Source organism: Agrobacterium sp. MS2 (assembly GCF_003261015.1).
GTDB lineage: Bacteria > Pseudomonadota > Alphaproteobacteria > Rhizobiales > Rhizobiaceae > Agrobacterium > Agrobacterium pusense.
The window spans coordinates 1-41,795 of the sequence record NZ_QLNF01000024.1; the positions used below are offsets into that span (position 1 = coordinate 1).

38 protein-coding genes, 1 tRNA gene and 1 pseudogene are annotated in these 41,795 nt (G+C 55.5%); 15 read left to right on the forward strand and 25 right to left on the reverse strand.

Annotated elements, in window-relative coordinates:
- Together DOU54_RS10635 and DOU54_RS10640 are read right to left on the reverse strand one after the other, a co-directional pair.
- Window positions 1–893, reverse strand: an 893-nt coding sequence (locus DOU54_RS10635; RefSeq protein ID WP_146617349.1) for a DUF6538 domain-containing protein, incomplete at its 3' end; no start/stop codon positions are given.
- A 509-nt stretch (window positions 894–1,402) separates the two neighbouring features.
- Window positions 1,403–3,490, reverse strand: coding sequence for an N-6 DNA methylase family protein (locus DOU54_RS10640; protein ID WP_146617350.1), 2,088 nt, complete (start codon window positions 3,488–3,490; stop codon window positions 1,403–1,405).
- Between the two features lie 153 nt (window positions 3,491–3,643).
- On the opposite strand from DOU54_RS10640, the gene DOU54_RS10645 reads away from it, so the two are divergent.
- Window positions 3,644–4,425 (forward strand): IS5 family transposase gene (locus DOU54_RS10645; protein ID WP_286079885.1). Its coding sequence is split into 2 segments (ribosomal slippage): window positions 3,644–3,974 and window positions 3,974–4,425, totalling 783 coding nucleotides; the frame shifts between segments, so codons are not numbered across the junction.
- Here the strand turns inward: DOU54_RS10645 and DOU54_RS10650 are convergent.
- The 3 genes from DOU54_RS10650 to DOU54_RS10660 all read right to left on the reverse strand — a co-directional run bounded on the left by DOU54_RS10650 (window position 4,402) and on the right by DOU54_RS10660 (window position 8,263).
- Window positions 4,402–5,085 (reverse strand): type I restriction enzyme HsdR N-terminal domain-containing protein, encoded by a 684-nt coding sequence (locus DOU54_RS10650; RefSeq protein WP_113731249.1) that lies wholly within the window; start codon window positions 5,083–5,085, stop codon window positions 4,402–4,404. The genes DOU54_RS10645 and DOU54_RS10650 overlap by 24 nt on opposite strands.
- Before the next feature lie 116 nt (window positions 5,086–5,201).
- Entirely contained in the window at window positions 5,202–6,443 is a 1,242-nt protein-coding gene (locus tag DOU54_RS10655; protein ID WP_113731250.1) for an McrC family protein, read from the reverse strand.
- Window positions 6,440–8,263, reverse strand: coding sequence for an McrB family protein (locus DOU54_RS10660; RefSeq protein WP_113731251.1), 1,824 nt, complete (start codon window positions 8,261–8,263; stop codon window positions 6,440–6,442). The genes DOU54_RS10655 and DOU54_RS10660 overlap by 4 nt, the downstream gene beginning before the upstream one ends.
- A 394-nt stretch (window positions 8,264–8,657) precedes the next feature.
- On the opposite strand from DOU54_RS10660, the gene DOU54_RS10670 reads away from it, so the two are divergent.
- Window positions 8,658–9,227 carry a tyrosine-type recombinase/integrase gene (locus DOU54_RS10670; RefSeq protein ID WP_113731253.1) on the forward strand — a complete coding sequence of 190 codons (570 nt, stop codon included), beginning with the start codon at window positions 8,658–8,660 and terminating at the stop codon, window positions 9,225–9,227.
- Window positions 9,228–9,275: 48 nt separating this feature from the next.
- On the opposite strand, the gene DOU54_RS10675 is transcribed toward DOU54_RS10670, so the two are convergent.
- Window positions 9,276–11,924, reverse strand: coding sequence for a hypothetical protein (locus DOU54_RS10675; RefSeq protein WP_146617351.1), 2,649 nt, complete (start codon window positions 11,922–11,924; stop codon window positions 9,276–9,278).
- Between the two features lie 98 nt (window positions 11,925–12,022).
- Between DOU54_RS10675 and DOU54_RS10680 the strand changes: the two genes are divergently transcribed.
- Window positions 12,023–13,375 (forward strand): hypothetical protein, encoded by a 1,353-nt coding sequence (locus tag DOU54_RS10680; RefSeq protein WP_113731255.1) that lies wholly within the window; start codon window positions 12,023–12,025, stop codon window positions 13,373–13,375.
- A 61-nt stretch (window positions 13,376–13,436) separates the two neighbouring features.
- Here the strand turns inward: DOU54_RS10680 and DOU54_RS10685 are convergent, their stop codons facing one another.
- Together DOU54_RS10685 and DOU54_RS10690 are read right to left on the reverse strand one after the other, a co-directional pair.
- A complete protein-coding gene (locus DOU54_RS10685) occupies window positions 13,437–14,456 on the reverse strand; it encodes an ABC transporter substrate-binding protein (RefSeq protein WP_113731256.1) in 1,020 nt (339 codons plus the stop codon).
- A gap of 71 nt (window positions 14,457–14,527) precedes the next feature.
- Window positions 14,528–14,803: a DUF6626 family protein gene (locus tag DOU54_RS10690; protein WP_113731257.1), complete on the reverse strand. Its 276-nt coding sequence runs from the start codon at window positions 14,801–14,803 to the stop codon at window positions 14,528–14,530.
- Between the two features lie 97 nt (window positions 14,804–14,900).
- Between DOU54_RS10690 and DOU54_RS10695 the strand changes: the two genes are divergently transcribed.
- Window positions 14,901–16,280, forward strand: coding sequence for a hypothetical protein (locus tag DOU54_RS10695; RefSeq protein WP_146617352.1), 1,380 nt, complete (start codon window positions 14,901–14,903; stop codon window positions 16,278–16,280).
- A 9-nt stretch (window positions 16,281–16,289) separates the two neighbouring features.
- Here the strand turns inward: DOU54_RS10695 and DOU54_RS10700 are convergent, their stop codons facing one another.
- Window positions 16,290–17,072, reverse strand: a complete 783-nt coding sequence (locus DOU54_RS10700) for a DUF2958 domain-containing protein (RefSeq protein ID WP_113731259.1) — start codon at window positions 17,070–17,072, stop codon at window positions 16,290–16,292.
- 194 nt (window positions 17,073–17,266) lie between these two features.
- Between DOU54_RS10700 and DOU54_RS10705 the strand changes: the two genes are divergently transcribed.
- Window positions 17,267–17,776, forward strand: coding sequence for a HEPN domain-containing protein (locus DOU54_RS10705; protein WP_113731260.1), 510 nt, complete (start codon window positions 17,267–17,269; stop codon window positions 17,774–17,776).
- A gap of 433 nt (window positions 17,777–18,209) precedes the next feature.
- On the opposite strand, the gene DOU54_RS10710 is transcribed toward DOU54_RS10705, so the two are convergent.
- From DOU54_RS10710 to DOU54_RS10735, 7 genes and pseudogenes are all read right to left on the reverse strand, one after another.
- The gene (locus DOU54_RS10710; RefSeq protein ID WP_113731261.1) at window positions 18,210–18,656 is read right to left on the reverse strand and encodes a DUF6641 family protein; all 447 of its coding nucleotides are present in this window, start codon (window positions 18,654–18,656) and stop codon (window positions 18,210–18,212) included.
- A gap of 138 nt (window positions 18,657–18,794) precedes the next feature.
- On the reverse strand, window positions 18,795–19,025 hold the full coding sequence (locus tag DOU54_RS10715; protein WP_113731262.1) for a Y4lK-related protein: 231 nt from the start codon (window positions 19,023–19,025) through the stop codon (window positions 18,795–18,797).
- A 78-nt stretch (window positions 19,026–19,103) separates the two neighbouring features.
- Window positions 19,104–20,018 (reverse strand): flagellin, encoded by a 915-nt coding sequence (locus DOU54_RS28535; protein ID WP_502695962.1) that lies wholly within the window; start codon window positions 20,016–20,018, stop codon window positions 19,104–19,106.
- A gap of 252 nt (window positions 20,019–20,270) precedes the next feature.
- Window positions 20,271–20,837 (reverse strand): annotated as a pseudogene (locus tag DOU54_RS28410) (flagellin N-terminal helical domain-containing protein); the annotation flags it as partial.
- 208 nt (window positions 20,838–21,045) lie between these two features.
- Window positions 21,046–21,708 carry a hypothetical protein gene (locus tag DOU54_RS10725; protein ID WP_113731263.1) on the reverse strand — a complete coding sequence of 221 codons (663 nt, stop codon included), beginning with the start codon at window positions 21,706–21,708 and terminating at the stop codon, window positions 21,046–21,048.
- A 159-nt stretch (window positions 21,709–21,867) separates the two neighbouring features.
- Complete coding sequence (locus DOU54_RS10730) at window positions 21,868–23,331, reverse strand: tyrosine-type recombinase/integrase (RefSeq protein WP_113731264.1); 1,464 nt, start codon at window positions 23,329–23,331, stop codon at window positions 21,868–21,870.
- A 203-nt stretch (window positions 23,332–23,534) separates the two neighbouring features.
- Window positions 23,535–23,611: transfer RNA gene (locus tag DOU54_RS10735), tRNA-Arg, on the reverse strand.
- Between the two features lie 520 nt (window positions 23,612–24,131).
- Here DOU54_RS10735 and DOU54_RS10740 point away from each other — a divergent pair.
- The gene (locus DOU54_RS10740; protein ID WP_113381272.1) at window positions 24,132–24,638 is read left to right on the forward strand and encodes a MarR family winged helix-turn-helix transcriptional regulator; all 507 of its coding nucleotides are present in this window, start codon (window positions 24,132–24,134) and stop codon (window positions 24,636–24,638) included.
- 245 nt (window positions 24,639–24,883) lie between these two features.
- Complete coding sequence (locus DOU54_RS10745) at window positions 24,884–25,147, forward strand: hypothetical protein (protein ID WP_113381271.1); 264 nt, start codon at window positions 24,884–24,886, stop codon at window positions 25,145–25,147.
- 46 nt (window positions 25,148–25,193) lie between these two features.
- On the opposite strand, the gene DOU54_RS10750 is transcribed toward DOU54_RS10745, so the two are convergent.
- Both DOU54_RS10750 and DOU54_RS10755 read right to left on the reverse strand, forming a co-directional pair.
- Entirely contained in the window at window positions 25,194–25,676 is a 483-nt protein-coding gene (locus DOU54_RS10750) for a hypothetical protein (RefSeq protein WP_113381270.1), read from the reverse strand.
- 71 nt (window positions 25,677–25,747) lie between these two features.
- Window positions 25,748–26,752, reverse strand: a complete 1,005-nt coding sequence (locus DOU54_RS10755; protein WP_004443150.1) for a LysR family transcriptional regulator — start codon at window positions 26,750–26,752, stop codon at window positions 25,748–25,750.
- A gap of 254 nt (window positions 26,753–27,006) precedes the next feature.
- Here DOU54_RS10755 and chvE point away from each other — a divergent pair, with 254 nt between their 5' ends.
- The 4 genes from chvE (at window position 27,007) to araD1 (ending at window position 32,008) form a co-directional block, all read left to right on the forward strand.
- Window positions 27,007–28,071 carry a sugar ABC transporter substrate-binding protein ChvE gene (gene chvE / locus DOU54_RS10765; RefSeq protein WP_004443148.1) on the forward strand — a complete coding sequence of 355 codons (1,065 nt, stop codon included), beginning with the start codon at window positions 27,007–27,009 and terminating at the stop codon, window positions 28,069–28,071.
- 90 nt (window positions 28,072–28,161) lie between these two features.
- The gene (gene gguA, locus DOU54_RS10770; RefSeq protein WP_113381269.1) at window positions 28,162–29,700 is read left to right on the forward strand and encodes a sugar ABC transporter ATP-binding protein GguA; all 1,539 of its coding nucleotides are present in this window, start codon (window positions 28,162–28,164) and stop codon (window positions 29,698–29,700) included.
- Window positions 29,697–30,893 (forward strand): sugar ABC transporter permease GguB, encoded by a 1,197-nt coding sequence (gguB, locus tag DOU54_RS10775; RefSeq protein WP_113381268.1) that lies wholly within the window; start codon window positions 29,697–29,699, stop codon window positions 30,891–30,893. The genes gguA and gguB overlap by 4 nt, the downstream gene beginning before the upstream one ends.
- 119 nt (window positions 30,894–31,012) lie before the next feature.
- On the forward strand, window positions 31,013–32,008 hold the full coding sequence (gene araD1 / locus DOU54_RS10780; protein WP_113381267.1) for a 2-keto-3-deoxy-L-arabinonate dehydratase AraD1: 996 nt from the start codon (window positions 31,013–31,015) through the stop codon (window positions 32,006–32,008).
- Between the two features lie 211 nt (window positions 32,009–32,219).
- On the opposite strand, the gene DOU54_RS10785 is transcribed toward araD1, so the two are convergent.
- The 7 genes from DOU54_RS10785 to DOU54_RS10815 all read right to left on the reverse strand — a co-directional run bounded on the left by DOU54_RS10785 (window position 32,220) and on the right by DOU54_RS10815 (window position 37,725).
- Window positions 32,220–32,855 carry a histidine phosphatase family protein gene (locus DOU54_RS10785; protein WP_113381266.1) on the reverse strand — a complete coding sequence of 212 codons (636 nt, stop codon included), beginning with the start codon at window positions 32,853–32,855 and terminating at the stop codon, window positions 32,220–32,222.
- Between the two features lie 33 nt (window positions 32,856–32,888).
- The gene (locus DOU54_RS10790) at window positions 32,889–33,296 is read right to left on the reverse strand and encodes a VOC family protein (protein ID WP_107341329.1); all 408 of its coding nucleotides are present in this window, start codon (window positions 33,294–33,296) and stop codon (window positions 32,889–32,891) included.
- 55 nt (window positions 33,297–33,351) lie between these two features.
- Window positions 33,352–33,810 carry a GNAT family N-acetyltransferase gene (locus tag DOU54_RS10795; protein WP_035210644.1) on the reverse strand — a complete coding sequence of 153 codons (459 nt, stop codon included), beginning with the start codon at window positions 33,808–33,810 and terminating at the stop codon, window positions 33,352–33,354.
- Between the two features lie 116 nt (window positions 33,811–33,926).
- Entirely contained in the window at window positions 33,927–34,523 is a 597-nt protein-coding gene (locus DOU54_RS10800; RefSeq protein ID WP_035210646.1) for a class I SAM-dependent methyltransferase, read from the reverse strand.
- 4 nt (window positions 34,524–34,527) lie between these two features.
- Window positions 34,528–35,349, reverse strand: coding sequence for a transglutaminase family protein (locus tag DOU54_RS10805; RefSeq protein WP_022556768.1), 822 nt, complete (start codon window positions 35,347–35,349; stop codon window positions 34,528–34,530).
- A gap of 21 nt (window positions 35,350–35,370) precedes the next feature.
- A complete protein-coding gene (locus DOU54_RS10810) occupies window positions 35,371–36,312 on the reverse strand; it encodes an alpha-E domain-containing protein (RefSeq protein WP_004443135.1) in 942 nt (313 codons plus the stop codon).
- A gap of 3 nt (window positions 36,313–36,315) precedes the next feature.
- Window positions 36,316–37,725 carry a circularly permuted type 2 ATP-grasp protein gene (locus tag DOU54_RS10815; RefSeq protein ID WP_006699591.1) on the reverse strand — a complete coding sequence of 470 codons (1,410 nt, stop codon included), beginning with the start codon at window positions 37,723–37,725 and terminating at the stop codon, window positions 36,316–36,318.
- 437 nt (window positions 37,726–38,162) lie between these two features.
- Here DOU54_RS10815 and DOU54_RS10820 point away from each other — a divergent pair, with 437 nt between their 5' ends.
- From DOU54_RS10820 to DOU54_RS10835, 4 genes are all read left to right on the forward strand, one after another.
- Entirely contained in the window at window positions 38,163–39,059 is an 897-nt protein-coding gene (locus DOU54_RS10820) for a DMT family transporter (RefSeq protein WP_006699592.1), read from the forward strand.
- Between the two features lie 78 nt (window positions 39,060–39,137).
- Entirely contained in the window at window positions 39,138–39,755 is a 618-nt protein-coding gene (locus tag DOU54_RS10825; protein ID WP_004443131.1) for a L,D-transpeptidase, read from the forward strand.
- Between the two features lie 239 nt (window positions 39,756–39,994).
- Window positions 39,995–40,384 (forward strand): DoxX family protein, encoded by a 390-nt coding sequence (locus DOU54_RS10830; RefSeq protein ID WP_004443130.1) that lies wholly within the window; start codon window positions 39,995–39,997, stop codon window positions 40,382–40,384.
- 163 nt (window positions 40,385–40,547) lie between these two features.
- Window positions 40,548–41,456: a DMT family transporter gene (locus tag DOU54_RS10835; protein WP_113381265.1), complete on the forward strand. Its 909-nt coding sequence runs from the start codon at window positions 40,548–40,550 to the stop codon at window positions 41,454–41,456.
- Window positions 41,457–41,795: the final 339 nt, after the last annotated feature.

A 41,795-nucleotide genomic window follows, 5' to 3' on the forward strand; every position in this document is an offset into this window, starting at 1 on the left:
AAGCCCGCTATCTCGGACGGTCTAGCCCCCGTATTGATCATTCCCAGGAGAATGCACCGCGCTTCGATGTTCAAGCCATCTAGCGCACCGTCCTTTAGAATGGTCTCCCGAATCCACTTGTCGGAAAATGGCGGTCTATCGCGCTCGTCCCCTTTGTCATCCTTAAAAGAATGTCCCTTCAAAATCTTGTCTAGGTGATCGTCCAACCCCAAACCGAGACGGGCGTTCGCGGTGCGCAGGATATGACCAATATGAATGAGGTCCTTGTTCGCCGAGTTGGCAACTAAGTTTTCCTCCCTCATCCTATCTCGCCACCAATCGCGAAACTTCACCATGTCGGCGCGTGTGATCGCGGAAAGCTCTTTATTTCCAATCTGCGAAACTAAGTTTTTGACCGCCTTCGCCTTTGGATTGCGCCATTTACGAACTTGATCGGGGCTTTTACCGCGCTCCTTATCGGCCTCCTGCTCCCAAAAGACTTCGAGGGCTTTTTCGATCTTGATCGCCGGTTCCTCGACGCCGCCTAACAAGGCATCGCCGATCCGCTGATTTACGCTACCGTCCCGATTGGTCGGAACTGCGAGGACGCGCTTTACGATATCTTCGAGAGGCGCGGCTGCAAGGGCGGGGGCTGCGATGAAAGAGAAGCCTCGGTGATCTGCTATGTTCTTCGCCGCATCATATCGGGCTTGAGCGCCGCCAGTGTCACCGCGAAGTGCCATTTCCCAACCTTCTACCAACTGCGACCAAATTTCCTCCGCTTTGCGAAGAGCGAGCTTTTCGGAATCGGTGTGAAGCGACACGGCGACGTGTTCGCGCACTTCGATCAATCGAAATCGAAGAGGTACGCGCTTTCGCAGATGGTAAGTTGAGCCGCGACGGATAATTGCCATGAGGCATAATTATCGCTCGATAGTTGCTGCCGCAAGCGGCCCTAGTGCGCAAAATGTGTTGCGAAATGTGTTACAAAATCCGACCGTAAAAACCTAAGCGTCTGAAATTATTGCGTTTTTACGAGGAAAATGGCGCACCCGACAGGATTCGAACCTGTGACCTTTGGAATCGGAATTGGAAGACATTGGTTATAACTATATGATTTTTATAGCGTGTATTTCACACTGCGTTAGAGCTGCGCTATATTTTTGCCAGAGCTTCGGAACTGCGAGTAGCTCAGTCTGATTTTTCTGACACGAGCGAGGAGCGTCATCGGAATTGGACGATACAGGTTTAAAGTGGTTGAATTTTAGAGAATATTATTGAACCGTGCTGGAATTGCACTACAAGCAAATGTTTTCGAGCCGTCGTATGAATAAGCTTTTGAATTAATTCTCTTATTCTTTGTGCTTTGTGCTTTGTGCTAGAAAGGCGTGCCGATTACGGCACGCCTCTTATCTAGAAAGCTTTAGTCTGCGTTTCTCTGCACCAGCGAAATTTCGGCAGCAGATAGGCCATACAGCTTGTAAACTGCTTCGTCGATTTTGCTGAGGTGAGCTCTAATTTGACGGTCGATAACGATTGATGAAGTGGATTTCTTCAGTTTGATAAGTGACCTACATACCGCATCCAGATTGGACAATTTTGCTGGATCGGGCAGCGGTAGCATTTCGACAAATTCTTTCTTGACCTCCGCAAGGGCCTCACCCGCTTCAGGGTTCATAGCCTGTAGGCACCACGTCATTAGACTGGAATTCAATAAAGCTAGAATGCCGTACGTATTCACGCAGCCTTCTTTAGGGGCAAGAACATGCAGATTATTGAGGCACAGATGCTGTTCTGTGTCCATTGCAGCAACGACTTGATCGCCCGTTTGCCTGACAAGTATTTTTTCGTCAGCGTCGAAATCGGCCGCCGGACGTGGCTCAGCTAGCCACGGACCGTACTCAATGTATCTCTTCTCGAGAGGGTTCACCTCGTATCTTCCGATGTCTTTCCCTCGAAGATACTGTCGGTGACGCGGCGTCAGCTTCTTCGATGCATCAAATATTCGATTTTCTACGTCTGCTTTCTTTTGTGGGGGCTTTCCTTTGCCTACTTGGTAAGGCTTTATACCGACGTTTACCTTGAACAAGCTGGCTACAGAATAGGCTTGGTCAAAAACCTTATTCCGAAGCTTTCTTTCTGCATCGGAGAGGAAAACGTTAATCGGCTTGTCGGCGAGTTTTAGCCAGTCGTCTTGGTTGCCTTCGATGAGCTTTGCGCCATCAAGGAGCTCCCCTGCGGGTTCAGTCGGAACGACGTAGACTTCTGGCCGCTGTCCCTTCTTGTATCCATTCTGGAAGATCACGACTTCAGTGTCGACGACAACTCTCTTGAATACCGGATACTGAAAATGAATGATCTGCTCAATACGAGTATTCCCCATGACAAGACGCCGGAGTTTGTCTTGGCGGATATTGCTTAGCCATGGATTTGGGATGATCATGCCCCAAAATGCATCCTTCTTTAATAGGGACTTGATACTCATTTCCATGAACAGAAGGTAGCTATCGAGCTGATATGATTGATGCGTAAAGTGTCCCTGTAAAAAATCCTTTTCCATCGGATACAAAGTCGCCCCATAAGGGGGGTTGCCTATAACGACATCAAATTTGCCTTCTCTGAAAATATCCTGAAACTCTTCAGGCCAGTCGAATGCATTGACGCGAAAATGATCGTCGTCCGACAATTCAGGCAACGTTGGTTCTTCGTAAAAATCGCTATTAATCAAGCTATTCCCACATTTGATGTTGGCGCCGAGATCAGGAAGAGCTCTCTCGTGGAAAAGGGTGAGGTTTTTTCCAATAGTCTCCGCGTTTTCGCCTTCGAGTACCTTGAGTAGGAGAGCAAGTTTTGTAACTTCTACAGCTTGCGGGTCGATATCGACGCCGAAAATATTATTGAGCAGAATGGATTTTCGTATCTGAGTAGTGAGGCGTAAATTTCCTTTGTCGGTTTGATGAAGCTCTTTCTTAAATTTTTTTAGGCCTCCATTCGAGCTATAATAATTCAAATGCCAATCGAGTAAGTGTTGATACGCGACGATAAGAAATGAACCGGATCCGCAAGCGGGATCGAGAATTTTTATTTTCTCTACCTGCTTTGGAGTTCTGCCTGATATAATTTTATCTACGGTTCCCTTGATGATATGCTCTACGATATAGCTCGGCGTATAATAAACGCCGCCAGCCTTTTTTACCTCGGGTTTTTCTTGAATGATGGCCTTATTGCCATCGATCTCGATAACCTTGCCTAGAAAACGCTCGTATACCTGACCAAGGATGTCCGCAGGTATCACAGAAAATTCATATGGATTTGGGGGGTAGAGACTTTCGATTATCTCGCGTAACGGAGCGTCATCAATCGTCAACGTGAGTGTAAGAGTGTCGGCCTCGGTTGCATGCTTTTCCTTTGGATTGAAGTGAAAAAGGCCAGAATTATAGCGGTCATCCGCGTCCTTGAAGAGCTTCCCCATATTCTGGTAGACGTTTTTGCTTTTGGACAGCCTGAGCAAGCGTTCATAGTTCTCGATGCCCCGATCCTCGCATATACGTAGAAATATTACTCTGTCTATTATGAGTTGAACGGCAAGGTTTAGGTCGTGTTGACAAAGTGGATTCCCAAATCAGCGGAAGCGTGATTCAAGACTGCCTTTTAGGAGGCAGTCTTGGCGCGCGGCGACCTGACGGATATGGAATGGCGGATCATTGAGGGGCTGTTGCCCACCGAACGCGGTAGGAAGTCCCGACCCTCGCACGATAATCGGCAGTATCTGAACGGCATGCTGCATGTTCTCCGGGTCGGCTGCCCATGGCGCGACATGCATGAGCGCTACGGGAAGTGGAATTCCGTCTATGTGCGCTTCCGCCGTTGGGCCGAACAGGGCGTTTGGGACGCTCTGCTTGAGACCCTCGTTGAACTGGGGCTGACGGATGACTGGCAGCACATGATCGACAGCACCACGGTTCGCGGCCATTCGCAGGCTGCGGGCGCTAAAGGGGGACTTATCAGGAGGCTTTTGGTCGATCACGCGGCGGCTTTACGACGAAAATCCACGCCCGAGCAGACGGTCAGGGACGCCCTCTTGGCTTCGTCCTGACGGGCGGAGAGGCTTCGGACTATAACGCCGTTCCTGACTTGTTGGCTATACCGGTCGGCAAACCGAGACTGTTCCTTGCAGACAAGGGCTACGACGGTGATTTCCTGCGTGAAGAACTCCTGATCCACGGCATCAGGCCGGTCATTCCGCCGAAGGCCAACCGGAAGAACCCGCCTGCCTGCGACTTCCGGGCCTATAAGGATCGAAACCGCATCGAGCGGATGTTCAACCGCCTCAAGCAGTTCCGTCGCGTCGCGACCCGATACGACAAGACCCGAAAATCCTTCTCAGCATTCCTCGCCCTGGCCGCCGCAAAGATATGGCTGTCATACTTTGTCAACAGGACCTAGATCTCTGGGCGATACAATATTATTTGCGAGGATGTTATTGGCGAGCAAATCTCTCCATTTTTCAATCTCAGCCAGAAACTCCTCGTCAACCGTGGTCGTTCCCCGCTTTTTGCCGTTTGCGAAACGATCGAATGAACCTTTCATCACCGCTTCTTTAGAGAAAAGCGACGATATTACGTCCCAGTTATCGGCGTAGTCTGTGTACTTAAAGTAGTGAATTCTTGCTTTAGCCGCAGAATGCTTCTCATCAGGTTTGTGGGTGCAATCGTAAACAGCGAATTCTTCGAAGTCCGTAAGGATGCTAATCGGCAGTTTTGCACTCCAGCCATATCGCCGTATCTGGAACGCAGGTTTAGGATCAGTGTAAAGTGATACAGAGGGCTTTTTTGCTTCAACGAAAAACTTACGCATCCCGCCAACCCGGAATGAGTAGTCGGGAGCTTTTTTAGTCGTTCCCACCAAAACCATATCTTCGTGAATAACGTCACGGTACGCTTCGGCGTAATCGTTTTCGTTGTCGATATCCCAACCTAGGGCTTTGAACAAAGGATCGATAAAATCACGCCGAACCTGTGTTTCGTTATAGCCCCCTGAGAGATAAGCTGTTTTCTGTTCGTCAAATCGTTTCACAAGTTTCAATACGTTATCAGGTGCGGGCATATGTTGCTCTTCGTTCTCGTGCGACAATCATAGGTTTTCTGGCTGAAATGTCATCTTGCAGTTGGTGGCGTAAACTAATGGAGATTGGACCTAAGAAAATACACATTTTCTCATGATCATGATGGCAACATGCCACTCGGCAAGCGCCCTCCACGAGATAGATCGAACAAGTTCACAGCATAGACCTGAACCTGGGGTCGGCTCGGAACCGTCAGTGTGAACTCGCCAACAAGCTCGGATGCAATATCGGCTCGGCCCGGAAACACAAGAGCGACCTGATCGCAGTCGTATCGGCTCGCATAGGCGGTGAGCTGATAGATGTCTGCGGGGGCTATTCCGAAGTTGGGCCGCTTTCGATCAAGTCGTTTCCACTTGGCATCGAAAATTCGCCTGACCGCCTCACCATCGTGAAGCGCCATGTCTGGCCGGAGCTTGAATGCGCTCCGCTCAGATGTTGTGGCGAGGTGCAATTGCGGCCCTTGAAGTATGATCCGGTTTGGTTCTTGCCCGTGCCAACCGCGCCGCAGCTTCGAAGATATGAAGCCCTCGAATAGGCGCTCCATGTTAAAGACGAGGCAAGTGCCGTCCACAGGCCCGCTCCGCGTATCCGGAAAAAGCCCACGCAGAAGCCACTCCGCTCTTTGAAACAAGGGCCGCCAATGATCGGTCAATCGATCGAACGATAGGCGGGCAATGTCTTGCACGCCGATCTTTCGGCTGGTCACCTCGTCGAGCCGATGCAGCAGCGCCGCCACGATGCCTTTGACCGTCGAACTGTTGGAAAATCGTCTGAGAAGTGTCAGCGTGCCTTTGAGCGCCTGGTTGTGAGCGTTATCAACTGTGCGCTCGCTGTATTCACAGTAGATGCGGGAACGATCAATCACGTTGACCTTTGTGTTCGAGGTCAAATCGATACGCCCTCGCACCGCCGTCAGATTGTCCCTTTGATCCTGGTAGACCGAAATCGCGCCTGTGCGCAGTAACGTCGTGACGCTGGCACAGAAATCCTCAATAAACTGGTCTAGCAGGTGCAAACGCTGCATTTCCAACTGGGCGGTTCCACCGCGTCGCACTCCGAGATTAGAAGTCTCGCGAAGCATTGCGACCAACGTGCCCCTAGCACGGCTATCATCGTCGTCACGGTCGTCGATCTTGGGAAGAAGCTCAACGACAACATTTCCAGCCCGTATCACGCCGCAGAACGGGCCAAATCGAATTCCATTGTGAACCCATTCGATGAGCGATGGCGGCAATGTGGGTTCGAGCCGCGCAAACTCGTTGGCTTGCGCGGGCGAAATGCCACCGCTCACGCCGACCGGTAACGTCTGGCGCTCCCTTAGTGTGAAATGCGCGATCATCTGGCGTCGTAAATTTTTCTGATCGCATCAGGCGAGATGTCGTCAGGCGCTGCAATCTCAAAAACGGGCCGATCAGAAAGCTCGACCGCATCGGCACTGGGGAACAAGTCCTCGGCTAATGTCGGGGCGGCCCTGATAATCTGATACTCGCTGTCAACAACCGATTGGTCTGCGAAAATCAGTCGTATCTGCTGCCAGTCGTCATAGAAGAATTCTTGCAGCAGCGGGATTATCTCACGGGCGAGCACACGGCGGAGCTGGTCTATGGACCGCACCTGGGTCAGATAGGAGTGGCCGATGGTCTGGTCGCGGTGCAGAAGAACTGTCAGACGAGCGTTGATCACAGCGAGCAATTGTCGCAGATCAATTTCTCCCCCGTCACCGTCGTCTATAATGCCGTCAGCTTTACCCATGACCTGGGTCGGATCGGGCATCATCTCTTCAAACTGGAACCTTCGCCTGAGTGCCGTGTCCAACAGCGCGATAGATCGGTCGGCTGTATTCATTGTGCCGATGATGTCGATATTCGTGGGGAGACCGAAGCGCCTCCCCGAGTATGGGAGCTTCACTTCGATCCCGGAAACAAGATCGCCGTTGCTGGCGTAGCTAGCCCGTTTGTCCGGTTCTATTAGGGTAATAAGCTCGCCAAAGATTTTGGAGATGTTGCCTCTGTTGATTTCGTCTATGAAGAGTGCAAAGCGGACGTCCGGTTGTTTGCGAGCGCGCTCTGCGAGGCTCAGCAGAGAACCATCTTTCACGTCAAAAACCACCTGATTGTTATGCAGGGTGGGCCGAATGCCTTCGACGAAATCTTCGTAGGCATAGCTTTGATGGAAGGTGATGAAATCAAAACGCTGTTGTGAGCCGTCGCTATATGCAGGGAAGTATCGGGTCTGCAATCTGTGTGTTTTGCCTGTCCCCGGCGGTCCGTAGAGAATTAGGTTGAGCGGAAGCGCATTGTCGGCGGACAGGATCCCCACCGGGGTCTCCACGACTGGGATGGCCTTCTCGGGAACAGCCTCTTTTCGCCACGCAGATCGGAGGTCGGGAAGATAGAAATCGACCTCGCTATCTCGGTGGGCCTCCAACTCTCTCCTGATCTCTAGGAGCGTTCTGTCGATGGCAACGGTACCAAGACGGCGGGCGTCTCGATCAGACATTCCCCGGAACGCGCTGATGATAAGCCGCTTGTCCTTTTCCGAACTGATCCGTTCGAATTGGGCCGGGAAGATAAGGTGAGGCAGTATTTGCGTGAGCTGCCTATTTCGCGCGCCCGGCAACTCAGACAGCCAGGTATCGAACGCCCAGCCGTCTTCCATAAGCCGCTGCTTATCACTGCCGTTGAGCGCCTTCAACGACCGTGAAACAGAAATCAGGAACGATAGCTCGCGCCATCTCTGGGTATTGTATGCGGTTCCCGCCGAGCCCAGGCCGGAAAGTACTTCCGTTGAAAGATATGCGTTGTCATCTGGAAGCGCTCTTCCCGACCACGACCAGACCTTGCTTATCGCTTCACGCTTCTTAGAAACGCCAATGTTGGCGCTCGACTGAAACAGCATCAAAAGCCATATCGCTTCCGCCATGAGCATCTTGCACTCGGAGCTACCCTGGCCAAGTTGATCGCGTAGCTTCGCGATGAAATCGCCCTCGCCTTCGTCTGGGTTTTGGACGAAGCGCAAATCCAGTTCGTCGAGCAACGATGGCGTCCACAGGGACAGTTCCGAGAAGATGGAGCCATTGTTGAGCAGGCAGCGATCCGCCCAGGTCTTCGACGCCTGATAGATTGGCTCTGCATCAAAATGCGGATTGTAGACAGCCACGCCATTTCTCCCATTCGCGTAATTGAAGCAGCCTTAGCAGGTTCGCGCATGACGCGTCAGCAGCAAGTTCGCCTATTTGCTTCTTGAAGTTGCAGGTAGCGTTCGAAACCTCGGTTAGCTTATGGATCTACTGCGCGGCGCCGGCTGTGACGGGACCTGTCATAGCGTCGAGTCCCGAGATTGATATGTGACATCGTGACGATTCGGGCATCGCAGCAGACCCTAGCGTCCATATGGCAACGTCACAAAACACACATTTTCTCAGGTTTCCGCCCTTAGTGCCCCTAAAGCCTTGCTCCCGTTGAACATTTTGCGGCATCAATTTGCGCTCGTCCTCGACGATCATTGGCAACATAACTTGCGGCATGAAAATGCTGCTTTTTGTGAGGTTTTGATGAAACAGGCGCGTGTGTTGACGGATGCGGAGTTCAAGCGGTTGATGGCCGTGGTCGCGCAGATGAAGCATGCCGGTCGTAACAGGCTGGCGCTGATGCTCTCACATCTGGCCGGATTACGCGTTGGCGAGATTGCCGCCCTGACGGTACGCGATGTTCTCGAAAGCGACGGGAAGGTTCGCGAGCAGTTGCGGCTGCGGGCCGAGATCACCAAGGGTGGTCATGCGCGTGTGGTGTTTCTCAACGAGAAGCTACGCAGGGAGATCGAACGGTATCGCAGCGAATGGCCCGAAAACAAGGACGCCGCTGCACCGCTGCTGGTGACGCAGAAGCGGACGGCGTTTTCCGCAAACACGCTCTGCCAGTTGATGGGACAATTATATAAGAGCGCCGGTCTCGACGGGGCGACCTCGCACAGCGGTCGCCGCTGGTTCATCACACGACTTGCGCATTCTGGCGTCAGCCCGAAGGTCATCATGACGCTGGCGGGTCATCGCAACTTGACGACCACGCAACGCTACATCGATGTGCGCGACGAAATGATGAAGGCGGCAGTCGATTTGCTTTGACCGTCGCCCATTCCGGCATGGCAAAAGTTCGCTCAACGAACTTTTCTGTTATGGCTTTGCAATGATGATGCGCTGGTCGTCTGATCGCCCCTTCAGCCGCAGCATGTCCGACCTGTCGAGAAGGTGAGTGCTGCCCATCTTTAGTTCCTCGTGGGCGTACATTCTGGCGATTTCGATGTTGCCGATTTTCATGTTGGTTTCCCGATCAGGAAATGCTGACCCTCCTGATCGCAACTCTCGCAAAACGATATTGTCACAACGGTAGATCGAAGCGCCCTTACTGATCGCCTCAATCCCGAACAGCGTATCTTCGCCGTGCAATCGGAACGAAGCGGGCGGGAGTATCTCCGGGCGGCCGAGCTTGCGGAAGTTGCGCACAACGTACATGCTCCCTTTCAGATCGTAGTAGGGATCGAAGACGTGATTTCCCTTGAAGAGCTGAGGAATCTCGCGCCAGACGACGTTATGCGACGGCATTTTCCCTGTAAACGGCGAAAACACATCTATCGCCTCATAAGCTGCCGGATCATTTGCAGCCATCTCAGAGAAAAACGAGGCTCCGCTGTTGTGACCGTCGCTATGGTGCAGGCTGGCATCGTCATCCATGATGATGCCCCAGTCGTGGTTGCTGTCGTAGAATTCCTGAAGGCTATGGCGCCTGTTATCGATAAGCTCACGTCCCGCCGTTCGAATGATCCGACCGCCATTTTCCGCGACCCGGTGTAGCTCGCCATGGCTGGAAATTTCTTCGTCGGTCCAACCAGATGCGATGATGGTCACCGGGATATCAGTCATCCGTCGCCACCAGCGAAGTTGCCATTCCAGATCGTAATGGCGGCATATACGTTTCTCAGCATTTTCCGGCATGAAGCTTGTGATGTAAGCGCCGAACACCTTTCTGCTTTTGTATGTGACTGCCGGCCAGGCCACTCCCCTCAGCCTTTTGTTATGCCAATTGCCTTGCAGTTTCTTGCTGTAAATTGGGGGGCACAAATCTTCAGGGTCAGCCGATAGTGCCGTCTCTGACTTCGCGGAAGTCTGGGATCGTCCTGCAGTCTTTGTGGTCGTTCCCCCATTCGATGTGGCCGAGGTTGGCCACACCGGCGCTGGACCTGACGAGGGAGCCACAGAGACCGGCAGCGGAACCGGCGCAGCGGCAAAATCCTCGCAAACCTGCGTGCGATCTTTCTTGTTGCTGCCGATAATCATCGGCGAAACATAGAGAATGTGGTCGTCACCCTCGAACGTATCATCAATGCAGAATGCGGCGTCTGCCACGTCGCTGTCACCGATGTAGCCGCGCTTGTCTTCGCCAAAGGCCGGAAGAACGGTCCAAAGCCTTCGCATGTCTGCGATGGAGATATGACGGTCCGGCACAAGCGGCGTTGCTGGTGCGGCAAAATCCATGAAGTCGTAGGATGGATCGATGAACGTCTGTGGCTGATCGATTTCCAGCAGGGCGTCATTTCTGTTAACGACCCATTTGAACTTGTTGGGGGTGGGTAGCGAGGTGTCCTGCCTCGCGTTCTTTTTCTTGAACTCCGTGGATGCCGCATTATTCTTCTTGAGGGCCGCGTCCATCTTGGCAATCGGTGCCATGAAATGATTGGACTGCCGTGTTGGCTTCACCCCCATGCGCAGTTTCGCATCGTTGAACGTGGCAAACGGGTGCAACTGCAACGCGGTTTTCGGCTTTGCATCGTTTTCGAGCCAAACACCGTTGTCGCGGACATGGAATTGCCAATCGCCGTTCTTGCTGAAATCGGCGCGAAATCCTTCGGCATCCGCCCATGACAGCAGCAACGTTCCTTTGCCGGTCAATGCGGCAACAGGCTCGGCAAGCGTGAACGTTGCATTGGTGAAGATATAGGCGTCAGACAGGATCGTGACTTTGGTGGTCTCAACACCGGCAATGGTTTCATTCCACAGGCCGATAAACCTTTGTTCGTTCGAACGTCCTTTGCCACACAGGCCGCAAATCAGGTCGATGGCACGGAAGAAACGGAACAATGTCTTTTCGGCCAACGGATGCGATGACGGCTGTTGACCGCTGACGAGATCGAGCAGGTACTTCTCGACTACGGCGTCTTGATCGCCCTCGCGGATATCGACAACATAGCTGTTGGTTCCATCGGAATAGACCAGCGAGCGATAGAAGCCCTCGGCCATAGTTGCAACACCCGGCAAAGCCGATTTACCCGCAACGGTGCTGTATCGCTGCTTGGCAATCTCTAAGCGGGCCGATTTCAGGCGCTTGGCCTTCGTGCTTGCAGTGCGGGAAAAATAGCTGACGGACTCTTTGTAGCGTTCGGTAACTCCACCGTCGATATTCAGCCATTCGCTGAGTGGCGTGTTTCCGGCTTCATACATCGCATAGTGCAGCACATTGCTGCACTGGCTATGCCACGATTTGCTCGGCGGCTTCTCGAAGGCAAGTTGCACGAGGGCATTATAGGGGTTGTCCCGCGTTGTCTTGTTCAGCGGCAGCTTGCGCGCGTTCAAGAATGCTTCGAAGACATCAGGCTGACCGGCAATCTCTCTTCCGAACTCAAAAACCTTCTCCAGCGCGAAGAACTGCTTCTGCCGGTTGGTGCGCTCATGGCGTTCGTATTCGCTCGCGGCAAGCTGCACTGTTGCAAACTGCGTCTCAAAATATTTCAGATCGCGAATTGTTTGTTTTTTAACCGCCATTACCATTGGATGCCCTATGCACTCTACAAAACGTGACGCAATCAGACGGTGCAATCCTTAAAATTTGCAGACGATCCCAATGCGAAAATTCTTTGACGGACGACATGTTTAACAAGCCCTCAAAATATGCCATCTACACCCCTGCGATCAGTCAGGAGTTCGCGAAGCTCGGATATTCACAGCACCTCAAGCGCAGCTTTGCGTTTCTGGAAACCGATCTGAACTTTCTCGATCCGAAGAGCGGCCTGTTTCATTACCCCTATGCGCTCTACAGCGCAGGTCAGGCCGCAAAGACGGCGAACTCGGCACTCGAAGACAACATCGTCAAATTGCGCGACCGGAAGGCGACCACGGTTATCGGTGACAGCGGCGGTTTCCAGATACAGGGCAACCGGATCAAGTTCACTGGCGATCCGACATGCGAACGAATGTTGCGCTGGCTGGAAACACATTCCGACTATTCGATGTCGCTGGACTTCCCAACCGGTGGCATCTCGCCCGGCAATGTCGCCATGCATGCCGAACGGCTGATAGCCGAAGGCCACAATCTCGATGCAATGAGCGCGGCCAACGGCCAGTCACTGGATTTCAATGCCTGCCTGAAACAGTCTTTGCTCAATCTGGATTATTTCGTGCAAAACCGAAAGCCGGGGGCAACGGAACTCCTCAACGTCCTTCAAGGCCGCAACGAGGCGGAAAGCAAGGCATGGTATGAGGCCGTGAAGGGTTATGGCCTCGAAGGTTGGGCATTCGCAGGGGCTCACCAGAACTCCTTTTCGTTGCTGCTCAACCGCCTTCGCGACATGCGCAACGATGGCCTGCTGCAAACAGCGAAGTGGATACACATATTGGGCATTTCCACGCCCTCTATCGCCTACCTGTTCAACGCGCTGCAACGCTGCGTGACCGACATCAATCCTGATCTCCAGATCACGTTCGACACGGCAGGCCCGTTTATATCCGCTGCGAAGTTTCAGGCGATGATGGCCCACAGGCTCGATAAAGACGGCTGGGCGTTCGCCGCTCCCGCATCAATGCCAAACGAGGGAAGCCCATCAGATCATCGAACTCTTAACGAGCTTGCATGGGAAATGGCGCAACGACGCCCCAAGGCCAAGCGGGGAAATAGCGTCTCGCAAAATGAGCACACCTTTTATGCGATCCCCGCGTCAACGACGATTGGTGCACTAGTAAAGATCAGCGAAATTCGCGCGGGCTCAGGCGGCTCTTCCGATCTCGACAATGACAGCATCATGATCCTCATGAATCATAACGCCGAAGCCTATGTCCGTGTGTTTCAGCAGGTGAACAGGATTTTCGATAATCCCGAAGAATACGAGAACGATATTCCCGTCATCCTGAAAGGGCTGCGTTTCGCTATCGAGGATATTTGGGCTGACCCGCAGTCGAAAACGACGCAATGGCAATCGTTTCTCGATACACTGGCAGCGGCTTGATCGCCGCTGCTGATGTAGGAAAGGCGTCGGGCAATCGATCTCGACGGTGATAGACAAGCAACTATTTCTTCAAATTTTGCCCGACGCCCTTACAGGAAAATCGGGTATCAAATGCCTTCGTGTAATCGGTGTCGGCTTTGAGCAACTTTACCTTCACGAGTTCGTCGGCAAGCTGCTTGTAACGTTCGGCGGTCATGCAGCCGATGCCCTTGTCGAGCGCATCGCCGCTATCCACGATCCCGTATTGCTTCATCTTGTCGATGGCATATTCGATTTGGCCATCCGTCATCTCGGGGTTTGTTGTTTTGATCAGCGCGTTGGCTGCTGTGTTGTCGCCGTAAAGGTAGTTGTACCAGCCCTCAATCGAGGCATCGACGAACCGCTGTACGAGATCGGGATTGCTGTCGATGAGGTTTCGCTGGACGGTAATCATGGTCGCATAGGGCTTGTAGCCGCTGTCAGCGAGTAGGAAAATCTTGGGTTCCGCGCCGGTCTGCTTCTGGATTTCGTATGGTTCAGCGGTAATCAGGCCCTGTTGAGCAGAGTTCTTATCGGCGAGAAACGGTGCGGGGCTGAAAGTGTAGGGCCTGTACTGCTCGTCGCGGAAGCCGCCGAAATTGGCCTTCATCCACTCGAAATACGCACCAAACCCGCCTTGTGTCATGAAAATCGTTTCGAGTTTGGCGAGGTCTTCGAATTTCTCAACGCCGCTATTGGGGTGGGCCAAAATGACCTGTGCGTTCTTTTGATAAAACGCCGCGACATCAACGAGGGGAATGCCCTGCTCAATGCCGACAAGCTGCTCCTGCTGGGTGCCCAAATAAAAGTCGAGCTTGCCGGTTAGCAGCAGGGCGCGGTTTTGTGCTCCCGGCCCGCCCTGTTGGATTTCAACATCGAGGCCGTATTTGGCGTAGGTGCCGTCGGCGACGGCCTGATAGAAACCGCCGTGATCCGCCTCGGCGAGCCAATCCGTGCCGAAACGGACTTTATCGAGGGAATAGGCAGGTGTGGCGATGGAGACCGTCGAAATCGCAAGCGCGGCAACAATTGCTGCCTTGCCGGATGAGATATGCACGTTCATTGGAAATTCCTGATGCGGAAAGATGCGGAGGATAAACGCGGCGATTGTATTGGGTGGCTGTTGGCCAAACGTTAAGATCGGTGTCGGCGAACATCGGTTATCGCTCTCCGCTCAATCTCGCGGGCAAGCTGTCGCTGGAAATCTAGCAGGGCCGGGTAGTTGTCCAACCGCATTCGTTTCAGCCGCCATGAAATTCCGCAAAGCGTGGCAAGCCCCGGCTCTCGGTCGACGGCGATGAGGTGCGAATAGTAGCGCGGGCTACGTCCAAGCCATATTCGCGAGAACTCCATCTGCGAACTGGTCAACCCATCTGCCCGCAATACCTCGTAGATGTCTTTGATCTTCATTCTGCTATCTCCTTGAAACAAATATTTATTTCCAAGAAGGCAAGGCGCTAAAATGGTGCTGGATAAATAGCACGTTATTTCAGCAGAGGGATTTTCAATGAAGACAGAAATGGAACAGCTACGGGCAGGCATGATGACGAAGGGCGTCTTCACCCGTTATGAGCGCCGCCAAATCAAAACGTTGACCAAAGCGAATGAAGCACAACGCCAATATGTAAAGGCGGCGCTTCCCGTGAACCATCTGGCCCGACGCTGGATGGAAACCTGTGGCGAGGTCGATGACTACGGCAACATCGATTATTGCGGTGTCCCGCTTTGTCCGCGTTGTCATCTGCGGGAACGTGGTGTTCAAACGGGAAAGGCGGTCAAGAAGATATTTTGCGATGCCGCAAACGAGGAGCTTGCTTTTGCAACGATCCTGCTTCCGCCGCAACTCGACTTCACCGGCATGACCGATCTCGTGGAGAATGAAAAACGTCGCCTTCGCACTTTCATAGATCGCCAGCGCAAGAAGGATGCACGCTGGGATGATTTCCAATTGCTGGGTTGGTGGGAAATTGATCGCATGAGCTTTGGTGATTTCGAAACCTGTGGCCGTAACACGCGATTGGCTTTGGATGCATTGGGCTTTCCGCTGATAGAAGCCCCGGACAAAACAATTTGGCGTCCGCATCTTCATGCAATTGTCCGCAAGGGTGGATTGACCACGAAAGAAATTGCTGCCGCCTTACGCAAGGAAACCCACACCGCAAAGTATCAGGTGGATATCCAGCCATTTCGCGCATATCGCGATACCGGCGACAATATTCAGAATATCGTCCGGTATTGCCTGAAATTCCGCATCGAGTGCGACTACAAGCGGCCAGACGCTCAGGATTTGATTGAGGCAGAACAAGCTGATGAGACAAAGCCAACCTTACGCAATTGGTGGCCAGCCGAAGATATCCGCGCATATGTGGACTGGTTATGTCTGGAGCGATCCGGCTTTCGATCGCTTCGCGTCGTTATCGGGCAAGCAAAAGACAAATTGGCTGGCGGTGTCCCACCTGTCACGCCTTCGAGCATTTCAATTGGTGAAGAGATTGAAGCCGGTGAGAAATCGACAAATTCGATGTTTAACCGCCCTTGTACTCGAAACGAAGTGAAAGCAAATTCCGTTGTATCGGATATGAATGGGACTTTCGTTGTTGAAGACAGTCGCTGTGTTTCAAAGAGTGATGCGGATATATTCGATGTGGGAAGTCACTTAACGCATTGTGTGTATAATAATATTATACAGGATACGAACTGGACAGATATCGGCATGAAGATGCCGCAATCAACTACGAAAAAAGCAGAGCTTCCCACGGTCATGGACGCTGGCAGCAAGAAATCCAGATACGCCGGAAACGTTATGAGCCTTTCCGAGCGCCTGCGCAGCATCATGGCTATGAAGCAAGCCAGCGGCGCTCCACGCGGAGACATGACGCAGCCGTAGAAAGTTTGTTCAGCGAACTTTTTCGACAGCAGCCGGAAATGAGTAGTCCTCATATATCGTGCGGCCCCGTAGCTTCGCCATCATCGGGTGCTCCCGGCACGCCTGATCGAAGACGCTGGCAACTGGCTTCGATGATGGCAGGGTGACGAGCCGTGAGACATGGCCAGTCAGCGGCAGACCGGAAAGTTCCGGTTCCTCGACAATGCGGCCCGTCATTGCGGCGGCTTCCAGATACGCACTGATCGGCATGGTGGCCGAGAATGTCGCGTCACAGACAAGCTCGATGCCGAGAATGGGCCGCAATGCCATAATGTCGGAAATCCATAGGGGCTGAAACACCGGCGCGCCATCCGTGAGATTGTGGAGCGCATCGACGGCATGACCGCAAACGCGGCTCCGGGTCAGCAGCATGACTGCGCTGCAATTGGAGTCATAGAAGCGAGCAACCGGCGGAAAATTCGCATTCGATCTCGCATGCCATTGAAGACGGCGCAGGAGAGTGTTTGGGAACATCTGTCGGTATCGTCCGGGCTGATCCATTTCATGCGCCGTGACGGTTCTGCCTTCTGTTAGCGCAAACAGCATGATGGCCCGCCACGACAGCGCTGACAGATAGTTGCGCTGGTGCATTTCTCCGTCGATGTCATATCGCAGGTTTAGGGATGCGTCTCTTCGCTTGATCTTGTAGAGGCGTTCGGACCCCACGTGTAGGTCGGTCGTGAACAGCAAGGCCAGATCGGTTTGTAACTGCGTCGGCTGGTCTTGATGATCGCTATCTGAATGATTTTGCATCTGGTCTCCGCTCGATTTCGGCGGAAACAAATTTCCAAATGGCTCGAAGGGCGAGCTATGAGTTAGCCAGATTAACCGGTTGAACGAAAGCGCGCACAGGCTAAAAGCCCAACTGATATGCCGTCTTGCGCCGGAAATGGGCGAGACGTAATGTTCCGAGTAACCGCCGCTATGCTCCAGTTGGAAGGAAGCTCATGATCCCTGAAAGTTCAGGTGCGACGCCTTTCGGCATCTTTCTGTTGGCTGACGAATACCTAGCCGCTGCCCGGGCGTCGCTCGAAACGAGGCAAGCTTTGACCTATGGTCCTACACGCTTGCTGGCGTATCATTCCTGCGAGCTTTTCCTAAAAGCGTACATGCGGTCGCATGGAATGCTGATTGCAGATTTGCGGGCCTTCCAACATGATCTTGCGGCTATGCTGGCCGCTGCAACCGAAATGGGATTGCAGCCGAAGAAAGGCATGCTGAGAGCCTTCAAAGTCTTTGAAGAAAACAACGACTATGTACGGGTGCGCTATTCCCTCAAGACTGATGCCGTCCGTTTCCACGCGCAAAACGCGATAGCACTCGCGGAAAACGCAAGAGAGAGTGTTCGTCTGGCACTTAACTTCGACGAATTTGGAAATCCCAAAGGCGAACTTTGGAATTGCCCTTTGCCGGAAGATTACCCCGTTTCGAGCACAATTATTTCAGTAGATGTGTGAGCACGACAGACGCTGCGAACGTCAGGGCGGCCGCAATTACCACGATCAGAACAAATGCTCCGCTGGATAAACGGTCAATCCATGGCACGCGTTTGAAATCTTCAACCAGAACTTTCAGCTTTGGCCTTGGATCACCCCATTTGACACGTCGAAACCTGTAAACGTTATTCGTCATGAAGCTGACGCTACGACGAATACTTTAAGCCGCGTTTAATGGGTGGGGCTCCCTCTTGCAGCATACTTGCATCATACTGAAGCACAGATGCGTCGAGGAATGCGGCTAAGGGCGAAAGTGCAGCATGACAGCATAAAGACGACCCCGCGTTTCCGTGATACTTCTTGACGGCATCCCGGCATCAGCGGAACGCACGAACCCCATGGGATCATTTGATCCCATTGGGTTCGTATGCTTGCCTTGTAAAAACTGCGCAGTTTATGCGGACTTGCGCAGCATCTTGCCGCGCTCGACAGCAGCAGCCGTCAGCTGCGCGTCAAGTTCGCCCTCACGCACGGCCTCGATCAACGTGTCGATGATCTTTGGCAGTGCTGAAAGCTCACCGGCCTCGATGGCGTTTTTGTCCTTAGCGAATTCGATAGTCTTGCCCGCATATCGCAGAGCAAAAAAGACTTTGCCTGCAGCATCCGTAAACCAACCCTGACGCACGCGCTTGGGAGCTTCGACCTCGATCCGAACGCCGTCAGCATTCTTACGGCGCACGATATGCGTCGGCGTGAACGCCTGACCGGCGATCTTTGCTTCGGCCATCTGCTTCTGTTCGGCCAGTGCGGCAATCATCTTTTCCCGCGAACGCTGCACAGGGTCGACCGATGCGCGAACCGGCACTGCGGAAGTGAGCTTGAGGGCTTTGAGATGCGACATGGTGTGATCCTTTGCGAAACCGTTGCACTTGTTTCCCGGATATAGCCGTGTGCCAGAAGGGCGAGCGAAGAGTTAGAATGCGACCGCTGCGATTATTTCGGAAAGGCGGGCAATCTTTGCCACACGTGAAGGGACGGCCTACTCCGTCTCAATCACGCGTCCCAGCTCGTGAAGATGTTCAATAATCTGATCTTTGAGATGGTCTTGCGAACCAAATCGCTTGGCTAGTTCGTTGATGCGATTTTGTGCCGTCTCGTTTTCCAGATCAACGGGATCGATGAGAACGTAGTGATTTTGACCGATTGCCCGGATGTCGCTACCCGCCTCTAACATAGCGTGTACGAATACAATTGCGATCTCCTTGCTCATGACACCAGTTCATCAACATTGCCGACCATTGCAAACCCGAAAAACGTTCTAGCGGTCTCTAGGAGGCTCCGCGCTTGATCAGCGGAAGAGTTGCAGGATGTTTTCAGCATTGCCGTTGGCGATCTGCAAAGATTGGATCGCAAGCTGTTCCTGCGTCTGTAGCGCCTTGAGCCGGGTAGATGCTTCGTTCATGTCAGCATCGACAAGACGGCCAATGCCTTTGTCGATAGAGTCTGAAAGACGGCTCGCGAAGTCGGTCTGGAGGTCGATGCGCATCTGGAGTGAGCCGAGAAAGCTCGCGCTCGAAATAGAGGTTTGAAGCATATATTCTACGCCCTCAATGTAGTCGTCCACGGTGAAGGCGTCGGTCGTTACGTCTATTTCGGCGAGGTCGAAACGCAGGACCCAAGGCGTATATTCGACATTGTGTATGGAGAATGATACAGCTTTGTTTCCTGCTTCTGGATACATCGTCGGATCTGCGCGGAAAACGACGAGTCCTGGGTATTCCGGGTCGTTGGATATTGCGGTCAGTCCGGTCCCTGCAAGCGCATATGCGAACACGTTTGCGAAAGCGTCCATGTCGGCGACATGGCCGTCCGTCGTCCCGAGCGCCGCATCGACTGTCGCCTTCGTTACGGTTATAGGCTGGGTCGAGCCGCCCGCGACCTGAACGTCGAACGTGATCTCCGTCAGTCCGGAGATCGTGAACGGCTCCGTGAACGACATCGTTGCCTTGGGGAACATATTATCATGGTTTTGGTTTGGTGGGTCTTCGAGACCGAGGGCGAAACCGGCCGGATGCACGCCGTTGAAATATGAAGTAACGCTTAAAATGTCCACGCTCGAACCGTCGTGACCAGAGGTTTCGAGCGAGCCGATCTCGTAGATCGATAAGTCGGTCGAACTGGAGAACTGTGTATATGCACCGCTCGGTACGGTCCAAAGTGGGACGCCATTGTCGGTGAACACCTTCTGAAGTACGGCCCTCATTTCGACCGCGTTGTTTATCGTCCCGTCGGTCGTGCCTAGCGCGGCGTCGACCACGGTCTTGTCTAATCGCAGGTTCGTAAAAGTCACACCCGGATCTGTATCGACCGCGTCGACAACGACGGAAAACTCGACGTAGTCGGTCGAGGTGAACGTCGCCGGACCGGTGAAAACATGCGTTTCGTGACCGTTATGTGCAAACGCATTGTAGTTGGCATCTGCAAAACCTCCGATATCGCGAATGTTGTCGATGTCTTTTTGTAGAATCCCGCCGCCTTCGGTATTGAGCATAGACGTGGTCTTGAGGTCGACGGACATGGTCTTAACGGATACCGCACCGCTTCCTGATCGGACGAACGACGAGACTACGGAGGTACTAATGTCGCTGACCAGAGAGAGATGCGTCGGCGCGCTTGTCGCGAGCCAGTTCTCGCCGCTGAAGCTGGCCGCATTTACTATGCTTTCTGCTTGCGCGTTGAGTTGCTTCAATTCTTCCTGGATTTTGGCTTTGTCGACGCCGTCTTCCTTCGCGGCGACGAGACGCGCTTTGAATTCCGTCAGGATGTCGACGATGGATTCCGTTCCCGCATATGCGACGTCGACTTTTGCTGCACCAAGCCCTAATGCATCGGACACGGCGGAAATCGCCATCGCGTCCGACCGCATCGTTGTGGAGATCGACCAATATGCCGCATTGTCGGATGCGGATTGCACACGCAACCCCGTGCTGACATGACCTTGCGTTTGTGTAAGCTGGCTACCGATGGAGCGGAGAGTTTGCAATGCGGCCATTGCAGAAGTGTTCGTCAAAATACTGGTCATGTAACCGTCGAAGTCCATGCGCTGACTTGCAGGCCGTGTCAGCGGTCTGCGGAATGAGCCAGCAATGAAAGGACATTTCTACGGTTAACCACGAAGGGTGCCCGCCATAATGGCGAGACCGTTACCCTTAGGACCTTTTATTCCTTTGGGTTCAAGCGAATCGACCGCTTCCTTCATTCTTACTACGTCAGGAATGGTTAACAAGCTCTTAACGTCGCAAAGAGGTCGAAGCACCCGAATTCACAAACTGCGGTATGACGCTGGCCACACATTCGAACTCCAGCTTGAAGCCAGCGATGAGCTCCGCGCACTTTTTCTCGATTTCGTCGGTGTTGCGAATGTCGCTAACGGCAATCGAGTTCTCCCGCAGAAACCGTGAATAGAGACGTCCTTTTTGAGTGGCGACAACGGGGAAATGAATTCGCTCCAAGCCGGCAGCAAATGCTGCCATCCTGATTGCTTCGATTAACCGCTTGCGGACTGCATGATTTGAAACAGGGCCAACCTCGGCGTTCAATGTGAGATAACCTGTGGTTCCGTCATTGTTCGCGCGTATTCCGACCCACGCGATTAGCGGATATCCCGCCCACCAGTTTTCACAACCAGACCATGTGCCCTCAGTCTTATCGAGCTCATTCTGCCACTGCGCAGGCAGAAAGCTCAGACGGTTATTCTCATAGTTTGAATATCTGAATTCGTGCGTGCCGATCCTGACGGTTTTCCCTTGCTCGGGTTTGTTGCCGACTAGCCGAACAACTGCGGCCTCGAAGCCTGAACCGGGCGTATCCCTCTTGATGAGATCCAGTATTTTTCTTTGATCCGAAAAAAACTGATGCGCCAGATTGTGTGTTTCAGAAAGTTTTTTGACCATGCTGTTAAGCGCTGCCTCCCCTCAGTGGTTCTTGCATCAGTAAGCCAAATTTGCGTCCCGACAAGTCTTACCGCGCCAGAGCGGAACAGAAGTTTGTTCGAACGAACTTTCCGGCAGAATAGGCGTAATTGTCGCAAGCCATCCGCCATAAAGTTCGATCTATCTGGCCAGCATGCCTTGATATCTCTTGACGATTTGCTGCTCCGTGGATCCGTCCTTACTGCCACGCTTCAATTCTTCAATACGTTTTTCGAGAAGCTTGATTTCATCATACGTTTCGTCATCCAGCAGGATCGGCTCATTAGCATAGTCTTCCTGTCCGGGCCGGAGGAAGTCCTTAATCTGCTCGGTATTCACCTGCGCATAGTGCTTGTCGATCATCGCAAGTGATGTACGGGTGTTACGGGCAATGTGATGGACTGAGACGTTGTTGGCGAGCATCTGCGAGATGTAGAAGTGTCGGAACGAGTACGAGGTGCGACGGACGCCTCGATTATCTTTCTCCAAGCCAGAAGCGATCAGAAGCGCATTGAGGCCCTTTTTGAATGAAAGGATGCGATTGCCTTTTTCGTCCGCGAAGACTGGATCGCCATCTTGAGGTTCGCGTCCCATATCGTTGACGAACAGGTCCCAAAGCATGCCAAGAGCCGACAGCGCACCGTAAAGCGGTACGGCGTTGCCGTGTTTGCTCTTGCCGTGGACTGCCAAGCGAGCATCTTGTTGGTAAAGAGGTAGGTGCCGTGTTTCCCGGAAAAGCGAGACGTCGCCCCAGGTCAGATTTTTTGCCTCTGTTGGTCGGAGGCCAGAATTGGCCATGAGTTCGATATAAGCGTGCAGCCGAACACGATCCGCGCGAATGCCTTCTGTGACAGCTTTTTGTGTCCAGACACGGCCATCCTTAGCCTTAATGACCTTGAGTTTCGCATGATGTTCGTTAATTCGCTCAATGCTTTTGGCGATCAGCTTCTCGTATTCCTCCGGCTTGAAGCCGGGACGACGATTGTCGGGCTTTTTCTTCGCTTCGACGGTTGGCAGCTCCAAAGGCTTGCAATACCCCCATCGTGATGCCTGACGGAAAAGCTCGCGGATGATGACCATTTCGCCTTTCATGGTCGCCAAAGCAGCGACTTTGCGGGGTGCTGCGCGAGAGAAAACGCGACCATCTTCCCGCTCGCAACGGATTTTCTCGATCTTTGATCCCGGCCCCGTTGTCCAATAGGTCTTGCGCCATTCCAGATAGCGTTCGACGTCGGCGGTAGTGATGAGGTCGATTGCCTTGTCCCCGAAATAGCCGACAGGAAAACGCCGGATGATCGGAGGCCAGAAGGTCGGATGATATTGGCTGCGTTCGTCGCGTTCCGCTTCCGCGCAGACCTTTTCGATAAACTCCTCGGCCACCTCGCAAAAGGGATGCTGGACCAGCGACAGGCCTTGCCTATGTCGGTACTTCTGCTCGTGATAAATCTCGTTTGCCCGCTGTAGCGCGGCATCGTAGTCGGCAATGCCGAGCGACTTCTTGATCTGCTTGCCGCCGAGCGAATAGCGCATGGACCAGTTTCGGGTGCCTTCACGCTGAAAAAGCGTAAAGGGGGCGTTTGGTGATTCGGAGGTGCGTTGCAACATAACCTGGGCTCCAATGGAGTTACTATGGTCGGAACACTGCGCTGAAACTGCGCTAGCTCCGAGACCGAGCCCGGAAACGCTACATTGAAATCATTGAGAAATTCCGAAGAATACGCGCTACTGAGCTAGGACTGAGCTAGCTTATTTCCGCTACGCGTCAGAGCAAGTAAAGACTGAAACTTCAATGAAATCAAGCAATAAGATGGTGCACCCGGCAGGATTCGAACCTGCGACCTTTGGAATCGGAATCCAACACTCTATCCAGCTGAGCTACGGGTGCAGCGGTCACGCTTGAATCGCGTGCAGCGGTTGGTTCATACCCTAGCTTTCTTTCCGCATCAATGACTAAAAATCCAAGATTTGCGAAACCTTGCCAGTTTTCGAGACCGCAGGGTGAAGAGGGCCGGAAGTGGGGGCTTGCGGGTTTTTGGCGACTTTGCGCGCGGGGCTGCTTCGTTTGGCGTCCCAGGTCTCGCGGAAATCGATTTCACTTATAAGTAGTAGCTTGTCACGGGTTCCGCATGCAGTTTCAGCATGTTCATCCGTCGTGGACCGGAGTGCCCGTATGCCTGCCAGAGAACGGTGGCCCCGCGGTTCCGGCCCCTCAAAATTGGCGGGTAAATAGTCATGCTTTCGGTGCAGATTTTGTCGCCAGATGGTGGGCAACATTGGGTTTCCGGCCATTAACTGTCAAATTCTTATACAATATTAGTATCATCTACATTTATTTAGGATACAGTTTCGTGACATTGTCAGTTATGATTTTGGCAGGGTAAAGGACGAATCAGGCGGGGGATCGGATGGCTTTGCGATTGGCACATAGCAACGGGCCGCGGACGGAAAAGGGCGAAAGCGGCAGCGCGCAAACGACGCATCTCACCGCGATCGATTACGGTTTGCTGACGACTGCGATCAGCTACCATTTGCGGCACTCGCAACTTGCCGTGGCAAACGGTTTTTCCGATGTGCTGGCGGAGCAGGGATTGCGGCCGGCCGATTTTTCCGTTCTCGTCATCGTCGGCGGAAATCCGGGTCTTAAACAAAGCGATGTGGCCGAGGCGCTCGGCATCCAGCGGGCTAATTTCGTTGCCATCGTCGACAGCATGGAAGAGAAAGGTCTGCTCGTCCGCCGCAGGTCGGAAGAGGACAGGCGCGTTCATTTCCTCGACATGACGGCCGAGGGTAGCCGTCTTCTCGAGCGCCTTTCCGATGTCTGGCGCGACCGCGAGGAAAAGCTGATCGACCGTATCGGCGGCAAGAAGGCCCGCGACCAATTGCTGGCGCTGCTCGGCCGCCTGCGCGACTGACGTCCGGCGCCGGTGTTCCCCATGCTCAGATCGGCAATGCTGGGCGGAAGGGGCGGCGGATTTCATCCGTGGTCGCACGTTACCCCCGGTTATCAGGTAATCTCCATCACGGCAGCCTGATATCCCTCGGTCCGATTTGCGTTGCAATTTGTCTGCGAAACGGTCAAGACGCATGGAATTCCCGTGCCATGCGGTGCCCGCGCGGCAGCGAGCGACTGACCGGAAAAGCCAGAGACGGAAACACCATGCTGAATATCGATACGAGTCATCCGCTTTATCGTCCCCTGTGGGTGCGGTTGCTCATCGTCTGTTTCTGTGTGGCATGGGCTGTCATCGAATTCGTCAATCGCGAGTTTTTCTGGGGAACCGTCGTGGGCGGCATAGGCGTCTATGCGGCCTATGAACTGTTGGTAAAATTCAAACCCGCAAGCGACGGCGACAAGGGTGGGGACGGGGCGGTTGCGCCCGCCGCCGAAAATCCACCCACCGATAAGGACGATGCCGGCTGACGCGTCGCGATTTTCCGTTCATCGCCTGTCTTGAGCTGCCCGCCTCTTACCGGAAATGCTCTCGCATCCGAAGCATGCGGAACGCCTGGTCGATCAGGAGATTGGCTGCCGTCATGCGCAGTGTCGCATTGTGCCGGAACTGCGGTTTCACCCGGTCGGGATGATTGAGGCGGGCGAAGGCGCGGCGCTTTTCCGCGAGTGTTGCCGCGGTGTCGGTCTCCTGGATCGCCAGTTCCGCCGAAACATCGGCAAGTGAGGTCTTTTCGAGGTGGGCCGGCATCGGTTCCGGTTCGCTCTCCGGTTCCGGCTGGGGTTCCGCCGGTGGCGCGGGGTCTTCCAGGAAGGCGAGATAAGCGTCGAGATTGCCGTTCGCAGCCGCCGGCGCTTCGATATGCGTATCGACAACGAAGCCTGAGCTGAAGCCGGCAATGCGGTTATCCGCGGGCGGGGGCGGCTCTGCGCCTTCTTCTTCTTTCTCCTGCTTCAGTCTTTCGACGACAGACTGGAAAACGGATTGTCCGAAGAGCATATGGCTGTTCCTTCGCCGGTCACGATTTCCGGCCCTTGTAGTGGATGAAGGTGGCGTCTGGCTTGCCGCCGTCACTGGGCAGTCAGCTTGCGGCTTTCATCCAGCACCAGATCGTAAAGCAGGCGGGCGCTGGGCGGCAGGACGCGCCCCTTGGTGGTGATGATGCTGTAGGGCTTGACGACCAGTTCGAAATCCGTCGGCAATATGCGGGTCCGGCCGATATCGGCCCGCTGGCCGGCCACGAATTCGGCCATGTCCTGCGCAATCGGCGCAATGGCATCGGTGTTGCAGACAAGCGCAAGCGTGAGAACCACGGATGGCGTGTTGATGACGTTGCGCGGCATGGCGACGCCGTGGGTAAGGAAGACATCCTCCATGGTGCGCCGCAAAAGCGCGCCAGGGGGCTGGAACACCCAGTCGTAACCGGAAAGATCCTGCAGGGTGACGGGATCGCCGCCCAGAAGCGGGTGGCCTTCGCGCACCACCAGACAGGCGCGCTCAATGCCGATTTCGTGGATGGAGAACAGGCCTGGATCAAAGTCATCCGGTATGCGGCCGATGATGAAATCGTGGCGCGCAGCCAGCAATTCCCGCGCCAGCACGTTGCTGCTCTCCACCTGAACATTGATTTCAATGCCGGGATAGGTGTCCATGGCCCGTCTTATGGCGGGAACCACGAGGCTTATGGCGGGCGCGGTCACCGCGCCGATGAAAACGGATCCGCCGCTGCCGGACTTCATCTGATTGAGTTCGCGACTCGCCTCACGCAGCTCCAGCAATATGGTGCGCGCCCGTCGCGCCAGCGCCTCGCCGAACTTCGTCAGAACCACACCGCGCGATGCTCTCTGACAGAGCGGCGATTTGACGATCGCTTCCATTTCCGAGAGCATGCGCGAGGCCGCCGGCTGCGTCATGTTCATGGCGGCGGCAGCCGCGCTGACCTGCCCGTGCTCCTCGATCATGACCAGCATGCGCAGGTGGCTCATCTTCAATCCGGCCCGCAGCAACGGGTTGTCTTCAAAGACAAAAAGGGCATCCGTTGTTTGCGCCTGCTCATACACTTTCTGGTTGCTCATTCGCGATTTTATACCCCTCATCGGTTTTTGTATCGATTTAATATATCATAATTGATATATGGAAACTGATTTATTCTATTTGACAGTTATATGGATTCAGAACAATTTGCGGAATGCCGGGGAGGAGCGGCAGCTGTTCCATTTCGCAATTGCGAAAAGGGAGCGAGCAGGGCGCGGCTTCTTCCTCTGACGGCATGAATTTCCTGGTGCACCGCAACATGCGGGTCCAGAGAAGGGCTCAAGGGAGAGAGTTAATGAAGTCCATTATTTCGCTGATGGCAGCTTGTGCCATCGGTGCTGCGTCTTTCGCAGTGCCGGCTTTCGCACAGGACAAGGGCGCTGTTGGCATCGCCATGCCGACCAAGTCTTCCGCGCGCTGGATCGATGACGGCAACAACATCGTCAAGCAGCTTCAGGAAGCTGGTTACACGACCGACCTGCAGTATGCCGACGACGATATTCCGAACCAGCTTTCCCAGATCGAAAACATGGTCACCAAGGGCGTCAAGGTCCTCGTGATCGCCTCGATCGACGGCACCACGCTGTCGGACGTGCTGAAGCAGGCCGGCGAGCAGGGCATCAAGGTCATCGCTTATGACCGCCTGATCCGCAACAGCGGCGACGTCAGCTACTACGCCACCTTCGACAACTTCCAGGTTGGCGTTCTGCAGGCGACTTCGATCGTCGACAAGCTCGGTCTGAAGGATGGCAAGGGTCCGTTCAACATCGAACTCTTCGGCGGCTCCCCTGATGATAACAACGCCTTCTTCTTCTACGACGGCGCTATGTCTGTTCTCCAGCCTTACATCGACAGCGGCAAGCTCGTCGTGAAGTCCGGCCAGACCGGCATGGACAAGGTCGGCACGCTGCGCTGGGATCCGGCAACGGCCCAGGCCCGCATGGACAACCTTCTCTCGGCCTACTACACCGACGCCAAGGTTGACGCCGTTCTGTCGCCTTATGACGGTCTTTCCATCGGCATCATCTCCTCGCTGAAGGGCGTTGGTTATGGCACGAAGGATCAGCCGCTGCCGGTCGTTTCCGGTCAGGACGCTGAAATCCCGTCCGTGAAGTCGATCATTGCCGGCGAACAGTATTCCACCATCTTCAAGGACACCCGCGAACTCGCGAAGGTTACCGTGAACATGGTGAATGCCGTTATGCAGGGCAAGGAGCCGGAAGTGAACGACACCAAGACCTATGAAAATGGCGTCAAGGTCGTTCCGTCCTACCTGCTGAAGCCGGTTGCAGTGACCAAGGAGAACTACAAGCAGGTTCTCGTTGACGGCGGTTACTACAAGGAAGACCAGCTGAAATAAGCTGAAGACACATGCGGGGATGACTTGGCGTCATCCCCGTTTTTCCATAAAAATAAAAACGCCTGAATTAATCGGGCGCTGGATTGCGATATGGCCAATACCATTCTCGAAATGCGGAACATCACCAAGACGTTTCCGGGCGTGAAAGCGCTTGAGAACGTTAACCTCAAGGTAAAAGAGGGTGAGATCCACGCACTCGTCGGTGAGAACGGCGCGGGGAAGTCGACCTTGATGAAGGTCCTTTCCGGTGTTTACCCCGCCGGCACCTATGAGGGCGAAATCCATTATGAAGGCGCCGTCAGAAACTTTCGCGCCATCAATGACAGTGAAGATATTGGTATCATCATCATTCACCAGGAGCTGGCGCTCGTGCCGCTTCTGTCGATTGCGGAAAATATTTTCCTCGGCAACGAGGTCGCCAAAAGCGGCGTGATCAACTGGCAGCAGACCTTCAACCGTACCCGCGAACTCCTGAAGAAAGTGGGCTTGAAGGAATCGCCGGAAACGCTGATCACCGATATTGGCGTGGGCAAGCAGCAGCTGGTCGAAATCGCCAAGGCGTTGTCGAAGAGCGTGAAGCTGCTCATCCTCGACGAGCCGACCGCTTCGCTGAACGAAAGCGATTCCGAGGCGCTGTTGAACCTGCTAATGGAGTTCCGCAAGCAGGGCATGACGTCGATCATCATCACCCACAAGCTGAACGAAGTGCGCAAGGTGGCCGATCAGATCACCGTGCTGCGCGACGGCATGACGGTGAAGACGCTCGACTGTCATCAGGAAGAAATCAGCGAGGATGTCATCATCCGCAACATGGTGGGGCGCGATCTCGAGGATCGTTATCCGCCGCGCGACGTGCCGATCGGCGAAACCATTCTTGAAGTGAAGAACTGGAACGCCTATCACCAGCAGCACCGCGACCGCCAGGTTCTGCATGATATCAACGTCACGGTCCGCAAGGGCGAAGTCGTTGGCATTGCCGGCCTGATGGGCGCAGGGCGCACCGAATTTGCGATGAGCGTGTTCGGCAAGTCCTATGGCCACAAGATCACCGGCGACGTGCTGATCGACGGCAAGCCCGTTGACGTCAGCACCGTGCGCAAGGCGATCGACGCTGGTCTCGCCTATGTCACGGAAGACCGCAAACATCTCGGTCTCGTGCTCAACGACAACATTCTGCACAACACCACGCTTGCCAATCTGGCCGGTGTGTCTAATGCCAGCATCATCGACGACATCAAGGAAATGAAGGTGGCGAGCGATTTCCGCACGCGTCTTCGCATCCGCTCGTCGGGTATCTTCCAGGAAACGGTCAATCTTTCGGGCGGCAACCAGCAGAAGGTTGTGCTCTCCAAGTGGCTGTTCTCCAACCCTGATGTCCTGATCCTCGATGAACCGACCCGCGGCATCGACGTTGGCGCGAAATACGAAATCTACACCATCATCAACCAGCTCGCTGCCGATGGTAAAGGCGTTCTGATGATCTCATCGGAAATGCCCGAACTGCTCGGCAATTGCGACCGCATCTACGTCATGAACGAAGGCCGCATCGTCGCTGAATTGCCGAAGGCAGAGGCGAGCCAGGAAAGCATCATGCGCGCTATCATGCGCTCAGGGGAGAAGAACTCATGAGTTCGGCAAACACCACAAACGAAGAAAGCAACGTCATCTCGGTCGGGACCTATATTCGCTCCAATATCCGCGAATACGGTATGCTGATCGCGCTCGTCGCCATCATGGTTTTCTTCCAGTTCTACACCGGCGGCATTCTGTTCCGCCCTGTGAACCTCACCAACCTCATCCTGCAGAACTCGTTCATCGTCATCATGGCGCTTGGCATGCTGCTGGTCATCGTGGCCGGGCATATTGACCTTTCGGTCGGCTCCATCGTCGCCTTCGTCGGCGCGATCGCGGCCATATTGACCGTGCAATGGGGCATGAACCCGTTCCTGGCGGCGCTGATTTGTCTCGTCATCGGCGGCATCATCGGTGCGGCCCAGGGTTACTGGATCGCCTATCACCGCATTCCGTCCTTCATCGTGACGCTGGCGGGCATGCTGGTGTTCCGCGGCCTGACGCTGTTCGTGCTCGGCGGCAAGAATATCGGCCCTTTCCCGACCGATTTCCAGGTCATCAGCACCGGCTTCCTGCCTGATATCGGCGGCATTGAAGGTATCAACACGACGTCGATGATTCTGACGGCGTTGATTACGGTTGTGCTGTTCTATCTCGCATGGCGTCGCCGTGTCGTGAATGTGAAGCACGGTATCGATGTCGAGCCTTTCGGTTTCTTCATCGCCCAGAACCTGCTGATTTCGGCCGCGATCCTGTTCCTCGGCTACCAGCTTTCCACCTATCGCGGCCTGCCGAACGTGCTGATCGTGATGCTTGCTCTCGTTGCGCTCTACAGCTTCGTGACGCGTCGCACGACCATCGGCCGTCGCATTTACGCCATGGGCGGCAATGAAAAGGCGACCAAGCTTTCGGGTATCAACACCGAACGCCTGAGCTTCCTGACCTTCGTCAACATGGGCGTTCTGGCTGGTCTCGCCGGCATGATCATCGCGACCCGCCTCAACTCGGCAACGCCGAAGGCCGGCGTGGGCTTCGAGCTTGACGTGATCGCGGCCTGCTTCATCGGCGGTGCCTCGGCATCCGGCGGCGTTGGCAAGATCACCGGTGCGGTCATTGGCGCCTTCATCATGGGTGTCATGAACAACGGCATGTCGATCGTCGGTCTCGGCATCGACTTCCAGCAGATGGTCAAGGGCCTCGTGCTGCTCGCCGCCGTGTTCTTCGACGTCTACAACAAGAACAAGGGCTGATCGGCTCACACTTATCGCAGTCCAAAAAGTGGCCGGTTTCCGGCCACTTTCATAAGATGCAGGCGCAAGGCGTCGCGTAGAAGATATAAAGGCGCCTTGCGCCGGAGGAAGGAAATCCCGTGCTCATTTCACAGATTAAAGATGCCAGCGGCAACATCACCGTAGCGGTTCGCGAAGAAGGCGGAGAGGCACGCGCAGTCAAGGGCGCAGAGTCCGTTTATGCGCTTGCCATGGAAGCCGCCAATGGCGGCAAGAACCTTGCAGATGTCATTTCCGCCCATGGTCTGGGCGATGCCGTCGATCTTGAAAAGGCTTATGCCGAAGGTCGCTTCCTGCCGCCGATCACCCATCCCGATCCGGCCCATCTGCATCTGACCGGCACCGGCCTTACCCATCTCGGTTCGGCCGCGACCCGCGACAGCATGCACAAGAAAACCACGGAAGCCGCCGAGGAAAGCCTGACGGACTCCATGAAGATGTTCCGCATGGGTCTGGAAAACGGCAAGCCGAAGGCCGGTGAAAAAGGCGTTCAGCCCGAGTGGTTCTACAAGGGCAACGGCCATGTGGCGGCAGCGCCCGGTGCGGCGCTCACCTCGCCTTCGTTTGCGCTGGATGGCGGCGAAGAGCCTGAGATGGCAGGCATCTACGTGATTTCCGACAAGGGTGAAGCCGTGCGTATCGGCTTTGCCGTCTCGAACGAGTTTTCCGATCACGTCACCGAGCGGATCAACTATCTCTACCTCGCCCATTCCAAGCTGCGCCCGGCAAGCTTCGGCCCGGAAATTCGCGTCGGCGCTCCGCCGTCCGATATTCGCGGCACCTCGCGCATCCGTCGCGGTGATAAGGTCATCTTTGAAAAGCCGTTCGTTTCGGGTGAGGACAACATGTCCCATACCTTCGCGAACCTCGAATATCACCACTTCAAATATGGCCTGTTCCGTGCGCCTGGCGATGTGCATGTGCACATGTTTGGCACGGCAACGCTTTCCTTCGCCGACGGCATTAAACCGGAAGAGGGAGACGTGTTCGAAATCGAAGCTGCCGGTTTCGGCCTGCCGCTGAAGAACCCGCTCGCTGTTGATGCGGAAGAAGAGATCGTGGTTCGGCAGATCTGATCTGCGGGCGATCTTTGGGAATGATAGAGGGAGCAATTGCTCCCTCTATTCGTCATACCGGCCTTGAGCCGGTATCCAGCCAGCCCAAGTCTTTGGGCTGAAAAGAGTCTTTTCTCCGCGCAGACGCGCGTCGGCTGGTTTCCGGCTCAGGGCCGGAATGACGTAGGTCATATTGTCTGCGTCACCTGATCACGAGCAAATGTCGCTATGGCTATCGCGAGGCAAAATCCTGCAGATGCGAAACATCCGCCAGTGAAACGACGGCGCGGTTCTGCCAGTAATCGTCTTCCTTCAAATGCGTTATGCTGCCGGAGCGCGCCGGAAAGCTGACATAACCGGCGCTGTCGATCGGCATCTTGATCCATGCCGCGATGACGAAGGTCAGGGCGAAGCCATGGGTCACGATGATCTGCGTGGCGCAGGGCCGCGCGATGATCATGTCCACGGCCCGATATACCCTTTCAGCAAATTCGCGTCTCGTCTCGCCATCAGCAATACCGCCACGATGGTCAAGGCGATTATGATGCGGTGCCGGGATTTGACGCTCATCGAGCCATTGCTGCGACATGCCTTCGGCCTCACCGTAGCTCATTTCTCTGAGGTCACTCATGATCTCCATTGGCTGCCCGAAGCGTTCCGCGATGATTTCTGCGGTCTGCGAGGCGCGAAGCAGGTCGGAGCTGAAGATTTCCACGGGCTCACCACCGACCAGCGTCGCCAGTCTGGCAGCCGCCGCCCTGGCATCGGTCCTGCCGTGCGGCGTCAGTCCGGTATCATACCAGCCGCCGACCCGGTTCTCGATATGGTGGACCGACTGAGGATGAGTTACGACATAGATGTTCTTCACGGTGGCGTCCTGTTTCTTTGCGGTCAGCCCTGTTCAAATACCCCAGAGCTTGCCTTCTCCCACTTCCACCGAGTTCCCGGAGGGGTCGCGGATATAGACGGAATAGCTATCATTCGGCCAGCGGTGATAGTGCTCGATAGGAATCCCGAGCGTTTCGAAGTGCGCTTTCCAGCCGTCTACCTCCGATTTGTCCCTTGCGAAAAAGCAGAAGTGGCCTTCACCTGCCGTGCCATGGCGAGGGATGGGATTATCGGGATCGGCCTTGCGCGACTTCTCGGGGTCGAAAACCAGCAGTACCTGCTGCCCGCATCTGAAAAAGACGAAGCTTCCGGGCACCTTGCGGATGATCTCCAGCCCGAACACATCGCGGTAAAAAGCCTCGGCGGCTTCGAGATCATTCACATAGATCGCGGTTTCCATGATGGCTGTTGGCGGTTGCATGGTGCCTCCTATGGTCGAGATGTGGTCAGGAATGATGGGTAGGCGGCGGGCGGCGTCATGTCTTGTAGGTCAGCACCGTAAGATCGTGCTTGCCGACGCCCCGTTCGAGGATGGTCCAGCCGCAGTTGAGGTAATAGTCCTCAAGACTTGCCTCGCAGCAGAGGTAGCACGTCTCGTGACCGAGTTCGGCGGCCCTTTTTGTTGCGGCCTGCATCAACGCGCGCGCCACGCCAGAGCGTCGGCGGTCTTCTTCCACCCACAGGGCCGCGACCCAGGGAAGATAGTGCGGGCGCTCCTCGAGATCGCAATGAATGAGAAAAGCGGAGCCGACATAGGCGTCGCCATCATGGGCGACGAAACCGGTGGGGAGGGCGTGAGGATTTGTCATCTCTTTCAGGTGCTCGAGGACATCGCCCACCTTGAGGCCGCTATCTTGCCACCACGCCGTCCAGACCCTTTCTGCTATGATGGGTCCATGCGACTGGCAGTCGCGATAGTCGGAAATGCTGTACAATGCCGTCTCCCGGCCGGTTTTGTCCCAAAAGGATAAACCGGATCATGCTTTCAATTGAGAACGGCGATTAAAACGGGTGCTGCGCCTTTTTGCAACCGTCAACCTGTCGCGGTTGGTCAGTGCTTTTTGGCCATGACATGCAGCCAGTCTGTCGGCAGCTTGTCGTAACCGCTTCCCTGCCGGGCTTCGATCTCTACGCCCGTCCAGTCATATTGCCCGTAAAGCTCCTCCAGCCATGACCTGGACGGATAATTGTAATAGCGGCCGAACGTATCGCGTCCTTCAGCCTCTCCGGCCTTGAAGCTCGCATAAAAGACGCCGCCCTGTTTCAGCGCGGTGTGGATGCGGCCGATGATGCCCGGCAGGGCAGGGCGGGGCACGTGCAGCAGGCAGGCATTGGCCCAGATGCCGTGATAGCGTCCGACCTCATCGATATCTTCGAACAGCAATGTCCTGACAGGAATGCCGAGTCGGGCTTCCGCAGCCTTCGCTATATCGGGCGTTCCATCGGTGGGATGCACGTCGAAACCGGCTGCCAGCATATATTCGCTGTCCTGCCCGCCGCCGCATCCAAGTTCGAGGATGGTCGCGCCTTTTTCCAACTGCGACAGAAATGTCTTGAGATGCGGGCGGTCTGCTGCCTGCCCGCGGGTGGTATAGGCGGTTGCGTTGTCAGTATAGAAACCGATCGTATCGTCGTCTCTGGCGGCCATGATCTCAGCTCTGGGACTGGCTCTGGCTCTGCGATTGCTGCACGGTAACTGAAACGCTCAGCGTCTCACCGGCCGGGCCGATGCGCATGCCAGATATAGGCGCGCAATCGCGATAGCAGAGACCGGATGCGATGCGGACATAACGGTCATCGGGGCAGATATTGTTGGCGGCGTCGAAGCCGACCCATCCAAGGCCCTGCAGATGCACCTCGGCCCAGGCGTGGGTAGCGGTTTGTTCCTCCACCGCCTCCATCATCAGATAACCGGATACATAACGGGCAGGCAGGCCCATCTGCCGGGCAGTGGAAATGAGAATATGGGCGTGGTCCTGACAGACGCCCCTGCCAGCCTCCAGTGCCGCTTCGGCCGTGGTTTCGATGTCGGTGGAGCCGGGCACATACTCCACCTTGCCGTGAATGTTTTCCATGAGATTGTGGAGGCGGGCAAGCTCGCTCTCGCCGACGCTCACCTTCACCAGTTCGCGTACCAGCTTTCCTGGTTTGGTGCGTGGCGTTTCGCGCAGGAAGAGCCAGAGCGGTGCGTTGCCGATGTGGTGACCGAACACGCCGGCCTTGTCCTGCGTGTTCACCGTGCCGCTCGCCACCACTTTGACCCGCTGCTGTGGGCCTTCCGTTTCCACCAGCGCGACGCGATTGCCGAAATGGTCGTCATAGGTCACTTCGACGGTCGCGCCATCGACCGAGACATCCCAGTCCTCCACCGTCTGGCTCGGGCCGGTCTGCGGTGTCAGGCGCAGCCGCTGCAAGGCATAGGGCATCGGCTCGTCATAGACATATTCCGTCGTATGGGTGATTTTCAGACGCATAAGCTGTCCCCGTCTACGCGCTCATTGATAGAAGCGGTAGCCTTCCGTGATTTCCTGTCCCAGTTGCCCGTTGCGATGGACGAATCTTTCCAGAAACTCGTGCAGGCCCTCGTCCATGACCCGGGCGATGGTGGTCGCGCGCAGGCTGTCGCGGATGCTTTCAGCCGTATCGTGTGCCTTGTGCCGTTCGCTGTAGTCCTCGGCGATGTAATTGAGGTTGCTGGCGATCTTCTCGTAACAATAGGCAAGCGAACGCGGCATGCGTCCATTGAGAATGAGGAAGTCGGCGATGTTGGCCGGTTTGTATTCCGCATCATAGACCCAGCCATAGGAACGGTGGGCCGAAACCGAGCGCAGAATGGATTCCCACTGCGCATTGTCGAGCGATGAGCCGACATGCGCCACAGCTGGCAGCAGCACGTAATATTTGACGTCGAGAATGCGCGCCGTATTGTCGGCGCGTTCGATGAAGGTGCCGATACGGGAGAAATTGTAGAGATCGTTGCGCAGCATTGAACCGTGGAAGGCGCCGCGCACCAGACCGGCGCGGTGTTTGATCACGTCGATGGTCTGCGGCAGTTCCGCATGGTTGAGCTTGCGGCCGAGGATGTTCTTCAGCTCGATCCAGAATTCGTTGGTGGCTTCCCATGTCTCGCGCGTCAACGCCGTGCGCACCATGCGGGCATTATTGCGCCCCGCTTCGATGCAGGACATGACGCTGGATGGGTTCGATTTCTCGCGGAGAAGATAATCGATAGCATTTGCCGCCGTCACCTTTTCGCGTGTTTCGAGGAATTCCTCGTGCACGCCCGCGCTCTGCAGCACGCCGTCCCAATCCTCGTCGCCGCTGCCTGAGCGCGTCAGTGAAACGCGCAGGCCCGCATCGATGAGCCGGGCGATGTTTTCAGCGCGCTCGATATACCGGAACATCCAGTAGAGCCCGTTTGCCGTTCTGCCCAGCATGGCTTAATCCTCCAGTACCCACGTATCCTTGGTGCCGCCGCCCTGGCTGGAATTGACCACCAGCGAGCCCTGCTTGAGCGCAACGCGGGTCAGGCCGCCGGGAATGATCTGCACCTTGTCCGAAACAAGCACATAAGGACGCAGATCGACATGGCGCGGCGCGATGCCGTTCTTGACCATGATCGGCACGGTGGAGAGCGACAGCGTCGGCTGCGCAATATAGTTGGATGGGCGTGCTTTCAGCTTTTCGGCAAACAGCGCCCGTTCCTTTTTCGATGCGGTGGGACCGACCAGCATGCCGTAACCGCCTGAACCGTGGACCTCCTTGACGACGAGATCGGCGAGGTTGTCGAGAACGTATTTCAGGCTGTCCGGCTCGGAACAGCGCCAGGTCGGCACGTTTTCAAGGAGCGGCTTGCGGCCGGTATAAAATTCGACGATCTCGGGCATGTAGGAATATATCGCCTTGTCGTCGGAAATGCCGGTGCCGGGGGCGTTGGCGATGGTGATGTTGCCGGCCCGATAGACATCCATGATGCCGGGAACGCCAAGCGCCGAATCCGGCCGAAAAGTCAGCGGGTCGAGGAAGTCGTCGTCGACGCGGCGGTAGAGAACGTCGATGGCCTCATAACCGCGCGTCGTGCGCATCTTCACCTTGCCGTCCATGACGCGAAGGTCGGAACCTTCCACCAGTTCCACACCCATCATGTCGGCGAGGAACGAGTGCTCGTAATAGGCGGAATTATAGATGCCGGGGGTCAGCACCGCGACGCGCGGCTTGCCGGTGCAGCCCGGAGGGGCGAGCGAGGCAAGCGACTGGCGCAGCAGATAGGGGTAATCCTCCACCCGTCGCACGCGGTTTTCATGGAAAAGTTCCGGGAACATCTGCATCATCGTTTCGCGGTTTTCCAGCATGTAGCTGACACCTGACGGCGTGCGGGCATTGTCTTCCAGAACATAGAACTGGTCTTCGCCGGTGCGGACGATATCCGTGCCGACGATATGGGTGTAGACCCCGCCAGGCGGCGTGAAGCCGATCATTTCCGGCAGGAAGGCTTCGTTCTTTTCGATGATCTCACGGGGGATGCGCCCGGCGCGGATGATTTCCTGTTTGTGGTAGATATCGTCGAGGAAGGCATTGAGGGCGAGAACACGCTGTTCGATGCCCTGGGCCAGTTTGCGCCACTCACGGCCGGAGATGATGCGCGGGATAATATCGAAGGGTATCAGTTTTTCTGAACTATCGGCGTGGCCATAGACTGCGAAAGTAATGCCGGTTTTTCTGAAGATGTTTTCCGCGTCTTTTGATTTCTGGATCAGGTGCGCCCTGTCCTGCCGGCTGTACCATTCGTTATAGTTTTCATATGGGCTTCGCGGCGTGTTGTCCGCATTTATCATTTCGTCAAATGCCAACTTCGATGTCCCCTTTTTTGCCATATGAATACAACGACAAATGCAATGCAAGAACTATGCAGGCCTCCCCGAGAAGATTTTTTGTCGCCCTAGAGTTTTAAAAAAGAAGCGTTTTTTCGGCTTCCGCCTATAAATGCGGCATCGGCAAATTGGTTGCGGGGCGACGAGCGGTGTAAGCGGGCGGTGGCGCTGTTTGCGCCGTGGGCGAATGCATAAATTTTGTTCGCTCGCTTTCGGTTGATGAATGTCCGGCGTCACATCAGAAAATCTGAAAGATGTGATCACCAAAACGCCTTTGACCTTTTGCCGGGATGCGGATACCGCCATGCTGAACACCCGGCTCGACTATTCGCCGGTTTGCGTGAAGCCGCAGAAATATCAATTCGCCGTCTGTTCCGCACCGGTAGCGGACATCATGCAACACAGAGGATGCGCCCATGTCGCTCGACCGTTTGGCTCCGGCCATCTTCGTCTTTCTCTGGTCGACGGGCTGGGTGACCGCCAAATATGCGGTCTATTATACGGGGCCGCTGACCTTCCTCTGTCTGCGCTATCTTCTGGCGGGCGTTTTGCTGTGGGCGATCTGCCGCTTTTCGTCCATCCAGTGGCCCGAAAGTCGTGTCGATATCTTCCGGGCGATCCTGTCAGGCGTCTTCCTGCACGGTCTTTATCTCGGCATGATCTGGTGGGCGATAGGGCAGGGCGTGCCTGCGGCGATCGGCGGCATTATCGCCGGCCTGCAGCCGCTGATGACGGCGGTGGCCGCCCGTTTCATGATCGGCGAAAGGATCTCGCCGCTGCAGCGCGCCGGCCTGCTCATCGGCTTTGCCGGCATCGCCATCGCGGTGCTGCCGAAGGTCATGGCCGCGGGCGCTGGCGGGCTGTCGGTGCCGCTTTACGCCGTGGCGGTGAATGTGCTGGGCATGACCTCGGTCACCTATGGCACGCTCTACCAGAAGAAGTACGTGCATGGCGGCAACATCATGGCGGTGGCAACGCTGCAATATGTCGGCGCGCTGCTGGTAACGGTTCCCTTCGCGCTTCTGCTGGAAGATGGGCATGTGGACTGGAGCCTCGGCCTTGCCGCCACGCTCGCCTGGTCTGTCGGCGCGATTTCCATCGGGGCCGTGGCGCTGCTTCTTTATCTGATCCGGCGCGGCCAGGTTTCGCGCGCCGCTTCGCTGATCTATCTCGTGCCGCCGCTTGCCGCGGTGGAAGCCGCCCTGCTTTTCGGCGAGACGCTGACGCCTGCGATGATTGCAGGTACGGTTCTTGCGGTGACAGGCGTTTATCTCGCCAATCGCAAACCTGCCGCATCGGTTGCGGCGGGTTAATTACTGCAACCTCATATTAGGGGTTTGTTAACCATAAAATTATACCTCTCGTTAATCACATGATTTGGCGGGGGTTACATGTCTATTTCACGTCGTGGTGTTCTGTTTGGATTGCCGCTGTTTCTGGCTGGCTGCGCAAACACCGGCATCGGCCAGCACAGGCTGGATTACGCGGCGAAGCCGGAGGAAAAATTCCCGCTTCCCGCCATGCATCTCGATAAGGTGAAGCCCGAACTGCGCCGGCAGGAGGTGGCCTATGATACGCGCCATCCGGCTGGAACGGTGGTTGTGGATACGCCGGCGCGGCGGCTTTATTATGTTCTCGGCGACGGTCGCGCAATGCGCTACGGCGTCGGTGTAGGCCGCCAGGGTCTTGCCCTGAAGGGTGACGCCTATATCGGTCGCAAGGCGGAATGGCCATCCTGGACACCAACCGCGAACATGATGCGCCGCGATCCGCGCAATCTGAAATTCGCAGCCGGTATGCCCGGCGGCCCGAACAATCCGCTTGGCGCACGCGCGCTCTATCTTTATCGCGGCGGCAACGACACCATGTTCCGCCTGCATGGCACCAACCAGCCGCAGTCCATCGGCCACGCCATGTCGAGCGGCTGCATCCGCATGCTGAACCACGACATCATCGACCTCTATAGCCGCGTGCCTGTCGGTTCGAAGGTGGTGGTGCTGCAGGCGTGAGGCGGGACGGTTTTTCCGCCTGTTGCGATCGAAAAAATGTCTGAAGCCCTGAGTTGATTTTTCTGTAAGAAAGTCAATTTTCTATGGTGAAATCAACTATTTGTAGAAAATGGCGTTTTGAGTATTTTAGGTAGTTCTGCAATATCGGAAACGTGATTTCCGCTATTTCGGAGGTGTATCCATAAACGTGCCATCGCGCTCATATCGGCGCTTCACCACTTCAACGGGGACACATCAACATGGCAATTTTCGATTCTCTCTCCCGCTATCGCCCACAGGCACTCGGGGCGCTGCGCATCATGACGGCGCTGCTTTTCATTTCGCATGGAACGCAGAAACTGTTCGGTTTTCCGGCATCGCAGATGGAAGGCTCCCTGCCGACGATGCTGCTGGTGGCGGCGATTCTGGAATTCGTCGGCGGCATTCTCGTGCTGATCGGCCTTTTCACGCGTCCGGTCGCATTCATCCTGTCCGGCCAGATGGCGGTTGCCTATTTCATCGCGCATGGGCCGAAGAGCTTCTTTCCGGCACTCAACGGGGGTGATGCCGCCATCCTGTTCTGCTTCATCTTCCTCTATCTGTTCGTGGCCGGTCCGGGCGCTTTCTCGGTGGATGAGCGCCGGGCCTGATCTGCCTGACCGGACATCGATTTGTTTTGCCGAAACCCCGCGTGGCCAACGCCGCGCGGGGCTTCTTTTTAGAGCAGGATCGATACTTCGGCCGCGGCCGAAGCATAGGCGCCTGTTTTCCGGTTAAGAACGGGTCACCCCCAATGCAGTTGGAAATCGATCCGTGACCTCTGAGAACCCCATCGCCCGCGAATTGCTGCTTCTGGCCCTGTTGTCCACGCTGTGGGCCGCATCCTACACTTTCATCAAGATCGGGGTGGAGACCATTCCGCCCCTTACCTTCATCGCATCGCGCACGATGATCGCCGGTCTGCTGCTCTTCGCGGTGATCCGGCTGCGCGGGTTGCGTTTGCCCACGGATTTAGCGACATGGCGGCTGTTCTTCATTCAGGCCTGTATCAACAGCGTTCTCCCCTTCACGCTGATCGCCTGGGCTGAACAGAGCATCGATGCCGGCCTCGCCGTCATTCTCAATGCCACGACGCCGATCTTTACCTTTCTTCTCACGGCGCTCGTGATCCGGCATGAGGCAGTCAGCGGGCGCAAGCTGTTCGGCACGATTGCCGGCATGACGGGCGTTTGCCTCATTATCGGCATGGAGGCACTTGATGGGGCGGGCGAGGCGATATGGAGCCAGCTCGCCGTGCTGACAGCGGCATTTTCTTATGCCTGCGCGGCCATTTTCAGTAAAAATTTCAAAGGGCTCGATCCGATCATGCCGGCCGCCGGCTCGCTTATCTGCGGTGCTGTCCTGCTACTGCCCGTGAGCCTGATTGTCGACCGACCCTGGACCTTGTCGCCTTCGGCGGCATCACTGGCGGCGCTGTTGTGCCTCAGTGTGTTTTCGACCGCGCTCGCCTTCATGATCTATTTCCGGCTGATGCAGACGCTCGGTTCGGTCGGTACCACCTCGCAGGCCTATCTCAGGGTGCCGGTCGGGGTCGCCATCGGCATGGCGTTTCTGGGGGAAATGCCGACGCCTGCCATGTGGGGTGGGCTCGTCTGCGTCATTGCGGGCGTGCTGGCGATGACCCTGCCGTCACGGCGTCGTCCGGTCGCGCAGGGGAACTGAAGGCGAAGAAAAGCCCCGCTACCGGGTGTGGCTGCGGGGCTTGATTATTGGCGAGCGCGTGCCGCTTGTTTCTTCTCCCCGCCGGGGAGAAGGTCGCGGCAGCGGGATAAGGGGGCAAGGGTGATGAGATACGGCAACTTTACCCCCTCATCCGACCCTTCGAGCCATCTTCTCCCCGGCGGGGAGAAGAAACGCCCGGCAATGCCGCGGCGTCCTCAATCCATTCAGAACGACTTAACGGTTGCGGCCGCGATGGCCATTACCGGAAGCGCGTTTTTCCTGGCCGTTGCCGCCGGCAGGGGCGTGGCGGTTGGCGCCGCTGCCGCCGGGCTTGCGGGC

Excerpts from the sequence above, each read along its gene's own strand:
- DOU54_RS10650 (WP_113731249.1), bottom strand. The coding sequence starts at position 5,085 with ATGCCCGCACCTGATAACGTATTGAAACTTGTGAAACGATTTGACGAA.
- DOU54_RS10655 (WP_113731250.1), bottom strand. The coding sequence starts at position 6,443 with ATGATCGCGCATTTCACACTAAGGGAGCGCCAGACGTTACCGGTCGGC.
- DOU54_RS10670 (WP_113731253.1), top strand. The coding sequence starts at position 8,658 with ATGAAACAGGCGCGTGTGTTGACGGATGCGGAGTTCAAGCGGTTGATG.
- DOU54_RS10675 (WP_146617351.1), bottom strand. The coding sequence starts at position 11,924 with ATGGTAATGGCGGTTAAAAAACAAACAATTCGCGATCTGAAATATTTT.
- DOU54_RS10680 (WP_113731255.1), top strand. The coding sequence starts at position 12,023 with ATGTTTAACAAGCCCTCAAAATATGCCATCTACACCCCTGCGATCAGT.
- DOU54_RS10685 (WP_113731256.1), bottom strand. The coding sequence starts at position 14,456 with ATGAACGTGCATATCTCATCCGGCAAGGCAGCAATTGTTGCCGCGCTT.
- DOU54_RS10690 (WP_113731257.1), bottom strand. The coding sequence starts at position 14,803 with ATGAAGATCAAAGACATCTACGAGGTATTGCGGGCAGATGGGTTGACC.
- DOU54_RS10695 (WP_146617352.1), top strand. The coding sequence starts at position 14,901 with ATGAAGACAGAAATGGAACAGCTACGGGCAGGCATGATGACGAAGGGC.
- DOU54_RS10700 (WP_113731259.1), bottom strand. The coding sequence starts at position 17,072 with ATGCAAAATCATTCAGATAGCGATCATCAAGACCAGCCGACGCAGTTA.
- DOU54_RS10705 (WP_113731260.1), top strand. The coding sequence starts at position 17,267 with ATGATCCCTGAAAGTTCAGGTGCGACGCCTTTCGGCATCTTTCTGTTG.
- DOU54_RS10710 (WP_113731261.1), bottom strand. The coding sequence starts at position 18,656 with ATGTCGCATCTCAAAGCCCTCAAGCTCACTTCCGCAGTGCCGGTTCGC.
- DOU54_RS10715 (WP_113731262.1), bottom strand. The coding sequence starts at position 19,025 with ATGAGCAAGGAGATCGCAATTGTATTCGTACACGCTATGTTAGAGGCG.
- DOU54_RS28535 (WP_502695962.1), bottom strand. The coding sequence starts at position 20,018 with ATGAGGGCCGTACTTCAGAAGGTGTTCACCGACAATGGCGTCCCACTT.
- DOU54_RS10725 (WP_113731263.1), bottom strand. The coding sequence starts at position 21,708 with ATGGTCAAAAAACTTTCTGAAACACACAATCTGGCGCATCAGTTTTTT.
- DOU54_RS10730 (WP_113731264.1), bottom strand. The coding sequence starts at position 23,331 with ATGTTGCAACGCACCTCCGAATCACCAAACGCCCCCTTTACGCTTTTT.
- DOU54_RS10740 (WP_113381272.1), top strand. The coding sequence starts at position 24,132 with ATGGCTTTGCGATTGGCACATAGCAACGGGCCGCGGACGGAAAAGGGC.
- DOU54_RS10745 (WP_113381271.1), top strand. The coding sequence starts at position 24,884 with ATGCTGAATATCGATACGAGTCATCCGCTTTATCGTCCCCTGTGGGTG.
- DOU54_RS10750 (WP_113381270.1), bottom strand. The coding sequence starts at position 25,676 with ATGCTCTTCGGACAATCCGTTTTCCAGTCTGTCGTCGAAAGACTGAAG.
- DOU54_RS10755 (WP_004443150.1), bottom strand. The coding sequence starts at position 26,752 with ATGAGCAACCAGAAAGTGTATGAGCAGGCGCAAACAACGGATGCCCTT.
- chvE (WP_004443148.1), top strand. The coding sequence starts at position 27,007 with ATGAAGTCCATTATTTCGCTGATGGCAGCTTGTGCCATCGGTGCTGCG.
- gguA (WP_113381269.1), top strand. The coding sequence starts at position 28,162 with ATGGCCAATACCATTCTCGAAATGCGGAACATCACCAAGACGTTTCCG.
- gguB (WP_113381268.1), top strand. The coding sequence starts at position 29,697 with ATGAGTTCGGCAAACACCACAAACGAAGAAAGCAACGTCATCTCGGTC.
- DOU54_RS10790 (WP_107341329.1), bottom strand. The coding sequence starts at position 33,296 with ATGCAACCGCCAACAGCCATCATGGAAACCGCGATCTATGTGAATGAT.
- DOU54_RS10800 (WP_035210646.1), bottom strand. The coding sequence starts at position 34,523 with ATGGCCGCCAGAGACGACGATACGATCGGTTTCTATACTGACAACGCA.
- DOU54_RS10805 (WP_022556768.1), bottom strand. The coding sequence starts at position 35,349 with ATGCGTCTGAAAATCACCCATACGACGGAATATGTCTATGACGAGCCG.
- DOU54_RS10810 (WP_004443135.1), bottom strand. The coding sequence starts at position 36,312 with ATGCTGGGCAGAACGGCAAACGGGCTCTACTGGATGTTCCGGTATATC.
- DOU54_RS10820 (WP_006699592.1), top strand. The coding sequence starts at position 38,163 with ATGTCGCTCGACCGTTTGGCTCCGGCCATCTTCGTCTTTCTCTGGTCG.
- DOU54_RS10825 (WP_004443131.1), top strand. The coding sequence starts at position 39,138 with ATGTCTATTTCACGTCGTGGTGTTCTGTTTGGATTGCCGCTGTTTCTG.
- DOU54_RS10830 (WP_004443130.1), top strand. The coding sequence starts at position 39,995 with ATGGCAATTTTCGATTCTCTCTCCCGCTATCGCCCACAGGCACTCGGG.